The sequence below is a fragment of the Pseudomonas sp. WS 5010 genome (assembly GCF_012985565.1).
Taxonomy (GTDB): domain Bacteria; phylum Pseudomonadota; class Gammaproteobacteria; order Pseudomonadales; family Pseudomonadaceae; genus Aquipseudomonas.
This window is the reverse complement of sequence record NZ_JAAQWQ010000005.1, coordinates 456432-511998: the sequence shown is the minus strand read 5'-3', so window position 1 is coordinate 511998 and position 55567 is coordinate 456432. Positions and strand designations below refer to the sequence as shown.

The following is a 55567-nucleotide window of genomic DNA, read 5'->3' as shown; positions in this document are numbered from 1 at the left end:
GCGCACTCGGCGGTCACCGCCGGCCACGATATCCGCACCGCGTTGCTGGCCTTTGGCTGCGATGCGACCCACGGCTACGAGCGCACCCATATCGACAGCCTCGCCGCCTTGAGCCGCCTTCTGGGCGCCTACATCCTCAGCCCGCCGGTATTTGCCAGCGATGCGCAACCGGCCCAGGGCTCCCTGGACCGCTTCAGTCATCAACTGGAACATGAAACACAAATGGAGAGCGACACCCGTGTGCCCTCGGTGGACAGCCTCGTCGGACAGAAATCCTGAGGCTGGCAACTATGATCCCGGCACAGTAGGATCGCCGGGATCCACCATTTGAGGCTTGTATGCTGATTCCCTACGATGCACTTGAAGTCGACACCCTGACCCGCCTCATCGAAGACTTCGTGACCCGCGACGGCACCGACAACGGCGACGACACGCCCCTGGAAACCCGGGTGCTGCGGGTACGCCAGGCGTTGACCAAGGGTCAGGCGCTGATTGTTTTCGACCCTGAAAGCGAGCAGTGCCAGTTGATGCTCAAGCACGATGTGCCCAAGCACCTGTTCGACTAAGGGTTGGTCACGGGCACCGGGTGCCCCTGTAGGCTGCGGATCTTTTCGTAGACCTCCGCCCGATGCACATTGACCCCTGCCGGCGCTTCCACGCCGAGTTTCACCTGGAGGTTGTTGACCTCCAGGATCCGCAGGGTGATGTGATCGCCGATGGAAATGATTTCGCCTACCGCGCGGCTAAGTACCAGCATGGCGTTTGTCCTTTGGAAAGTTACCGGACCGCGACCATGCGCCCTCCCCTACGAGCCATCAATAACCTGCTAGATAAACAGATCCACCCTACAAACCATGGTTGTCTTTACTGACAGACGAATATCAAACAGCCCAGTAATCCCGCAAAAATATAAACCCATTGTTTATATCTTTCAGCCTTTGGCCGACTGCGCCTTGGCGCGCATTTTTTCCGACATGTTGGTCATTTCGTCATACAGCAACTGCGGATTTTTCTGCTTCAGTGCCCAGGCCATCCGCCCCTGTTCGTGAGGCAGGATCATGAATTCACCGACGGCCACACGCTGGTAGATGTAATCGGCAATGTCTGCTGCAGTGATGGGCGAACTTTCCAGCAATTTGCCGACCTGGGCCTTCATCGCCGGGGTCGGGCCGCGGAATGAGTCCAGCAGGTTGGTCTGGAAGAACGACGGGCACACCACATGCACCCCGACTTCCTGCTGCTTGAGTTCCACCAGCAGGCTTTCCGAGAGCGCCACCACACCGGCCTTGGCCACGTTGTAGTTGCTCATGGCCGGGCCTTGCATCAGGGCCGCCATGGAGGCGATGTTGATGATTCGGCCCTTGCTCTTTTCCAGCAGCGGCAGGAAGGCCTTGCAGCCCTTGACCACGCCCATCAGGTTGATTGCGATCTGCCAATCCCAATCCTCCAGGGACAGTTCGCTGAAGAACCCACCGGAGGCGACCCCGGCGTTGTTGACGATCACATCAATGCCGCCCAGCTTGACCTCACAGGCCTGGGCAAAGGCCGTGAGCTGGCTGTAGTCACGCACGTCACAGCGCTGGATAAACCCGTCGCCACCGGCCTGGCGCACCAGCGCGAGGGTTTCCTGCAAGCCCGGCTCGCTCACATCCGACAAGGCCAGCTGCCAGCCTTCGCGGGCCCAGCGCAGAGCGATTTCGCGACCCAGGCCGGATCCGGCGCCGGTGATCATCATGCGATTTTGCATAGGAAGTAGCCTTGTGGTTCAGGGAGGAAGTAAGCGCCAGTGTAGCGAAGGTTATTCACCGGCCCATGCACCATCAAGTTGCTGAATGCCCGGGGCAAACCAAAAGCCCGGTCGGATGCCGGGGCCTGGGGTAAGTTCAATCTTTTTAAACTAAGTGCGACACAGCACAACAATTAAAAAGGAAATAAGCCAGCGGCCAAATCGCATTAAAAAAACAGGGAATTTTCTGCAAAGTGCAGGAGTCGGATCAGTTAAGGCAGCCGTTTTAGATGTTCGGCTCTGGTATTAACAATCAGGTCTTTTCAGAAGACGAATAAGGAAAACACACTATGAGCCTCATTCTTATCATTGTTCTGATCCTCCTGCTGGTCGGCGGTCTGCCGGTGTTCCCGCACTCGCGCAACTGGGGTTATGGGCCATCGGGTATTCTCGGCACGGTGCTGGTGGTGCTGTTGATTCTGTTGCTGCTGGGCAAGATATAACCCCCCAGCGTTAAAAAAAATGCAAAAAAAAGAGGCCTTGTAAAAGGCCTCTTTTTTATTGCCGGGCGATTAGTCCGGCTTGCCGTCCACTACGCCTGCGGTGTTATCCAGCAGGCTCTTGGTGGCGGTTTGCAGGAACGACTCAAGTTTCTGCTTGAGTTGTGCCTCATCCGCCGATTCAGGGATCACCTTGCCACTTGGGTTGGCGCCCAGTTCGTATTGCCACAGCTTGGGTGGCATTTCCTTGGGCAGTACCAACACGCGGTCAGCGGTGAGCAAGGCCACGGTCTGGTCGCTGCCCGAGGGCTTGATCACGCCAAAGCCCTTGTCGCCTTCCGGCAGGTTGAGCAGGTCACGGCCCCAGCACTGGTGGCGGGTTTCCCCGCCCAGGCGGCCCATGATGGTCGGCACGATATCGATCTGCGTGCCCACGGTGTGGTCACGCACACCGAACTTGTCCTGCACGCCCGGTGCGATCAGCAGCAGCGGCACGTTGAAGCGGCCCAGGTCCATTTCGGTGATCTGTTGCTCGTTACCAAAACCATGGTCGCCGACGATCACAAACAGAGTGTCCTTGAAGTACGGTTCCTTGCGGGCCTTCTCGAAGAACTGGCCCAGGGCCCAGTCGGAGTAGCGCATGGCCGTCAAATGCTCGTTGAGGCGACCACGGTCAGTCACCGCCTCGACCGGCAACGGCGTCGGCAAGGCGTACGGCGTATGGTTGGACAGGGTTTGCAGCAGGGCGTAGAACGGCTTGCCGCCTTCGCGTGCCTTCAGTTCCTGCAGGCCACGATTGAACATGTCCTGGTCGGACACGCCCCAGGTCGGATCGGAGAACACCGGGTCGACGAAGTCATTGCGGCCAATGAAGTTGGTCATGCCCTGGTTGCTGAAGAAGCCCGACTGGTTGTCCCAGGCGAAGTCGCCGTTGTAGACATACACGTCGTCGAAATCACGGGCACTGAGCAATTGCGGCAGGCCCGACAGCTTGTGGCTGCCTTCGGGGGTCTGCATCAGGTATTCGAAGCCTGGCAGGTTCGGGAAGCAGGCCATGGTGGCGAACATGCCCTGGTGGGTATGGGTGCCATTGGAGAAGAAGCGGTCGAACAGCAGGCCTTCCTTGGTCAACTCGTCGAAGTACGGCGTGATCTTGCCGCCACTGCCCAGGGCGCCCACCGAGTGACCGGCGAAGCTTTCCATCAGGATTACCACGACGTTCTTGATCGGCAGGGTCTTCTCGGCCGGTGGCGTAAAGTCACGGCGCACGGCGGCAGTGTCGGTATCCACCAGTTTTTCGTCAGGCAGCACCAGCATGTCGCGCACGGTCTGGGTGGCCAGCGGCTGCTCCAGGGTGGCTTTCCAGACGTTCTCGCGGTGCTCGGAGAACCGCGCCTTGGCCGCCCCGATCAGCGACAACGTACCGTTGAGGCCCAGGTGGTTGGCGAAGTTCGAGTCGGTGGTGTACACGTCACCCCAACGCAGCGGCGGGCCCTGGCGCAGGGTGCCGCGCGCGGCGACCACGGCAATCAGCAGGCACACCACGAACACCGCGATGCGGCTGTACCACGGCGCGACCTGGCGGGTGCCGACGGTGCCACCGCTGAACGGGCCACGGGGGCGCGTTGCGCGGTCGGCGCCCTTGAAGGCGATGCTCAGGATAAACGTACCCACGGCCCAGCCCAGCAGGTAGCGCACCACCGGGAAACCGTACCAGAGCATGCTCATCACGGTTTTCGGATCTTCCTTGACGTACTGGAAGACCAGGCCGTTGAGGCGCTGGTGGAACTCGCGGTAGAAGTCCATCTCCATCAGGCCAAGGAACAGCGCAATGCTGGAGACCACGGTCAGCCACAGCCGGAAGAACCCGCGGGCGGCCATGGCGCGCACGCTGAACAGGGCCAGGATCAGCGGGATGCTCAGGTACACCACCAGGCGCAAGTCCAGGCGCAGGCCATTGGCGAACGCTTCCAGGAAGGTCGCGGCCGGGGTATCGAGCATCATGTCGCGGTTGTACACCAACAGTCCCAGGCGCAGCAGGGAAAGCATCACCATCATGACCAGGGCGCAGAGCAGCGTGTAGGCCAGGTGGGATTTGACGGTCGGTTGCAGCAGGCGATTAGCAGCTCGCTGCTGATTCAGGGCGTCCGGGTTTGCCATGTTGTTTGAGGACCCATTGGAAGTTTAAGTTGCGAAATAATGCAGCGGCGTCCTGCCCCGCCAATAAAGGCGCAGGGTCCAGGGTATTACGCGGTGGGCAGATGGTGCCCGATCAACGTCGGCAACGCTATTGATTACTCATTGCGCAGGGCTCCTGGCGGCACAGACGGACCGTGGCAGGAAAATAAAGCGGGGGAATTGTCTTGGATGAAGTGTGAAAATTTTGTGCAGCGAATATCTCGAAACACAAATCTACAGAACACAGCGTAATTAAAGGTGGGAGCGGGCTTGCCCGCGATAGCGGTGTATCAGTACCAGATTGATTGGCTGACACACCGCTATCGCGAGCAAGCCCGCTCCCACATTATTTATCTGCTTGTGCGCGCTAAGGGTCAGATCCGCACATTGCCCCGTGGCCCGGCGATGGCCCAGATAATCAGGCCCAGTACCGGCAACAGCAGGATCAACAGGATCCACAACACTTTGGCCCCGGTGCTGGCGCCGCTTTTGAACACGTTGATGATCGCCCAGATATCCAGCGCCAGGATGATCAACCCGATCAGACCATTAAATGTGGAACCCATGGTGTCGCTCCTAAGTGAGGGTTTGCCTGTTTAGGATAGCCAGCCCTGGCCAGGGTTCCGTTTTATTTCAGACATGCACTGCGATGCGCAGGGCTTCCAGGGACGGTTCGCCCTTGATCCCGAGTTCGGCACACAACGCCAGCACCCGTGGCACGTCGTTGCCATACACCAACACCGCCTGGATCTCGTCATCGAGCAACTGGCTGAAGTTCATCAGGGTATAGCCGCCGTTTTCCGGGTTCATGGCGTCGAGCTGGATCTGGATGCGATTGAGCGCCGTCAGCGCTTCGGTCTTGGCCAGTTGCTTGGGCTTGAGGTTGAACGCTACGTCGGGGCCAAAGGAGGCGACGATCTGGGCGAACAGGTCCTGGTAGGTATCGGCCTGGAACAGCACCGTTTCCGGCAGGCTGCCCACCACAATCCACTCGCCCAGGGGGATGGGGAAGCTGTCGTCGTAGTTGATATCGGGGTTGGCCGCCAGGAATCCATCGGCATCGGCGTAGGCCTGACTGGCCTCATCGGCGATCCGCACGATCTCGGCGTCGCCCAGGCAACCGGAACTGATTTTAGTGATGAGTTCGACGAGCGCGGTGTTCATGGGCGAATCCTGTGGCGAGGCTGATTTTGAGGGCGCAAAGCCTACACCAGTTTTTGCAACTGCGCCGTCGTATCCGCTGCTCCCATGGTCTGGGCCGCACCCAGCGCAGTCACACCCTGGGCATCCGTGGCCTTGGGGTTAGCCCCGACGCTGAGCAGGTACTCGACCATCTCGGTACGGTTGAACATCGCCGCCATCATCAGCGCCGTGCGGCCATCAGCAGAAGCGCCGTCAACCGGGCTGCCGCCCTCGATCAATGCCTTGACCACCGCCAGGTTGCCCTTGAATGCCGCGCCGGCAATCGGCAGTTGGTTCTTGTCGTTGGCGATCTGCGGGTCGGCCTTGAACTCCAGCAGCACCTTCACCGCCTCGGCGTGCCCGTGGTAGGCGGACAACATCAACAAGGTGTCGCCATTGTGGTTACGCAGATTGACCGGCAAGCCCTTGGCCAGCAGCGCGGCCAGCATGGCGGCATCGCCTCGACGGGCGACGTCGAAGACCTGCTCGGCAAATTCGGCGGCTTCTTCTTCGGTCATTTGTTTGGCTTGATCTGACATCTGCGGCTCCCTGGAGGGTGTGGCGTAAGGCCGTCAGTTTCCCGAGCAGCGCCACGCCTGTCACCCCTTTTCTCTCGAAAGCTTCGATAGCCAGACTCTATCAAGTGCCTTAGTAGCGATACTTTCCGCCCTGGATATCCGCCAGCACCTGGCCGGTTACCGGTACGTAGGCATCCGTACCCGGCAGCCAGGCATACAGTGGATCGTCGCCAACCCGGGCCGGGTCGAACGCTTCTTCCTTGAGCCGCACCTTCTGGTACTTGAAGGTGCCGGTGGTTTCCATCTTCACCTTGATCCGCAGGAACAGCGGCACCGCATAGGCTGGCATCTGGCTCTGGGCGAACTGCAGCAACGCCTGCATATCCAGGGTGGCCAGGGATTCGGACGGGGTAATCGCGGCCATCCCGGCACGACCGTTGGTGTTGGCGATTTCCACCCCGTAGGCCACCGCCTCAGTGATCTGCGGGTGCTGCATAAAGATGTTCTCCACTTCGGTGGTGGAGACGTTCTCGCCCTTCCAGCGATAGGTGTCGCCCAGGCGGTCGACGAACTGCGCATGGCCAAAGCCGATACTGCGCAACAGATCGCCGGTGTTGAAATAGCGATCGCCCTTCTCGAACACATCGCTCAACACCACCTTGCGGTTCTTTTCCGGGTCGGTGTAGCCATCGAACGGCGCTTTGTCGTCGATCCTGGCCAGCAGCAGGCCCTGGCCGCCCTTCTGCACTTCACGCATAAACCCATTGCTGCCCCGGATCGGCTCGCAGGTGTCGTGGGCGTAGTCCACCAGCGCCCAGTGCATCAGGGAAAAGCCGATGGTGTTGTCGAAATTCAGCACGTTAGTGAAGCCGATATTGCCGTCGCTGGCCGCGTAAAGCTCGCAGATATGATCGACGCCAAAGCGCTCCTTGAACGGCCCCCAAACACCGGGACGCAAGCCGTTGCCGATCATCTTCACCACGCGGTTGTCGCGGTCGCGCTCGCTGGGCGGCTGGTCGATCAGGTAGCGGCACAACTCGCCGACGTAACCCAGGGTAGTTGCGTTGAATTTGCGCACATCGTCCCAGAACTGGCTGGCGCTGAACTTGCGCCGGATGGCAAACCCCGACGCGCCGGCAATCGCCGAGCCCCAGCACACACACAGCCCGGTGGCGTGGTACAGCGGCAGGGTGCAATAGACGACGTCTTCAGGACCCATGTCCAGGGCAATGGTGCCGAAGCTGGCCGAGGACTTCATCCAGCGGCCATGCTTGAAGATGCCGGCCTTGGGCAAGCCCGTGGTGCCGGAGGTGTAGATATAGAAGCAGGGGTCGTTGAAGTAGATCTGTTGGCTGCTGGCCGGGTTATCCGTCGAGCAGTCCGCGCTGGCGGCCATCAGGTCGATATAGCCCTGGGGCACCGGCGCCGCCTGCTGATCGGCGACATACCAGGTACGCAGCGGATCAATCGCCACCTGCCCCCGCACCGCGTCGAAGGCCTCGACCAGTTCGGCGCCGACTACAATCGCCACGGGGTTGACCAGGGTCAGGCTATGCACCAGCACCGCCTGGGTTTGCGCGGTGTTGAGCATGGCGCAGATACCGCCGACCTTGGCCACCGCCAGTACAGTCAGCAACAGCTCAGGGCGGTTTTCGATAAATAGGGCGACCACATCGCCCTTGCCAATGCCTTGGGCCTGCAAGTGATGGGCGATGCGATTGGCGTGCTGGTTGGCCTGGCGGTAACTGAACACCTGGTCGCCATATAGCAGCGCGGCGCCCTCGGGGTTGCGCTGGGTAGCCTGCTCGAAGGTCCAGCCCAGCCCGCAGGGCTGGTCGGGGTCAGTGATGTTGGCGACGCGGATCCCGCGCACCAACCGTGGCAGGGCCCGGACAATGGTCGGCACCTTACGCAACATCATGCCGAGGGTGATCATCTCGCTGTTCGGATTGCTCATGCACAGAAGTCCTTTTTCTTATTGTTGGTAGGGTGCGCGGGCCTTCATGCGGCGTAGGACCGTTCCTGAATGCCTTGCAGGAAAATACGCCAGCCGTTCCTTGGCTGTACACGCAGGATTTGCAATGTTTTGTATCCCGCCCAGAGGTGAACGCCAGCACCGCTCGTCAGCGGCCAATAGCGCAAAATGCAGGATGCACGATGGCCATTCATGCATATTGCACGAATCTGAAAATTTCGAATTTTTATAAGATATTGATTTATATGATGTTTTTATAAATCGCGATACTGGCACAATCACTGCACCTATCACTCCATGCCGCACAACACGAGCCAATGGAGCCGATAGACATGAGCCTGATCCAAGACAAATTCGCTTCTGTATTCTCCAACTACGACGTCACCACCCAGCCACGTCCCGACGGTGGCATCCTGCTGACCCTGCGCAACACCGAGGGCAAGCAGATCAAGCGCTCGATCTCGTACCAGCAACTGCACACCGCCGACCAACTGACCTGGGTCATTAGCGCAATCCGCCGTGACCTGGCAGAACAGGCCAGCGAGTTGCCACAGATTTCGATGCTGCAAAGCCAGCACCGCTTTGCCCTGCCGACCTACCACTCGGCCTGAGTACCAGCTTGTTTCCCAGGGCCGTGAAGCCGTTGCGCTTCACGGCCCTTTTTTTACCCGCATAAACCGCGCCGGATCGCTTCGCTTGCCGCCTGGACCCGGTTATTGACGTGCAACTTGCTGTAGATATTGCGCAAATGAAACTTCACCGTGGCCTGTGAGACACAGCGGATCCGGCTGATTTCCCACACTGTCTTGCCCTCCGTGGCCCAGCGCAGTATTTCCAACTCCTTGGCGGTCAACGGTTTATCCGGCAACGCCAGTTGCGCGCCGCCGGCCTGGCCGTCGCATGCCTGTACACAGGCTTCGTCTGCCGCAGGCTCCACGGATGGGGTTGGCTCCTCTGGGCTGCTCATACATACCTCTCCGTCTCTTATTGATTTGCACTGTCAATAATCGGATTCCTCCTATTGACAGACGAAATACACAGCGACGGGAGAGTTACATAAAGCCTGGGATTAACACATCGACCCACAGACAAATAGCTAGAACTTACAAACTATAGAGCCCATTCCCACAAACTTTTCCAACTTAGGTGTATTGAATAAGTTTTCGGAGAGTGAACTAACGTCAATCATCCAACCCAGGGAAATGTTGCGCGATGTCACTGCCGCTTACTTGCGCAACGGCCCCGGACGCCGTCTGGAACAGGCTGATCGCGACCACGCGCGGCTCTTCCCCCAAGTCGAACCAGCGCGGCATGCCGGCAGGGATGCGCAGCAGGTCGTGTTTTTCGCAGAGCACCGTGTACACGTAATCGTCGATGTGCAAGCCGAGCAACCCACGCCCGGCGGCAAACAGACGGATTTCGTCGGCATCATGGCGATACTCGTCGCGCAAACCTGCAGCCACGGCATCCTTTTGCGGATGCTCACGACTCACGCTCAACACCTGCACCTGCGCATAACCGTGTGCCGTCATGCAGGTGTCAATTTGCGCCTGGTACGCTGCGCTCACCTCGGCCGCACTGGCGCCGGCCTCGACACGGGTACTCGCCTGCCAGCGCTCGAAACCCACGCCCTGCTCGGCCAGGGTCGAGGCAATGTCGTCAGCGTGGGTCAGGACCTTGTTCGGGGTGTCCGGGGTAGAAACGTGATAAACGCAAAGAATGCTCATAAAAAGGGTCCTCGGGCGGTAAGAGTCTGCAGATGATGGGCCGGGCTCACGGCCGCTCCTCGGGCAAGCGCTGCGCCATGATCAACGCAGCGGCCAGGGCTGCGAGGCTGGCGATACTGAAGGTCAGGGTCGGCCCCAACTGGTTCCAGCTATACCCGGAATACAAGGCGCCCAGCGCGCCGCCGGTACCGGCCAGCGCGGCGTAAAGGGCCTGGCCCTGGCCTTGTTGGCGCGCACCGAAGCTGCGCTGCACAAATTGGATGGCCGCTGCATGAAAGCTGCCAAAGGTTGCGGCATGCAGCAATTGGGCAAATAGCAGCACCCACAGGAACTCGGCGAACGCGCCCAGCAACAACCAGCGCAACGCCGCCAACAGGAAACTGGCCACCAGCACCCGGCGCACCGAGAAGCGCGAGAGGATCCGGCTCATGGCCATGAACATCAGCACTTCCGCCACGACGCCCAGGGCCCACAACAGACCAATCACGCCACGGCTGTAACCGAGGCTTTCCAGGTGCAGGGTGAGGAAGGTGTAGTACGGGCCGTGGCTCATTTGCATCAAGGCGACACAAGCATAAAACGCCAGCACACCTGGGCTGCGCAGTTGCCGCAGGAAGCCGTCGCCGGCACCGCGCTCGCCCGTGGCAGCCGGCTGGGCATTGGGCACCCACCAGCTGGCACCGATGATACCGGCCATGATCAATACGATCGCCACCGGGTAGATATCCAGGCTCAGGGCCTCGAACAGCCGCCCCAGGGCGACGACGGCGAGGATGAACCCCACCGAACCCCACAGGCGGACCTGGCTGTAGCGAGAGGTCTGGCCTTGCAGGTGCGCCAGGGTGATGACCTCGAACTGCGGCAATACCGCGTGCCAGAAGAACGCATGCAGGGCCATCACCAGCGCCAGCCAGGCGTAGCTCTGGCTGACAAAGATCAGCGAAAAACTGAGCAGCGTACACACCGCGCCAAAACGCACGATGGCCAGGCGCCGACCGGTGTAGTCCCCCAGCCAGCCCCAGATATTGGGGGCCACGCAGCGCATCAGCATCGGGATTGCAACCAACTCGCCAATACGCGCGCTGGAGAACCCCAGATGATGGAAGTACAGCGCCAGGAACGGCGCCGTCGCCCCCAGCAGGGCGAAATAGAACAGATAGAAGCTGGAAAGTCGCCAGTACGGGAGTGCGGTCACGGTCAGACCGTCACAGCTGGCCCAGTACCGGGGTACTTACACTCACATCGGCATTCTGCCCACGGTGCCGCAGCAGGTGATCCATCAGCACAATGGCCATCATTGCCTCGGCAATCGGCGTGGCGCGGATGCCAACGCACGGGTCATGGCGGCCCTTGGTGATCACGTCCACCGGGTTGCCATGCACATCAATGGAGCGCCCCGGCGTGGTGATGCTAGACGTCGGCTTGAGCGCCAGGTGCGCCACAATCGGCTGGCCGGACGAGATGCCGCCAAGAATGCCGCCCGCATTGTTGCTGACAAAACCTTCTGGGGTCAGCTCATCGCGGTGCTCGGTGCCGCGCTGGGCCACGCAGGCGAAACCGGCGCCGATTTCCACGCCCTTGACCGCGTTGATGCTCATCAGCGCGTGGGCCAGTTCGGCGTCCAGGCGGTCGAAAATCGGCTCGCCCAGGCCCGGCATCACCCCTTCGGCGACCACGGTGATCTTTGCACCCACCGAATCCTGGTCACGGCGCAGCTGGTCCATATAGGCCTCCAGCTCCGGCACCTTGTCCGGGTCGGGGCTGAAGAAGGCGTTGTCTTGCACACTGTCCCAGCTCTTGAACGGGATTTCGATCGGGCCCAACTGGCTCATGTAGCCACGGATCACAATGCCCTGGGTTGCCAGGTACTTCTTGGCAATGGCCCCGGCGGCCACGCGCATTGCGGTTTCCCGCGCCGAACTGCGGCCACCGCCACGGTAGTCGCGCTCGCCGTATTTATGGTGGTAGGTGTAGTCGGCGTGGGCCGGGCGGAACAGATCCTTGATTGCCGAGTAGTCCTTGGACTTCTGGTCGGTGTTGCGGATCAGCAGGCCAATGGCGCAGCCGGTGGTGCGGCCTTCGAACACGCCGGAGAGGATTTCGACTTCGTCGGGCTCCTGGCGCTGGGTGGTGTGGCGGCTGGTGCCAGGCTTGCGGCGGTCGAGGTCGCGCTGCAGGTCGTCCAGGGACAGCTCAAGGCCGGGCGGGCAGCCGTCGACAATGGCGACCAACGCCGGGCCATGGCTTTCGCCCGCGGTGGTGACAGTGAACAGCTTGCCGTAGGTATTGCCGGACATGCAGAGCGCTCCGTGAAATCAGTTGAATCAACTCAACCGTGATAACTAAGCGCGCCAGTATACGCAGGCTCACCCAGTAGTTCATCCTCGAAACCTTCCCGGTAGACGTTGGTCCAACCGGCACCTTCCTCATGATGGCGCGATGATGCTGCGAGTTTTGCTGTTCACCCTCACCCTGTTCTGTACCGTCGCCCACGCCGCCAGCCCTGTGGTGCTGCAACGCCCCATCAGCCTGGACACCGGCAGCGGCGAGTTGTTTGGCTCTCTGTTGCTACCCCAATCTGACAAACCGGTGCCCGTGGTGCTGATCATCGCCGGCTCCGGCCCCACCGACCGCAACGGCAACAGCGCCGAAGGCGCACGCAACGACAGCCTCAAGCGCCTGGCCTTGGTCCTGGCCCGGCATAACATTGCCAGCGTGCGCTACGACAAACGCGGCGTGGCCGCCAGCCTCAAGGCCACACCCGACGAGCGCAACCTGACCCTGGACGCCTATGTCGCCGACGCGGTGGCCTGGGGCCAATTGCTCAAGGCCGATCCACGTTTCGGGCCCCTGGTGGTACTGGGCCACAGTGAGGGCGCCTTGGTGGCTGCCCTCGCCGCCCCTGAACTCGAGCCTGCCGGGGTGATCTCCCTGTCCGGCAGTGCCCGCCCGGTAGACCAGGTGATTCGCCAGCAACTGGCAGATCACATGCCGCCGGCCCTGCTGCTGCGCAGCAACCAAATCCTTGATCGACTCAAGGCCGGCCAGGTGGATGCCGATGTGCCAGGCCCGCTGCAAGGGATTTTCCGTCCCAGCGTGCAGCCATACCTGATCAGCCTGTTTCGTGCCGACCCCGCAGCGGCGTTCGCCCGCTTGACGATGCCGGCCCTGATCGTCCAGGGCACCACCGACCTGCAAGTGGGAGTGGCCGATGCCGAAAGGCTCAAGCAGGCCAAACCCGACGCAGAACTGGCGGTGATCCCCGGCATGAATCACGTGATGCGCATCGTACCCAACGATGTGAAACAGCAATTGAGCTCCTACAACGACCCGCAGTTGCCCCTCGCCGATGCGCTGGGCAGGCGCCTGGTTGGCTTTATCGACGGACTTCGCCCCCGATAAGCGACTATTGCCCCTCCAGTCCTGGAGAAAACGGCCGATAAGCACAGGGTCGACAGCAAAAAGCCTGTCGACTTGCTGGGCTTGGACAGGATCGCGCCGAATGACGAACACCGAAGCAGTACCACAACCTCCCGCCGAAACCACCGCCGACACCGAAGCGGCGGCTGCGGCTGCGCTGCCGTGGGCAGAGGTTGAGGCCGAACACTTCAAGATGCTGCGCCTGGCACCCTTGGCCACCGACCGCGCCACCGGCGCCCGACCGTTGCGCTTTGTGCAATTTGGCTATGCCGAGCGCAACAACAAGGACCACAGCCTGCTGCGCATGGTCATCCAATTACCCGCCCAACGGGTGCGACGCGAACAGAATCACCTGGACGTGTGGGTCGACCACGCCACCCACCGCGTGCATTTTGGCCCGGGCAACAGCCTGGAAATCGAGCCGGCCAACCGAGGCCTGGGCCGCTTCCTGGTGGCCCAGGGTGCCGCATGGGCGAAAAAGAAGTGGTCGCACTATCGCGTCGACGGCGTGGACCTGGCGAACAAGGATGCATTGAACGAAGCCACCCGCCTGCGCCGCGACCACTTTTTGCGGATCCAGGGTTTTGATGTGGCCTATGCCGATGTCCAGCATCTGAAGGGGCATGTGCAGCCGGGCAAGGTCAGCGAAGTGCTGGACAGCTGGAACACCGAGAAGGTGCAGTTCGTGGAAATCCTCGAAGCCGCGCAGATGCTGCAACAGGCTGAGCAGAACCTGGCGGAGCAGGAAGTGAAGCTGCGCCACGAAGAAGAAAAGGTCATCAAGTTCAAGCGCGAGGACAGCGGCCTGCGTTTCACCATCACCTGCCTGGTGGCGTTCACCGTGTTCCAGGCGGGGCTGCTGATCTGGATTGCGACGCACCGCTGACAACACGCTTTAACTGATCAAACCAAATGTAGGAGCTGGCTTGCCTGCGATGCAGACGACTCGGTGTATCAGCCACACCGAGTTGATGCCATCGCTGGCAAGCCAGCTCCTACATGGACCGGGTTAGACCCTGGAGGCAAACACCGCCTGATGCTCCCGGCACTGCTGCGCCGTCAGCATGAACACGCCATGGCCACCGTTCTGGAATTCCAGCCAGGCAAAATCCACTTCCGGGTACAGCGCTTCAACGTGCACCTGGCTGTTGCCCACCTCGACAATCAGCAAACCCTTCTCGCTCAGATGGTCGGCCGCCTCGGCCAACATCCGGCGCACCAGGTTCAAGCCGTCGTCACCGCAGGCCAGGCCCAACTCGGGCTCGTGCTGGTATTCGTCGGGCATGTCGGCAAAGTCTTCGGCATCGACATACGGCGGGTTGGACACAATCAGGTCGAAGCGCTGGCCGGGCAAACCGTCGAAGCCGTCACCCTGCACGGTGTACACGCGCTCGTCGACGCCATGGCGCTCGATGTTCTGGTTGGCCACTTCCAGCGCTTCGAAGGACAAGTCCCCCAGCACTACTTCGGCTTCCTGGAACTCGTAGGCACAGGCGATGCCGATGCAACCGGAACCGGTGCACAAGTCGAGGATGCGCGCCGGTGGCTGGGCCAGCCAGGGTTCGAAACGGTTTTCGATCAACTCGCCAATCGGGGAGCGCGGGATCAGCACGCGCTCATCGACAATAAACGACATGCCGCAGAACCAGGCCTCTTTCAACAGGTAGGCGGTGGGCACGCGCTCGTGGATACGCCGATGCAGCAGGCGCTGTACGTGGGAAATCTCTTCTTCTTCGAGGTTACAGTCCAAATAGCTGTCGGCAATTTCCCAAGGCAGGTGCAGCGCACCCAACACCAATTGCCGGGCTTCGTCCCAGGCATTGTCGGTACCATGGCCAAAAAACAGGTCTTCCCCATGGAAACGGCTGACAGCCCAACGGATATGGTCGCGCAAGGTGCGCAGGCGGGAAGTGATCACGGGGGCAAGCTCCAGGAAAAAACGACTGGCAATTCTAACAGCCTTAAGCTGTACGGACGATGTATGAAAAACCTTTGCGACACGTCGGATTTAACCTGATTCAAGGTTTTTCTGTTACACCGCAGTCCCTCTTGACATGGCTGTAGGCCAACAACGGCGCACCTTACGTTAGTAGCGATTCACAGAACCGCTCAGCCAGAGGACAATGTCGCAAAAGCCCCACTCACAGGAGCCCCAGAATGTCCGTTCCAAAGACGATGTTTCAACTCAGCGGTCGCGGTTACGCACCGGCCAATTTGAGCCACGCGACCCTTGTGATCATCGATGCCCAGAAAGAATATTTGAGCGGCCCGCTCGCCCTGTCAGGCATGGACGCCGCCGTAGAAAATATCCAGCAACTGAGCGCTGCCGCACGCAGGGCCGGGCGGCCCATCGTGCATGTCCGCCACTTGGGCACCGTTGGTGGCCTGTTCGACCCCCAGGGCGAGCGCGGCGAGTTCATCCCCGGCCTGGAGCCGCAAGCTGACGAAACCATCATCGGCAAGCTGCTGCCCAGCGCTTTCCACGGCACGCTCCTGGAAAAAACCCTGCAGGACCTGGGCTCCCTGGACCTGATCGTCTGCGGCTTCATGAGCCACTCCAGCGTCAGCACCACCGTGCGCGCGGCGAAGAACCTGGGCTTTCGCTGCACCCTGGTCGAAGACGCCTGCGCCACCCGTGACCTGCCTTACAAAGGCGGCATCCTCAGCGCCGAACATGTCCAGCAGACCGAAATGGCCATCATGGCCGACAACTTCGCCACCCTCGCCCTGACCCAAGATCTGATCTGATCGCCCTGTCGATGAGCGGCGCGGCCACCGCAACGGCCCCGCTCATCCGCTAAAGCCTGTCATTTACCGCAATTGCCTCCCAGCCCGGAACAAGTTGTTTATCTTCCGGTCGAAGGGCCGATACCCTGGAGGAAAGGTCGGAATGAAGATATCCGATGGTTTTGACGCTCGTCGCTTGCGCCCCAAGGGCCCGAGCAACTGGCGTCTGCGCCTGGGCGTGGCATTTGCCGCGTTGCTCGCGTTGTTTGGCTTACTGCTTGCGTTGGCCGGTGGTGCCGGCCTGTTGGGCCACTCGCCCGCGCTGGGCGAACTGAATGCCAGCCCGGGCGGTGCCGCCGTGCTGCTGGGCAGCGGGCTGTTGATCCTGTGGCTGGGTGTCTGGTTGTGGCGCCGTTGCCGACGCCGTATGCGCCAGCCCCTGGCACTGAACATTGCTTCGCACCTGATGAAAAAGCACGATTGAGGGAACACTGATAGCGTTTTGTCCCGCATCAACCGCCTCGATTTGGGTAAACTGCCCGCCCTTCGCGGAGGCTGACATGCAAGACGACGATTTTTCCCTGTTCAAGAACGAGTTGCGCGGCGTCAAGCCGATCAAGCACGACCGCGCCGACACCGGCAAACCCAAGGCCGACCGCGCGCAGATCGCCAAGCTGCGCCAGGCGGCCACGGTGCGCACTGACGCCACCACGGTGGACGGTCTGTCGGACCAGTTCGTGATTGACGTAGGCCCCGAAGACGATTTGATGTGGTCCCGCGATGGGGTCCAGGAAAGCCAGGTGCGCAAGCTCAAGGCCGGGCAGATCCCCTTCGAGGGCAGCCTCGACCTGCACGGCATGACCGTGGAAAAGGCCCGGGAAACCCTGTGGGCCTTCCTCGCCGAAGCCACCAAATTCGAAATCCGCTGCGTGCGCGTGACCCACGGCAAAGCCGTGCGCCTGGACGGCAAGCGCCCGATGATCAAGAGCCATGTCAATACCTGGTTGCGCCAGCATCCCCAGGTGCTCGGCTTCACCTCCTGCCAACCACGCCACGGCGGTGCCGGGGCGGTGTATGTGATGCTCAAGCGCACGATGCTCGAAGGGCGTGACGAGTAACCCAAGCTTGCAGCGATCTGCCGGCCACCGTACCCTTGCACTTTGCGAAAATCCCACAGGTAGTTTCATGTCCCTGGAACAGAATTACACAGCGATCCTCGGCCAAATCGGCGAGGACGTTTCCCGCGAGGGCCTGCTCGACACGCCAAAACGTGCCGCCAAGGCCATGCAGTACCTTTGCCGCGGCTATGAGCAGACACTGGAAGAGGTCACCAACGGTGCCCTGTTCAGCTCCGACAACAGTGAAATGGTGCTGGTCAAGGACATCGAGTTGTACTCGCTGTGCGAACACCACCTGCTGCCGTTCATCGGCAAGGCCCATGTCGCCTATATCCCCAGCGGCAAGGTCCTGGGCCTGTCGAAGGTCGCGCGGATCGTCGATATGTATGCCCGTCGCCTGCAGATCCAGGAAAACCTCAGCCGCCAGATCGCCGAAGCGGTCCAGCAGGTGACCGGTGCCCTGGGCGTTGCGGTGGTGATCGAGGCCAAGCACATGTGCATGATGATGCGCGGTGTGGAGAAGCAGAATTCGTCGATGATCACCTCGGTGATGCTGGGTGAGTTCCGCGAAAACGCGGCGACCCGCAGCGAGTTCCTCAGCCTGATCAAGTAACAGGCTGCGTCAGAAAAAACCGGCATTCATCGCCGGTTTTTTTTCGCCTGTAGAAATCAGGTAAGCTGCGGCCCCTTCTGTCATGGGCAAGAGGTTTCAGCCATGTTCGTCAAAGCACTTCGAGTGGGCCTCGGCCACGTCATCATCGCGGGCGACTTCCTTACCCGCCCGCGGAAAAAACAGCGCCCCGCCGAGCAACAGGCGCAGGTCAATGAAGCGGCCAAGGGCCTGACCCTGTATCAATTCCATGCCTGCCCGTTCTGCGTGAAGACCCGCCGCACCCTGCACCGCCTCAATGTGCCGGTGGCGCTCAAGGATGCGAAGAACAACGAGCAAGACCGCCAGACGCTGCTTACCCAAGGCGGCAAGATCAAGGTGCCGTGCCTGCGTATCGAAGAAAACGGCCAGACCACCTGGATGTATGACTCCAAGGTGATCATCGATTACCTGGACAAGCGCTTCGCCGCGATCTGACAGCAAACACAGTCCAAATGTGGGAACGGGCTTGCTCGCGAAAGCGGTGTATCAGCCAGTTATTCATCAACTGAGCCTGCGCTATCGCGGGCAAGCCCGCTCCTACATTTAGATCGCGCCTATCAGTCGAGCATCGGCACATGCCGCGGATGGCTGGCCACGCGGGCAAGCCAGGCTTGTACGGCCGGATAAGGGCTCAGGTCAAAACCACCCTCATGGGCCACGTGGGTGTAGGCATATAGCGCAATATCGGCGATCGAATACTGGTCGCCCACCAGGTATGGCGTGGCCTGCAGCTGTTTTTCCATGACCCGCAGGGCCTTGTAGCCGCCTTTGTGGGTGGTCTTGTATTCCTCCAGCCGATCTTCCGGCAGCCCCAGGTAAAACTGGATAAACCGTGCCACCGCGATGTACGGCTCGTGGCTGTACTGCTCGAAAAACTGCCACTGCAACACTTGGGTACGCAGGCGCGGTTCGCTGGGCAGGAATTCGCTGCCGTCGGCGAGGAAGTTGAGGATCGCGTTGGATTCCCACAGGCAGGTGCCGTCTTCGAGCTCCAGGACCGGGATCTTGCCGTTGGGGTTCTTCGCCAGGAACTCGGCGGTCTGTGTGTCGCCGTTCAAGATATCGACATTCACCCACTCATACGCGATGCCGAGCAGGTTGAGCATCAACTTGACCTTGTAGCAGTTGCCCGAGCGGTAATCGCCATAAACCTTGTACATGAAGCTCCCCTTATGCCGCTTGCGCGCGCTGTGCTTGACGGATCACCGCCGCGAGACGCTTGAGACCTTCGTCCAGGCGCGCCGGGTCGATGTGGCTGAAATTGAGCCGCAGGTGCCCGTGGTGCTGGTCCGGCTCGGCAAAGAACGGTTCACCGGGCATGAACGCCACGTCCTGGTCCAGCGCTTGTGCCAACAAGGTGCGGGTATCCAGGGGCTGTTTCAAGGTCAGCCAGAAGAATAATCCACCCTGGGGCACTTGCCAGTCGGCCAAGTCCTGGAAATGCCGGGTCAGCGCCAGTTGGAACCCATCGCGGCGCTCACGATAAAAACTGCGCAGTTGCCCCAGGTGCTGCTGGTAGCGCTCGGTGCCGATCCACTGCATGGCCTGCCACTGGCCAACGCGGTTGGTGTGCAGGTCCGCCGACTGCTTGAGCTTGAGCAGAGGGGGGAACAGGTCGGGGCTGGCGATCAGATAGCCGACCCGCAATCCCGGGAGCAGGGTTTTGGATACGGTGCCGGTGTAGATCCAACTGGCCTTGCGCAACTGGCTGACAATCGGCCGCGCGCTGCCACCGTCGAAGGTCAGCTCGCGATAGGGCTCGTCTTCGATCAGGGTCACGCCGAACTCATCGAGCAGCGCCGCCACCGCATCGCGCTTGGCTTGGCTATAGCGCACGGCCGAGGGGTTCTGGAAGGTCGGGATCAGGTAGATGAACGCCGGGCGATGACGTTCCAGGCTGCTGCGCAGCGCCGCCAGGTTCGGGCCGTCGGCTTCCAGTTCCACGCTCAGGCAGTCGGCACCGAACAGTTGGAAGATCTGCAAGGCGGCCAGGTAGGTCGGGCCTTCCAGAAGGATCTGCGTGCCTCGGTCGATATACAGCTTGGCCGCCAGGTCCAGGGTTTGCTGCGAACCGCTGACCACCAGGACCTGGCTGGCATCACAGGCCACCCCCAGCGCCCGCGCCTCGGCCGCCAGCAATTCGCGCAATTGCGGCTCGCCTTCGCTCATGCCGTACTGGCCCATGGCAGGCGGCATGCCTTGCCAATCCAGCGCCGGCAGCATGGCTTCGGCTGGCAGGCCACCGGCAAATGACATCACCTGCGGGCGTTGGGCCGCCGCGAGGATCTCACGGATCAAGGAGCTTTTAAGGCGCGAAACACGTTCAGAGAAAGCCATAGGGTCACCGGTAGCAAAGGCTGGGGAAAATACGTCAAACTGGTTGACCGAAATTACGACACCCCAGGTAGATACGTCAATATGCTTGACCTTAAAAACCAGACCTCGCAGCAAGCCGCCATGGAAGCGTTCTTCTTCGGCTACCAGGCCTTTACCGCCAAGGCCGACGAAATGCTCGAACGCCGGGGCTTGAGCCGGGTGCATCAGCGCATCGTGTTTTTTATCGCCCGCTACCCCGCCTTGAGCGTCAAGCAACTGTTGGAGTTGCTGGGGGTAAGCAAGCAAGCGCTGAATATGCCGCTGCGCCAATTGCAGGAAATGCACCTGGTCGACAGCACGGCCTCGACCACCGACAAACGTAAGCGCCTGCTGCACTTGACCGAAGAAGGCCAGCGCTTCGAACACGCCCTGCGTCGTGAGCAAGTCAAGCTGCTGCAGCGCGCCTTTGCCGAGGCCGGCGAGGACGCCGTGAATGGCTGGCTGGCGGTGAACAAGGCCCTGACCCTGCCCTGAAATTGGCCTTTCATCTTTTTTGCACACATAATCGCAAACATTATTTGCTTTCTTTGTATACAAAAGCATAATTCGCTTCGTGCGAGTTCCTGACCTACTGGTCAACAAAGCCCGCTGGTACCTCAAAGCGCCGCTGCCCACTCATGTGTCCGGCGCTGGAAATAACAATAAAACTCTTGAGGAGTACTTGCTGTGGAAAGCCATAAATCCGACGCCCCGACCCTGGACCTCAGTCCGCCCGACCGTTCAACCACCAAACAGGGCTGGCTGGAGCGCCTGTTCAAACTCAGCTTGCATGGCACCACAGTGAAGACCGAATTGATCGCCGGCCTCACCACATTCATCACCATGGCCTACATCATCTTCGTCAACCCCAACATCATGGCCGACGCCGGCATCGACCACGGCGCCGCCTTTGTCGCGACCTGCATCGCCGCAGCCCTCGGCTGCCTGTTGATGGGCCTGTACGCCAACTGGCCTGTAGGCCTGGCGCCGGGCATGGGTTTGAATGCGTTCTTTACCTACACCGTGGTCGGCACCATGGGCTACACCTGGGAGACCGCGCTGGGTGCGGTATTTATTTCGGGCGTGCTGTTCATGATCCTGACGCTGTCGCGCATCCGCGAATGGCTGCTCAATAGCATCCCGGTGAGCCTGCGCCACGCCATGGGCGCGGGGGTAGGCCTGTTCCTGGGGGTGATCGGCCTGAAAACCGCCGGCATCATCGTTGCCAGCCCCGCAACCCTGATCAAGCTCGGCTCCCTGCATGAACCGGCCCCGCTGTTGGCGGCCGTGTGCTTCCTGCTGATCGCGATCCTCAGCTATCACCGGGTGTTCGGCGCCATCCTGATCAGCATCATCGCCGTCACCCTGGCCGGCTGGGGCCTGGGCCTGGTGCATTACCAGGGCATCGTTGCCGCCCCGCCGAGCCTGGCGCCGACCTGGATGGCGATGGACGTGATGGGTGTGTTCAACGTCAGCATGATCAGCGTGGTGTTCGCCTTCCTGTTTGTGCACATGTTCGACACCGCCGGCACCCTGATGGGCGTCGCCCAGCGCGCAGGCCTGGTGAATGCCGACGGCAAGATCGAAAACCTCTCCCGGGCCTTGAAAGCCGACAGCGCCTCCAGTGTGTTTGGCGCAGTGGTCGGTGTGCCCCCCGTCACCAGTTATGTGGAAAGCGCCGCCGGCGTAGCGGCCGGCGGGCGCACCGGGTTGACGGCCGTGACCGTGGGCGTGCTGTTTGTGGCGGCGATGTTTTTCGCCCCGCTGGCGGGCATGATTCCTGCGTATGCCACGGCCGGTGCGTTGATTTATGTGGCGATGCTGATGATGAGCGGCATGGCCCATATCGAGTGGGACGACGCCACCGACAGCATTCCGGCGATTGTCACGGCAATCATGATGCCTCTGACCTTTTCGGTTGCCGACGGCATCGCCCTGGGCTTTATCACCTACGTGGCGCTCAAGGCCGGCACGGGCAAGTATCAGCAGATTTCCATCAGCCTGTGGGTGCTGTGCGCGATTTTTATCGCCAAGTTTGTGTTCCTGTAACGCGCAAGCTGGCGAAAACCGCCTCACCTGCGGGTGGGGCTTTTGCATGTATGGAGGAATGTAATGAGCGTGGAAACCTGGCTGCTGTTCAGCGGCGCTGCTTTGATCGTGATCCTGATTCCGGGGCCGCTGTCGCTGCTGATGATCAGCAACAGCCTGAACTACGGCCTGCGCCGTTCGTATCCGGCGTTTCTGGGCGGGGTGTTTGCCTCGATCTGCCTGTTGAGCGCCTCGGCCCTGGGCCTGGGCGCACTGTTGCTGGCGTCGGAGCAGTTGTTCAGCGCGCTGAAGATCGTCGGTGCGCTGTACCTGTTCTACCTTGCCTGGCAGAGCTGGCAGCAATCGCGCCTGCCGTCCCAGGGCGCCGTGGTGCCGGAGGCAGCGCCCGTGCCACGTTTTCGTGCACTGTTTGGCCGGGCGTTTGTGCTGGGCGCCAGCAATCCCAAGGACATTCTGTTTTTTGCGGCCTTCCTGCCGCAGTTTCTCAGCAGCCAGCAGCCGTTCCTGCCACAACTGCTGATCATGATCGCCACCTGGACCGTGCTGGACCTGCTGTGCAAGCTGGCCTATGGCCTGGGTGCCCATGGTGCCGCGCGCTACCTGCGCACCGGTAAGGGCCAGAGCTGGTTCAATCGCTTCAGTGCCGGGCTGTTTGGCAGCGCCGGGGCAGCGTCGCTGCTCAAGGGCTAACACACAACCCTGTGGGAGCTGTCAGCTCCCACAATGGCTCCTCTTGTTCGCTGGCATTGGCTCATGACCCGCCTTTTTGCGGGCAAAAAAAAGCCCGCAGTGTGAGCGGGCGAAACCAACGAAGAGCATTTGGGGGTGTGAAGCCAGGTGACGACTCAGCTACCGCGATAGGTGGAATAGCTGTAGGGCGAAATCAGCAAGGGCACGTGGTAGTGATCCTGTTCGGCGCTGATGCCAAAACGCAGCACCACCACATCCAGGAACGCAGGCTGGGGCAATTGCACGCCACGGGCGCGGTAGTAATCCCCGGCGCTGAATTGCAGCTGATAGACGCCACTGCGGTAGTCATCACCTTGCAGCAGCGGCGCGTCGCAACGGCCATCGCTGTTGGTCAAGGTGCTGGCAACCAGTTCCAACTGCGCGCCTTCGACGCGGTACAGTTCAACCTTGATGGCGCTGCCTGGGCAGCCGTGCGCGGCGTCCAGTACGTGTGTGGTCAGTCGTCCCATGGATCGGAGCTCCCGTGTCATCGATTAATAAGAGGCCGCACCTTTGTGGGGCACTGAAAAAGCCGGCGATGGCTGATTAAGACACTTTTCAAAAAAATTGTACACAATAAATTCAACAACCACCCTCTCCCCCTGCCGGAGCCGGCTTGCCGACGATGACGGTATATCAGCCGCAGATAGGGCAGCAGCAAGAATGCAATCGCTGGCAAGACGCATCCTACAGGTGAGTTCGCATATTTTAGTTGACCAGTCGGGCAAGTTTCTTGCAAGGATAGGCCGGTGCGACCGTCTGGAAAAAATGCAGAAATACAGGCTTACAAAGTGCCCATTAAGTTGTATACAATCAGCCCATCGCTGTGACGCAACAGCCGCCACACCATCGATCACGAACAAGAAGGAAGACTGCAGTGAGCGCTGACTACCCACGCGACCTGATCGGTTACGGCAGTAACCCTGTGCATCCACACTGGCCAGGCAAGGCGCGTATCGCCCTGTCGTTCGTACTCAATTACGAAGAAGGCGGTGAGCGCAATATCCTGCACGGCGACAAAGAGTCGGAAGCCTTCCTCTCGGAAATGGTCTCGGCCCAGCCGCTGCAAGGCGCACGCAACATGAGCATGGAGTCGCTGTACGAATACGGCAGCCGTGCGGGCGTGTGGCGCATCCTCAAGCTGTTCAAGGAATTCGACATTCCGCTGACCATCTTCGCCGTGGCCATGGCCGCCCAGCGCCACCCCGACGTGATCCGTGCGATGGTCGCCGCCGGCCACGAGATCTGCAGCCACGGCTACCGCTGGATCGACTACCAATACATGGACGAGGCCCAGGAGCGCGAGCATATGCTCGAAGCCATCCGCATCCTCACCGAGCTGACCGGCGAGCGCCCACTGGGCTGGTACACCGGGCGCACCGGCCCCAATACGCGGCGGCTGGTGATGGAGGAAGGTGGCTTTCTGTATGACTGCGACACCTATGACGACGACCTGCCCTACTGGGAACCGAACAACCCGACCGGCAAGCCGCACCTGGTGATCCCCTACACCCTGGACACCAACGACATGCGCTTCACCCAGGTCCAGGGTTTCAACAAGGGCGACGACTTTTTCCAGTACCTCAAAGACGCGTTCGACGTGTTGTATGCCGAAGGGGCCGAGGCGCCGAAGATGCTCTCCATCGGCCTGCATTGCCGCTTGATCGGCCGCCCGGCGCGCCTGGCTGCCCTCAAGCGCTTTATCGAATACGCCAAGGGCCATGACCAGGTGTGGTTCGCCCGCCGTGTCGACATTGCCCGCCACTGGCACGACGTCCACCCTTTCCAGGGAGCCGCCAAATGACTGCTTTCCAGACCTTGAAACCGTCGACCCTGAGCCGCGACGAATTCGTCGCAGCCTTCGCCGACATCTACGAACATTCGCCATGGGTGGCCGAAAAGGCCTTCGACCTGGGCCAGGATGCCTCGATCGACCAGATCGAAACCCTGCACCAGCGCATGAGCGATATCCTGTTGAGTGCTGATCATCCAAGCCAACTGGCCCTGATCAACGCTCACCCGGACCTGGCAGGCCGTGCGGCCGTCCAGGGCCAACTCACCCAAGCCAGCACCGATGAGCAAGCTGGCGCGGGGATTCACCAATGCACGGCCGAAGAGTTCTCACGCTTCACCGAGCTGAACGATGCCTACAAGGCCAAGTTCAAGTTTCCCTTCATCATGGCGGTAAAAGGCAGCAACCGGCATCAGATCCTCAAAGCGTTTGAAACGCGCATCCACCACCCGGTCGACACCGAGTTCAAGTGCGCGCTGGCAGAGATCAACAAGATCGCGTTGTTCCGATTACTGACCCTTTAGCAAACCTGGCCCGAGCGTATCGATCAACGCCCAGGGCCTGGCAAGCATCCCAAGCCACTCTATCTAAGGCAGACAAGAAGAATGAAAGCTTACGCCGTACCTTTCGAAAAGTTCGTCAACCTGGCCGACGCCCGCCTGGGCACCAAGATCATCTCGGTGACCGATGACTGGTTCGCCGACGCCAACCGACTGTTCCAGCCGACCCCGGCCGTATGGAAGGAGGGCGTTTTCGATGATAACGGCAAGTGGATGGACGGCTGGGAGTCACGCCGCAAGCGCTTCGAAGGCTTCGACAGCGCGGTGATCCGCCTGGGCGTACCGGGCTCGATCAAGGGCGTGGACATCGACACTTCATTCTTCACCGGCAACTTCCCGCCATCGGCGTCCCTGGAAGGCTGCTTCCTGGCTGCGGGCGAACCCGATGCCAACACCCAGTGGGTCGAAGTACTCTCTGCCGTTGAGTTGCAGGGCAATAGCCATCACTTCCACGAGATCAATAACGACCAGGCGTTCAGCCACCTGCGCCTCAACATCTACCCGGATGGTGGCGTGGCCCGTCTGCGCGTGTACGGCATTCCGTTCCGCGACTGGTCGGCCGTGGGCGACAACGAACAAGTGGACCTGGCCTCCTCCCTCAATGGCGGGCGTGCGCTGGCCTGTTCCGACGAACACTTCGGGCGCATGGGCAACATCCTCAACCCGGGCCGTGGGATCAACATGGGCGATGGCTGGGAAACTGCCCGTCGTCGCACGCCAGGCAACGATTGGGTGATCGTCGCGCTGGGGCATGCCGGCGAGATCGACAAAGTGGTGGTCGACACCCTGCACTTCAAAGGCAACTACCCGGACACCTGCTCGATCCAGGGCGCGTTCGTCAAGGGCGGTACCGACAGCCAGATCGAGACCCAGTCGCTGTTCTGGCGTGAATTGCTGCCAGCACAGAAACTGGAAATGCACGCCGAACACACCTTTGCCGAGCAGATCAAGGCACTGGGCCCGATCACCCACATCCGCCTCAACGTATTCCCGGATGGTGGTGTGAGCCGCCTGCGGGTGTTCGGCAAGGTCGCTAAGTAAGCGGTGAACCCAATCGCGGGCAAACCCGCTCCCACATTTGCGATGCATTCCCCTGTGGGAGCGGGCTCGCCCGCGATAGCAATAGACCAGACAACACAGAACTCGGATAAGAAGACAGCCATGCGCACACTGATGATCGAACCCTTGACCAAAGAAGCCTTCGCCCCCTTCGGAGACGTTATCGAAACCGACGGCAGCGATCACTTCATGATCAACAACGGCTCGACCATGCGCTTTCATAAACTGGCGACGGTAGAAACCGCCACGCCAGAAGACCACGCCATCATCAGCATCTTCCGCGCCGACGCGCAGGACATGCCGCTGACCGTGTGCATGCTGGAGAGACACCCGCTGGGCAGCCAGGCCTTTATCCCGCTGCTCGGCAACCCCTTTCTGATCGTGGTCGCGCCCGTTGGCGATGCACCTGTATCAGGCTTGGTCCGCGCCTTCGTCACCAACGGCAGGCAGGGCATTAATTACCATCGCGGCGTCTGGCACCACCCGGTGCTGACGATCGAAAAGCGGGATGACTTCCTGGTGGTTGATCGCAGTGGCACAGGCAATAACTGCGATGAGCATTTTTTCAAAGAGGATGAGCGGTTGATCCTCGCCCCCCACCAATAAGAGAAGGTCCGATCACCCGACAACAAGGGTGACGGGCGAGAGGTAAAGACTGTGGAAGCACATCTGTTGGAATGGCTGAACCTTAGCGTGCGCTGGGTTCATATGATCACTGGCGTGGCCTGGATCGGTGCGTCTTTCTATTTTGTATGGCTGGAAAACAACCTCAACCGCGTCAACCCCAAAAACGGCCTGGCTGGCGATTTATGGGCGATCCACGGTGGCGGCATCTACCACCTGGAAAAATACAAACTGGCCCCGCCGACCATGCCGGACAACCTGCACTGGTTCAAATGGGAAGCCTATTTCACCTGGATGTCAGGCGTCGCGCTGCTCTGCGTGGTGTTCTATCTCAACCCGACGCTCTACCTGCTGGCTCCCGGCAGCAGCCTGAGCGGCACCGAAGGCGTGTTGCTGGGCATTGGCTCACTGTTCGCTGGCTGGTTCATCTACTCCTTTCTCTGCGACTCGGCCCTGGGCAAACGCCCTGCCCTGCTCGGTTTTATCCTGTTCGTCCTGTTGATCGGCGCGGCCTACGGCTTCAGCAAGGTGTTCAGCGGGCGCGGTGCGTACCTGCATGTGGGGGCGATCATCGGCACCATCATGGTCGGTAACGTGTTCCGCATCATCATGCCGGCCCAGCGCGCGCTGGTGGCAGCAATTGCAGAAAACCGCACGCCAGACCCGGCACTGCCGGCCAAGGGCCTGCTGCGTTCACGACACAACAACTACTTCACCCTGCCCGTGCTGTTCATCATGATCAGCAACCACTTCCCCAGCACCTACGGCAGCCAGTACAACTGGTTGATCCTGGCCGGGATCGCGGTGGCGGCGGTGTTGGTGCGGCACTACTTCAACACCCGTCACGACAGCCAGAAATACGCGTGGACCCTGCCGGTCGGCGCCCTGGCGATGATCTGCCTGGCCTATGTCACAGGTCCAAAACCCGTGGCTACCGCACCGGACGTGGCCAAGGCGCCAGCGGCCATCGAGTACCAGCCATTGCCGGAAACGGCGCTGGGTGGCGGCCTCAAGCCAGCAGCCCCCGCCGCGCCAGCACCGGCGGCAGAAGCGGCGCCGGCCCAGGCCTCGACGGATTTCGGCAAGGTCCACAGCGTGATTGAACAACGTTGCACCGTATGCCATTCGGCCAAGCCCACCAGCCCGCTGTTCAGTGCCGCGCCGGCCGGGGTGATGTTCGATACCCCGGCGCAGATCCAGCAGCAGGCGGCGCGCATCCAGGCGCAGGCGGTTGCCAGCCAGATCATGCCGCTGGGCAACATCACCCAGATGACCCAGCAGGAGCGGGAGTTGATTGGTAGTTGGATCAATCAAGGAGCCCGTACCAATTAACTGATTAGCGCAGATCAAACTGTAGGAGCTGGCTTGCCTGCGATAGCGGTGCATCACGCACCGGAAGGGGTGAATGAACCACCGCTATCGCAGGCAAGCCAGCTCCCACATTTGCAATGTGCAGTGTTTTGAAGATTGGGTTTCACCTGGCAATTGACTGCCAAACAACACAAAAATAAAAAAGATCCGAGGTGTTGCATGTCCCAGTTAGAACCGCAGATTCCTGCCGTACCCGCCATGGTGCGGCTGCCCCTTTTGCAACTGATCCTGGTAGGCCTGCAACATGTACTACTGATGTACGGCGGCGCCGTGGCCGTGCCTCTGATCATCGGGCAAGCCGCAGGCTTGAGCCGTGAAGAAATCGCCTTTCTGATCAACGCCGACCTGCTGGTGGCGGGGATCGCCACCATGGTCCAGTCCTTTGGCATCGGCCCGCTGGGCATCCGCATGCCGGTGATGATGGGCGCCAGTTTTGCCGCCGTCGGCAGCATGGTCGCCATGGCGGGCATGCCGGGTATCGGCCTGCAAGGGATCTTCGGCGCGACCATCGCCGCAGGGTTCTTTGGCATGCTCATCGCGCCCTTCATGTCCAAGGTGGTGCGCTTCTTCCCACCGTTGGTGACCGGTACCGTGATCACGGCCATCGGTCTTTCGTTGTTTCCAGTAGCCGTGAACTGGGCAGGCGGCGGCGCCACTGCCGTGCAGTTCGGCTCGCCGATCTACCTGGCCATCGCCGGCCTGGTACTCGCCACCATCTTGCTGATCAACCGGTTCATGCGCGGCTTCTGGGTCAATATCTCGGTATTGATCGGCATGGCCCTGGGCTACGCCTTGTGTGGATTGCTCGGCATGGTCGACCTCGGCGGCCTGGAACAGGCGCCGTGGCTGCAAGTGGTCACGCCTTTGCACTTCGGCATGCCCACGTTCGAATTGGCGCCAATCCTGTCGATGTGCCTGGTGGTGGTGATTATCTTTGTCGAGTCCACCGGCATGTTCCTCGCGCTGGGCAAGATCACCGGCCAGGAAGTCACCCCGAAGATGCTGCGTCGCGGCCTGCTGTGCGATGCCGGCGCGTCGTTCTTTGCCGGGTTCTTCAATACCTTCACCCACTCCTCGTTCGCCCAGAACATCGGCCTGGTGCAAATGACCGGTGTGCGCTGCCGTTCGGTGACGATCATGGCCGGGGCCTTTTTGATTGTCCTGAGCTTGCTGCCCAAGGCGGCGTTTCTGGTGGCATCGATTCCTCCTGCGGTGCTGGGCGGCGCAGCCATCGCGATGTTCGGCATGGTGGCAGCGACCGGGATCAAGATCCTGCAGGAAGCCGACATTGCCGACCGTCGTAACCAGTTGCTGGTGGCGGTCAGCATCGGCATGGGCCTGATCCCGGTGGTACGCCCGGAGTTCTTCGCCCAGTTGCCCCTGTGGATGAGCCCGATTACCCATAGCGGCATCGCCATGGCCACGCTTAGTGCGTTGTCGCTGAATGTGTTGTTCAACATTCTGGGCGGCTCAGAACGCCCCGCAGTCGCCCATACGCATTGATTCCTTCGTTACTCGAACAGGGAATATCAACATGCACACCACAGACTTGGGGCCGGCCACACGCTGTGCCCCATTCTCGCCCCCTGCGCTCTTTTACAGCGCACTTGAGCACAGGCTCTGGAGCCAGTATTCTCCGCGCCCGCTCGAATCGACTCAAAAAAAAACAGCGAATGTAAAAGCTGACTTAAAGGCCAACTTATCCCGGCCTTATGTCTGCTGCCAAAGTGCGCAAAAGTCCTCTGAACCCGACTGCATCCCATGTAGCCGACGGGGATTTTTTGGCTTTTCAAACACTTTGGCGCAGCTCTTGCTAAAAGCATTAAAGCTGACCGAACAGACGATTTTTGCAGCGAACCAAAAGGCGCCACACCAGAGCGCCTGCGTAGAAGAAAAACCATAAAACTTTAGCTCGGGAGCAACCGAATGAAACGTACCGTGAACAGCCTGATGTTGGCCGGATCCCTGCTGGCCGGGGGCCAGGCAATGGCGGGTGACCTGCTGCAGTGGCAGAACAACAGCCTGACTTACCTGTGGGGCAAGAACTTCAAGGTCAACCCAGAGATCCAGCAAACCGTCACCTTTGAACATGCCGATGCGTGGAAGTACGGCGACAACTTCTTCTTCCTCGACCGTATCTTTTACAACGGCAAGGAAGACGGCAACGTCGGCCCTAATACTTACTACGGCGAGTTCAGCCCACGGCTGTCGTTTGGCAAGATCTTCGATAAAGACTTGTCCTTCGGACCGATCAAAGATGTATTACTGGCGTTCACCTACGAGTTCGGCGAAGGCGACAACGAGTCCTACCTGGTAGGCCCGGCATTCGACCTGAACATCCCGGGCTTCGACTACTTCCAGTTGAACTTCTACCAGCGCCAGACCGAAGGCAATCGCCCCGGTGACGGTGTATGGCAGATCACGCCGGTATGGTCGTACACCATTCCCGTGGGCAACTCCGACGTGCTGATCGACGGCTTCATGGACTGGGTGGTGGATAACGACAAGAACGCCCGTGGCACTTATCACGCCAACTTGCACTTCAACCCGCAGGTCAAATATGACTTGGGCAAGGCCATGAACTGGGGCGCCAAGCAGTTGTATGTCGGTTTTGAATACGACTACTGGAAGAACAAGTACGGGATCCAGGACAGCGGCGCGTTCGAGACCAACCAGGATACGGCCAGCCTGCTGGTCAAGTACCACTTCTAAGGCCCAACACGCCCCTGTGGGAGCGGGCCCGCGATAGCGGAGTGTCAGCCAGTCTAATTATCGGCTCAATCACTGCCATCGCGGGCAAGCCCGCTCCCACACAAGCCCGCTCCCAGATTCAGTTCGGGGTCAGGCCCAGGAACCGTTGCAACTCCTCGCGCTTGGCCAACGCATCCCGTCGCCCCAACTCGATCAACTCGCTGCAATACCCCGCCTCGAACAACAGATAGCTGAGCACCCCTGCCCCGCTGGTCTTGGTCGCCCCTGGCCCACGCAAAAACAAACGCAGTGCCGCCGGCAGCTCCTGGCGATGGCGGGCGGCGATCTCGTCGATGGGCTGGCTCGGTGCAATCACCAACACTTCGACCGGCGAAAGCCCGCGCGCGGCGCTGTCGGCCGGTTGCAGATGGGCGAACTGGTTGAGGCGCTCCAGCAACTCGATATCACTCTCAAGGCTGTCAATGAACGTGCTGTTGAGCATATGCCCACCGATCTGCGCCAGGGTCGGCTCCTGGCCGGTATAGGTGCGTTGCTGCGGCGCCGAAGGGTCGATGGAGCGCGGGTTGCCACTGACCCCCACCACCAGCACCCGGCTGGCCCCCAGGTGCAACGCCGGGCTGATGGGTGCCGATTGCCGGACGGCGCCATCGCCAAAATATTCCTGGTCGAGTTTGACCGGTGCGAACAGCAACGGGATCGCCGAGCTGGCCAGCAGGTGCTCCACGGTCAACTGCGTGGGCAGGCCAATGCGCCGGTGGCGCAGCCAGGCGTCGATGGTGCCGCCGCCCTGATAGAACGTCACCGCTTGCCCCGACTCATAGCCAAACGCCGTTACCGCGACGGCATGCAGGTGTTTGTTGCGGATGGCCTCGTTAATGCCTTCGAAGTGCAGCTTCTCTTGCAGCAATTCGCGCAAAGGCGAACTGTCGAGCAGCGCCACCGGCACCGGTGCCCCCAGCCCCAGCAGGCTGCGGGCCAGGAAGCGAGTGGCCTGGTGAATCACCCCCGGCCAATCGCTGCGCAACACCAAGTGGCTGCGAAAGCCCTGCCAGAACGCCGTAAGGCGGGCGATGGCGGCGCCGAAATCCATGGCGCCACTGGCCAGGCTCACCGCATTGATCGCCCCGGCCGAGGTGCCGACAATCACCGGAAAAGGATTGGCAGCCCCCGGCGGCAACAATTCGGCAATCGCCGCCAGTACCCCCACCTGATACGCCGCACGCGCCCCACCGCCGGAAAGAATCAAGCCTGTGACCGGTTCAGTTGGGCGCATTGCATAACTCCATGGGCTGCGGGGAAATCCGTTTGTTCAGCGGCGTTTTTCGTACAACTTGGGTTCGCCCGGTGGCCGGCTCTTGAAGCGGCGATGGGCCCACAGGTATTGCTCGGGGCACTCGCGTACCGCGGTTTCCACCCATTGGTTGATGCGCAGGCAATCGACTTCGTCGGATTCGCCGGGGAAGTCGCGCAACGGCGGATGAATCACCATGCGGTAGCCGCTGCCATCGGCCAGGCGCTGCTGGGTAAATGGCACCACCAACGCCTTGCCCAGGCGCGCGAACTTGCTGGTGGCGGTAACGGTAGCGGCCTGGATGCCGAACAACGGCACGAAAATGCTCTGCTTGGCGCCGTAGTCCTGGTCCGGCGCGTACCAGATCGCCCGGCCGGCGCGCAGCAGCTTGAGCATGCCGCGCACGTCTTCGCGCTCGACCGCCAGGGAATCAAGGTTGTGGCGCTCGCGGCCCCGGCGCTGGATAAAGTCGAACAACGGGTTGCCGTGCTCACGGTACATGCCATCGATGGTGTGCTTTTGGCCCAGCAAGGCCGCGCCGATCTCCAGGGTGGTGAAATGCAGGGCCATGAGGATCACGCCCTTGCCTTCCAGTTGCGCCTGCTTGAGGTGCTCCAGCCCTTCGACGTGGGCCAGGCGCGCCAGACGCTGTTTGGACCACCACCAGCTCATGGCCATCTCAAAGAAGGCGATGCCAGTGGAGGCAAAATTTTCCTTGAGCAAATGTTTACGCTCCTGGGCAGACAGGTGCGGGAAGCACAGTTCCAGGTTTCGCGCAGCAATGCGCCGGCGCTCACCGGCCACCCGGTACATAAACGCACCCAGCACACGACCAATTCCCAGCAGCACCCGGTATGGCAACTGAGTGATCAGCCATAGCAGGCCGAGCCCCAGCCACAGGAGCCAGAAACGCGGGTGAAAAAATACAGCTCGAAAACGCGGGCGATCCATTACAGATTCCGGTAAAGACAGGGCCGCGCATTCTACAACGGTTCGACCCGGCTTGCGGCTAGCGGTTGTTCTCGTTATAAGTCTCGACACTTTTCGTGACAAGCCGCTTTGCCGACCATGAGCCAAACCGAATCGCTAGACCAAGATCCCGTCTTCCAGCTCAAAGGCAGCATGCTCGCCATTACTGTGCTGGAACTGGCCCGTAACGACCTTGATGCCCTGGACCGCCAGCTCGCTGCCAAGGTTGCCCTGGCCCCGAATTTCTTCAACAACGCGCCGCTGGTGCTGGCCCTGGACAAATTGCCGGCCGGCCAGGGCGCGGTTGACCTGCCCGGGCTGATGCGTGTTTGCCGCCAGCATGGCCTGCGCACCCTGGCCATTCGCGCCAGCCGTATCGAAGACATTGCGGCAGCCATCGCCATTGAACTGCCAGTACTGCCACCGTCCGGCGCCCGCGAGCGTGTGCTCGACCCGGTGGAAGGCGAAGTGAAGAAAAAACCGGAAAAACCGCCAGAGCCGACGATCAAGCCTACAAGGATCATCACCTCCCCCGTACGCGGCGGGCAGCAGATTTACGCCCAGGGCGGCGACCTGGTAGTGGTCGCCCCGGTCAGTCCCGGCGCGGAACTTCTCGCCGATGGCAACATCCATGTATACGGCCCCATGCGCGGTCGGGCACTGGCTGGGGTCAAGGGCGATACCAAGGCAAGGATTTTCTGCCAGCAATTGAGCGCTGAGCTGGTATCCATCGCCGGCCAATACAAGGTTTCGGAAGATTTGCGCCGTGATCCGCTGTGGGGGGCCGGGGTACAAGTCAGCCTGTCGGGCGATGTGTTGAACATCATCCGTCTTTAACGGATACTGCCGCATTTTCCAAGCATCTCTGGACTCTGATAGCACAGCGAAACCGGCAAGACTTGCGTAGGAATAATTGAAAGTTGGCGTTTCCCCTACGGGAAGCACATCTTTTTCCTACGAAGGCTGTCCGCCTGCAGCGAGTTTCAAGAGATGTTTTTCAGGGACTGAGAGGTCCTTTTTCCTTAGGGGTGAAACACCTTGGCCAAGATTCTCGTGGTTACATCCGGCAAGGGTGGTGTGGGTAAGACCACCACCAGCGCCGCTATCGGTACCGGCCTCGCTCTGCGCGGCCACAAGACAGTCATCGTCGACTTCGACGTCGGTTTGCGTAACCTCGACCTGATCATGGGCTGCGAACGCCGCGTGGTGTACGACTTCGTCAACGTGGTCAACGGCGAAGCAACCCTGCAACAAGCACTGATCAAGGACAAGCGCCTGGAGAACCTTTATGTTCTCGCCGCTAGCCAAACCCGGGACAAGGACGCCTTGACCCTGGAAGGCGTTGAAAAAGTCCTGATGGACCTCAAAGAGCAATTTGAGTTTGTTATCTGCGACTCTCCAGCAGGTATCGAGAAAGGCGCCCAACTGGCCATGCACTTCGCCGATGAAGCGATTGTGGTGACCAACCCCGAGGTGTCGTCAGTACGCGACTCCGACCGCATGATCGGCCTGCTGTCGAGCAAGTCTCGCCGCGCCGAAAAAGGCGAAGACGCAATCAAGGAACACCTGCTCCTGACCCGCTACAACCCCGAGCGCGTCCAGAGCGGCGAAATGCTTGGCGTTGAGGACGTCGAGGAAATCCTCGCCATTCGCTTGCTGGGGGTGATTCCTGAGTCTCAAGCGGTACTGAAAGCTTCAAACCAAGGCGTACCGGTCATTCTTGATGACCAAAGTGATGCCGGCCAAGCCTATAGCGATGCAGTCGATCGCTTGCTGGGCAAAGAAGTTGCCCATCGGTTCCTTGCTGTCGAGAAGAAAGGATTCTTGGCACGCCTGTTTGGAGGCAATTGAACAATGAGTATTTTTGACTTCTTTCGCTCAACCAAAAAACCTAGCACGGCGTCGGTAGCGAAAGAGCGTCTACAGATCATCGTGGCGCACGAACGCGGCCAACGCAGCACCCCGGACTACCTGCCAGCCTTGCAGAAGGAACTGGTGGAGGTGATCCGCAAGTACGTCAATATCGGCAACGATGACGTGCATGTCGCCCTGGAAAACGACGGCAGCTGCTCGATTCTGGAACTCAATATCACCCTGCCTGATCGTTGATCGAACAGGCGGTCGCCACGGCGGCTCCGTCACCTTGATCCCCCTTGGGGAACCGGGTGGCCGAGCCGCCGTTGGCGTTTGTTACGAGGCTGTTTAATGCCGTTGTCCAATATCCATATCCTTCACCAGGATGACGCTGTCCTGGTGGTGAACAAGCCTACCCTGTTGCTGTCGGTGCCAGGTCGCGCCGACGACAACAAGGACTGCCTGATCACCCGCCTGCAGGAAAACGGTTACCCAGAGGCGCGTATCGTTCATCGCCTGGACTGGGAAACGTCGGGAATCATCCTACTGGCCAGGGATGCCGACAGCCACCGCGAACTGTCGCGCCAGTTTCACGACCGCGAAACCGAAAAGGCCTACACCGCCTTGTGCTGGGGCCAGCCGGAACTGGACAGCGGCAGCATCGACCTGCCGCTGCGCTATGACCCACCGACCAAGCCGCGGCATGTGGTGGACCACGAGTTCGGCAAGCATGCGCTGACTTTCTGGAAAGTCTTGGAGCGTTGCGGGGATTGGTGCCGGGTGGAACTGACGCCGATTACCGGGCGCTCGCACCAACTGCGGGTGCATATGCTGTCCATCGGCCACCCGTTGCTCGGTGATGGCCTGTATGCCCACGAACAGGCCCTGGCCGCCTGGCCACGGCTGTGCCTGCACGCGAGCATGCTGAGCTTCACCCACCCGCAAAGCGGCGAGCGCCTGCGGTTCGAGTGCCCTGCGCCGTTCTAATCGGTAAACGCAATTAAAATGTGGGAGCGAGCTTGCTCGCGAATGGGATGGGTCAGTTAGCTTATTGCGCGACTGACACACCGCATTCGCGAGCAAGCCCGCTCCCACATTTGTTCTGTGCACTTATCACATCGGACGGTAAACTCGCGCCATTGCTGTCTGGAGCTACTTATGCGCGAAGCGTTGAACCAAGGCCTGATCGACTTCCTCAAGGCCTCTCCCACCCCCTTTCATGCCACTGCGGCCCTGGCCCAACGCCTGGAAGCCGCCGGTTTCCAGCGCCTCGACGAACGCGAGACCTGGACCACCGAGGCCAACGGTCGCTACTACGTGACCCGCAACGACTCCTCGATCATCGCCTTCAAGATGGGCCGCCAGTCGCCCCTGCACGACGGCATCCGCCTGGTCGGCGCCCATACCGACAGCCCGTGCCTGCGGGTCAAGCCGCAACCTGAGCTGCAACGCCAGGGCTTCTGGCAACTGGGCGTGGAAGTCTACGGCGGCGCACTGCTGGCACCGTGGTTCGACCGTGACCTGTCCCTGGCCGGCCGCGTGACGTTCCGGCGTGACGGCAAGGTCGAAAGTCAGTTGATCGATTTCAAGCTGCCGATTGCCATCATCCCCAACCTGGCCATCCACCTGAACCGTGAAGCCAATCAAGGCTGGGCGATCAATGCCCAGACCGAGCTGCCGCCGATCCTCGCGCAGTTTGCCGGCGATGAGCGCGTGGACTTCCGCGCCGTACTCACCGACCAACTGGCCCGCGAACATGGGTTGAACGCTGATGTGGTGCTCGACTACGAGCTGAGTTTCTACGACACCCAAGGCGCAGCGGTGATTGGCCTGCATGGCGACTTTATCGCCGGCGCCCGCCTGGACAACCTGCTGTCGTGCTACGCCGGCCTGCAAGCCCTGCTCACCAGTGAAACCGACGAAACCTGCGTGCTGGTGTGTACCGACCACGAAGAAGTCGGCTCCTGTTCGGCCTGTGGTGCCGACGGGCCGATGCTGGAGCAGACCCTGCGTCGTCTGCTGCCTGAAGGTGACGAGTTCGTACGGGCCATTCAGAAGTCGCTGCTGGTGTCTGCCGACAATGCCCACGGCATCCACCCCAACTACGCCGACAAGCACGACGCCAACCATGGCCCGAAACTCAATGCCGGCCCGGTGATCAAGGTCAACAGCAACCAGCGCTACGCCACCAACAGCGAAACCGCCGGATTCTTCCGCCACCTGTGCATGGCCGAAGAAGTGCCGGTACAGAGCTTCGTGGTGCGCAGTGACATGGGCTGTGGCTCGACCATCGGCCCGATCACCGCCAGCCACCTGGGCGTGCGCACCGTAGATATCGGCCTGCCGACATTCGCCATGCATTCGATTCGTGAACTGTGCGGCAGCCACGATTTGGCGCATCTGGTGAAGGTGCTAAGTGCGTTTTATGCGAGCCGCGACCTGCCCTGAGAGGGGCGGCGCTTGCCCTAATGCCGATCAGTTCTCAAAGCAGCGAAGATCAAATGTGGGAGCGGGCTTGCTCGCGAAGACGTCCGCCCAGCAAACATTGATGTTGACTGACCCACCGCTTTCGCGAGCAAGCCCGCTCCCACCGGGGATCTGCGCTTAACTGAACGGCATTAGGGCTTGCCCGCGATGGCGATTCCCAGCGCACTGCGGCGCTATCTGACACACATCAAGGCACCCCGCGCCAATCCAGCCTAGACTGACCATCATCCCTCAACGACAAGGCCGTCCCCACCATGATCCCGATGTCCGCCTTCCACGCCATGCTTATCCCCATCCTCACGGGCATGATCCTGCTGGCCGTTGGCTTCAACTTCCGCGACAAGAACCTTGGTGTGTTTGGCATGTGGGTCGGCATGCTGCTGATCCTCGGCACCATCGTCTACCGGATCCTCGCGAAACTGGCCGAATAACAAATGCACTCGCATTGGGCATAGCGCCCTCGTACACTCGGTCGATCTGTCGTTTCCAAGGTTGACCGCCTCGTGCTTGCCCGTCTGTTTGCCCTGCCACACTGCCTGCTCCTTTGCCTGCTGATCCTGTTGCCCATCGCCCCTGCCCAGGCGGTCGGCCTGCCAGGCATCCTGGGCAGCACCAGCAAAACCCAGCCACAAGCCGACGTACCGCTGGGGCAGTCCCTGGACGAGGTGATCAAGAACCTGGAAAACGACCAGCAGCGCGCCAAGCTGCTGGCCGACCTGAAAAAACTGCGCGAAGCCACGAAAAAAGCCCAGCCGGCGGCCGAGCAAGGGGTGCTGGGCTTGATCGGTGGCACCCTGGCCAGCCTCGAACAACAACTGTCCGGCGCCGACAGCCCGCTCAACCGCTGGTCCATCGAGTTCGACCAGGCCAAGACCGAGCTGGGCGCACTGATGCTGCCCGCCAGCGAATGGCTGCCGATCATCTTTGGCTTTGCCGTAGTGCTGATGCTCTGGAGCCTGTTGGCCGCCGCGCTGATCTGGCTCAGCCACCGGGTGCGCCTGCGCTTTGGCCTCAGTGAAGAATTGCCGCAACACCCCAAGACCTGGGACATGCTGCGTTTTGCCCTGCGCAAACTTGGACCCTGGCTGATCGCCCTGGTGATCACCGTCTACCTCAGTTACGCCCTGCCCTCGTCCCTGGGCAAGTCCCTGGCGATGGTGCTGGCGTACGCGCTGGTGGTCGGCACGTGCTTTTCGGCGATCTGCGTCATTGCCTTTTCCGTGCTCGACGGCCCCCACCGCCATCGGGCGCTATATATCCTGCGCCACCAGGCATTTCGGCCGCTGTGGCTGATCGGCAGCTTCGCCGCCTTCGGCGAGGCCTTGAGCGATCCGCGCCTGACCGAAGCCCTGGGCACCCACCTGGCGCACAGCGCCGCGACCATCGCCAATGTGCTGGCTGCGCTGTCTACCGGCGTGTTTATCCTGCGCTTTCGCCGGCCCATCGCACATCTGATCCGCAACCAGCCGCTGTCCCGGCGCCTGACCCGCCGCGCGTTGAGCGACACCATCGAGATCATCGGCACCTTCTGGTACCTGCCTGCGCTGCTGCTCGTGGGTATCTCGCTGTTTGCCACCTTCGTGTCGGCCGGCGATACCAGCACCGCCTTGCGCCAGTCACTGCTGTGCACGGTGTTGCTGGTGCTGTGCATGGTGATCAACGGCCTGGTACGCCGCCATGCCCTCAAGCCCCAACGCGGGCACAAGCGCCATGCGCTGTATTCCGAACGCCTGAAAAGCTTCGTCTATACCCTCGCCCACCTGGTGGTGTGGCTGGTGTTCATCGAACTGGGCCTGCGGGTCTGGGGCTGGTCGCTGATCCGCTTTACCGAAGGCGACGGGCATGAAATCAGCGTCAAGCTGTTCGGCCTCGCGGGCACCCTGCTGTTCGCCTGGCTGATCTGGATCCTCAGCGACACCGCGATCCACCACGCCCTCACCCGCTCGCGCAAAGGCCTGGCCAATGCGCGGGCGCAAACCATGATGCCGTTGATCCGCAACGTGCTGTTCGTGACGATCTTTATCATCGCTACCATCGTCGCCCTGGCGAACATGGGCATGAACGTCACGCCGCTGCTGGCCGGTGCCGGTGTGATCGGCCTGGCTATCGGTTTTGGCGCGCAGTCGCTGGTGGCGGACTTGATCACCGGCCTGTTCATCATCATCGAAGACTCCCTGGCCATCGATGACTACGTGGACGTCGGCGGCCACCTCGGTACCGTCGAAGGCCTGACCATCCGCACCGTGCGCCTGCGCGATATCGACGGCATCGTGCACACCATCCCGTTCAGCGAGATCAAGAGCATCAAGAACTACTCGCGGGAATTCGGCTATGCGATTTTCCGCGTCGCGGTGCCCGCCAGCATGGACATCGACACCGCGATCAAGCTGATGCGCGACGTCGGTCAAAAGATGCGCGCCGACCCGCTGCAACGCCGCAATATCTGGTCGCCCCTGGAGTTCCAGGGTGTGGAGAGCTTCGAGTCCGGCAACGCCATCCTGCGCGCGCGCTTCAAGACTGCGCCGATCAAACAGTGGGAAGTGTCACGGGCGTTCAACCTGTCGCTCAAGCGCCACCTCGATGAGGCCGGAATGGACCTGGCGATGCCGCGCTTGAGTGTGCAGGTGGTGACGGCGGCGAGTGGGCCGCAGGACGCTCAGGTCACATCGACCCCGACGTGAATCGCATCATGGCGCCAGAACTCCAGGTCGCAATCGATCAGGCGCTGATGCTGATCGTAATTGACCCGGGCGATCCGCAGCCCGGGGCTGCCTGCCGAGACCTTCAGGGCCGCTGCCGCTTCCACCTGCAATGAGGTCGGCACAATTTCGAAGCGTACGCGCCCGTAATGCAGGTCGTATTTGCGGGCGTACAACTCGGTCATCGACTCGTTCAGGTCACACGCCAGGATCCCTGGAAAATACTGGGGGTTGAGGTAGTGTTCGACATACAACACCAACCGCCCATCGATACGCCGCCGGCGGCAGATCTGGATCACACTGGACAGCGCCGGCAGTTGTAGCCATGCGCAAACGGCGGCCGAAGCCGGTTGCAGGCGCGCGGAAATCACTTCGGTAGAAGGCACCCGCCCCTGGGCGCTGACCATGGCGTGGAAGTGGCTGCGCTGCATCAGGTTGTAGGCCAGCCGGGGCGGCGAGACGAACCAGCCACGGCGTTCCTCGCGGTAGATCTGGCCCTGGGCCTCCAGTTGCAACAAGGCTTCGCGCACGGTAATGCGGGTGGTACCAAACAACTCACTGAGTTTGCGCTCGGCCGGCAATTTGCTCGCCGGGCTGAGCAAACCGTGGCTGATCTGCTCTTGCAGCGCCAGGCCGATGGCTGTCACCGCTTTGGTTGCCTCATCACGCATCAACGTTACCTATCTGGACTAGGCCAGCACTGTTTGGGTGCGCCAAATGCCCCTGGAATGGGCGGCGGCTATAGCGTGCAAGCCTAGGCATCACACATGACCGACAGATGACAGCGCCTTGCGCCGCTGCCTCACACACCCTGCAATACGCCGGCCAAGTCCAGGTATTACGGGGGCCAGGCCTTGGTCTACGCTTACCCGGCAGGCGCCTGCCCAGGTGCCTTGAAAACGACATCGACATGAAACTGTCATCCAGCGCGCCTAAATTGGCTCGTGTATTGCTGACCTAGACCAAACCAACCGCGCCATCAAAAAATCGCAGCGTTGAAAACGCCCAAAGGAGCTTCGGATGAAACAGCTTTTCCTGGCATCACTGTTAGGCTCGACCATTGCCATGTGCACCGCCGCCATGGCCGCTGACACCGATTTGAAAACCCTGGAAGCTGCCGCCAAGGCAGAAGGCGCTGTGAACAGCGTCGGCATGCCCGATGACTGGGCCAACTGGAGAGGCACCTGGGAAGACCTGGCGGCCAAGTACGGCCTCAAGCACATCGACACCGACATGAGCTCGGCCCAGGAAATCGCCAAGTTCGCCGCAGAAAAAGACAACGCCAGCGCCGATATCGGTGACGTGGGCGCCGCCTTCGGGCCGATTGCGGTCAAGCAGGGCGTGACCCAACCCTACAAGCCCAGCACCTGGGAGCAGATCCCGGATTGGGCCAAGGACAAGGATGGCAACTGGGCACTGGCCTACACCGGCACCATCGCGTTTATCGTCAACAAAAAGCTGCTGCACGGCTCCGAAGTCCCGACCAAGTGGTCTGACCTGAAAACCGGCAAGTACAAGGTCTCGATTGGTGACGTGAGCACCGCCGCCCAGGCCGCCAACGGCGTGCTGGCGGCAGCCCTGGCCAATGGTGGCGACGAGAGGAACATCCAGCCGGCGTTGCTGATGTTCGCCGAGATCGCCAAGCAGGGGCGTATCTCCCTGGCCAACCCGACCATTGCCACCATGGAAAAAGGCGAAGTGGAAGTGGGCGTGGTCTGGGACTTCAACGGCCTGAGCTACAAGGCCAAGATGGCCAACCCGGATGACTACGTGGTGCTGATCCCATCGGATGGCTCGGTGATTTCCGGCTACACCACCATCATCAACAAATACGCCAAGCACCCCAACGCCGCCAAGCTGACCCGCGAGTACATCTTCAGCGATGCCGGGCAGATCAACCTGGCCAAGGGCAATGCACGGCCGATTCGTGCCGAGCACCTGACCCTGCCCGCCGAAGTACAGGCCAAGCTGCTGCCTAACGAACAGTACAAAGGCGTGACCCCGATCAAAGACGCCGATGCCTGGGAGAAGACCTCCAAGGGCTTGCCGCAGAAGTGGCAGGAAGAAGTCATCATCAACATGCAATAAGCCCTGGAATACGACCAGGGTGGGAGCTGGCTTGCCTGCGATAGCGGTATGACATTCAGCACTTGCATCGGCTGATACACCGTTATCGCAGGCAAGCCAGCTCCCACAGTTGATCTGGTTCCAGCAGAACCACCGAGGAGCCCCTGTCCCTATGAAGCACAACGTCATCCTTGTGGTTCTCGACGGCCTCAACTACGAGGTTGCCCGGCATGCCATGGGGCACCTGCAGGCCTACGTCGGCGCCGAGCGTGCAGCGCTGTACAAGCTGGAATGCGAATTGCCCGCCCTCTCGCGCCCGCTGTACGAATGCATCCTCACTGGAGTGCCGCCGATCGACAGCGGTATCGTCCACAACCACGTCTCGCGCCTGTCCAACCAGCGCAGCATTTTCCATTACGCCACCGACGCGGGCTTGACCACTGCGGCGGCGGCCTACCATTGGGTCAGCGAGCTGTACAACCGCTCGCCGTTCATCGCCGCCCGCGACCGGCATACCGACGACCCGGCACTGGCGATCCAGCACGGGCACTTCTACTGGAGCGATCATTACCCCGACGCCCACCTGTTTGCCGATGCCGAAAGCCTGCGCCTCAAGCACGCGCCGAACTTTTTGCTGGTACACCCGATGAATATCGACGACGCCGGCCACAAGTACGGCCTCGACACCGCGCAATACCGTAACAGCGCCCGCTCGGCGGACATTATCCTCGCCGACTATCTGCAAGGCTGGCTCGACACCGGCTACCAGGTGCTGGTCACCGCCGACCACGGCATGAACAACGACCGCTCCCACAACGGCCTGCTGCCGGAGGAGCGTGAAGTACCGCTGTTCGTTTTCGGGGATGCCTTCAGCCTCGAGCCCGAGGCCCAGCCCAGGCAAACCGATATCTGCGGCACCGTCTGCGCCCTGCTTGGCGTTGCCCACGACAAACCTGTCTGCCAGGAGCTGTTGAAGTGAGTTCAGTGATCCGTGGTAAATGGCTGGCCGCCTTGTGCCTGGTGCCTTTCGCCCTGTTTTTTATCGTGTTCCAGATCGCGCCGCTGTTCTGGGTGATGGTCAACAGCCTGCAATCGGAAGAGTTCGGCTGGGGCCTGGCCAACTTCAGCAAGATCTTCAGCTCGAAGTTCTACCTGCAGGCAATCCAGTACAGCCTGGAGCTGAGTTTCTATTCCAGCGTCTTCGGCATCATCATCGCCGTGCTGGGCAGCTACTCGTTGCGCAAGGTGGATTCGCCGCTGCGCAACTTCGTCACCGCCTTCGCCAACATGACCAGCAACTTCTCCGGTGTGCCCCTGGCCTTTGCCTTCATCATCCTGCTGGGGTTCAACGGCAGCATCACCATCATGCTCAAGCAGGCCGGGATCATTCAGGACTTCAACCTGTACTCCAAGACCGGCCTGATCATCCTGTACACCTATTTCCAGATCCCCCTGGGCGTGTTGCTGCTGTACCCGGCCTTCGATGCCCTGCGTGAAGACTGGCGCGAGTCCGCAGCACTGCTGGGGGCCAATGGCTGGCAGTACTGGCGGCACATCGGCCTGCCGGTGCTGACGCCGGCGCTGCTGGGCACCTTCGTGATCCTGGTGGCCAATGCCCTGGGCGCCTATGCCACGGTGTATGCGTTGACCACCGGCAACTTCAACGTACTGCCGATCCGCATCGCGGCGATGGTTTCCGGTGATATTTCCCTGGACCCGAACATGGCCAGCGCCCTGGCCGTGATCCTGGTGGCGCTGATGACCGTGGTCACCGTGGTCCATCAACTGCTGCTCAAGAGGAGCTACCATGTCTCGTGCTGAAGCCAGCCCCGTCGCCCTCTATCATCGCGTGGTGGTGTACCTGCTGTTCGCGATCCTCGTGCTGCCGCTGATTGGCACCCTGGTGTACTCCCTCGCCAGCAGTTGGTCGGCCACCATCCTGCCCGCCGGCTTTACCTTCAAGTGGTATGTGCAGTTGTGGAGCGACCCGCGCTTTTTGCATGCCTTTGGCCAATCGCTGCTGGTATGCGTCGGCGCGCTGATCCTGTCGGTGGTGCTGATCCTGCCGCTGCTGTTCGTGGTGCATTACCACTTCCCCAGGCTCGATGCGCTGATGAACATCCTGATCCTGCTGCCCTTCGCGGTGCCGCCAGTGGTGTCATCGGTAGGCCTGTTGCAATTGTATGGCTCGGGGCCGCTGGCGATGGTCGGCACGCCGTGGATCCTGATCGGCTGCTACTTCACCGTGGCGCTGCCGTTCATGTACCGCGCGATCACCAACAACCTGCAGGCGATCAACCTGCGTGACCTGATGGACGCCGCCCAGTTGCTTGGCGCCAGCACCTGGCAGGCGGCAATCCTGGTGGTGCTGCCCAACCTGCGCAAGGGCCTGATGGTCGCGTTGCTGCTGTCGTTCTCGTTCCTGTTCGGCGAGTTTGTGTTCGCCAATATCCTCGTCGGTACGCGCTACGAGACCTTGCAGGTGTACCTCAACAACATGCGCAACAGCAGCGGGCATTTCACCAGCGCCGTGGTCATTTCCTATTTCCTTTTCGTGCTGCTGCTCACCTGGGCCGCCAACCTCTTGAACAAGGACAAAAGCCAATGAGCTTCGTCAGCGTCCAGCACCTGCAAAAAAGCTACGCCGCCACCCCGGTGTTCAGTGATATCAATTGCCAGATCGCCAAGGGCGAATTCGTCACCCTTCTGGGCCCGTCCGGTTGCGGCAAGTCCACCCTGCTGCGCTGCATCGCCGGCCTGACGCCGGTGGACAGCGGGCAGATCCTGCTGGACGGCCAGGATATCGTGCCGCTGAGCCCGCAGAAGCGTCACATCGGCATGGTGTTCCAGAGCTACGCGCTGTTCCCCAACATGACTGTGGAACAGAACGTCGCCTTCGGCCTGCGCATGCAGAAGGTCAACGCCGATGACAGCCACAAGCGCGTCCAGGAGGTGCTGCAACTGGTCGAACTCAAGGACCTGGCCGGGCGCTATCCGCACCAGATGTCTGGCGGCCAGTGCCAGCGCGTAGCCCTCGCCCGCTCCCTGGTCACCCGGCCGCGCCTGCTGCTGCTCGATGAGCCGCTGTCGGCACTGGATGCGCGGATTCGCAAACACCTGCGCGAACAGATCCGCCAGATCCAGCGAGAATTGGGCCTGACCACGATTTTTGTGACCCATGACCAGGAGGAAGCCCTGGTCATGTCCGACCGCATCTTCCTGATGAACCAGGGCAAGATCGTGCAGAGCGGCGACGCCGAAACCCTCTACACCGCCCCCGTGGACGCCTTCGCTGCCGGTTTTATCGGCAACTACAACCTGCTGGACGCCGAGCAGGCCAGCACGCTGTTGCAACGTCCGGTCAGCAGCCGTATCGCGATCCGTCCTGAGTCCATCGAACTGAACCACAGCGGCGAGCTTGATGCGCTGGTACGCAGCCACAGCCTGTTGGGCAATGTGATTCGCTATCGCGTCGAAGCCCGGGGCATCGAATTGGTGGTGGACGTACTCAACCGCTCGGCCCAGGATCTGCACCCAGACGGGCAACGCCTGGCACTTTCCATCGATCCCAGTGCGCTGTGTGAGGTAGCCTGAGGATGCAGTGTTTATTAAGGAAGCATGACTGATGGCTTTGGTAATTTTTGATCTGGACGACACCCTGATCCACGGCGATTGCGCCACCTTGTGGAGCGAGCAGATGGGCCGCCTGGGCTGGGTGGACCGCGAATCGTTCATGGGCAAGAACCACGAACTGATGTCCGCCTACAGCCGCGGCGAGTTGGCCATGGAAGAGTTCATGGACTTCAGCCTGGAACCGATGATCGGGCGCACTCCGGAAGAAGTCGCGCACCTGGTGGAGCCGTGGGTGGAAGATGTTATCGAGCCGCTGATCTACAGCGACGCGACCAAGACCATCGCCCGCCACCGCCAGAACGGTGACCGGATCCTGGTGATCTCGGCCTCGGGCACGCACCTGGTCACGCCGATTGCGGCGCGCATTGGCATCGATGAAGTACTGGGGATTGAACTGGACGTGGCCCACGGGGTGTACAGCGGCAAGACCGTGGGTGTACTGACGTACCGCGAAGGCAAGATCACCCGCTTGATGCAATGGCTTGAGCAGGAAGGTGAAAGCCTGGAAGGGGCGTACTTCTACTCGGATTCGCGTAATGACCTGCCGCTGCTGAGCAAGGTCGATTTCCCGCAGGTGGTAAACCCCGATCCGGTGTTGCGCGCCCATGCCGAACAGGCCGGCTGGCCGATCCACCAGTGGACCTGAAGGCCCACTTTTGGCGTTGAAACCCAATCCAATGGGGGAGCTAATGTGGGAGCTGGCTTGCCTGCGATAGCGGAGTATCAGGTTAAGGTCTGTTACTGACACACCGCTATCGCAAGCAAGCCCCGCTCCCACCTTGGGCTGCATTTCAACCCTGGATTGGCCTCAAGCCAGGCTTTCGTCGATCACCAGCACCAGCTTCCCGGAAATCTGGTTGGTCGAAAGCTGCGCAAACGCCGCTTCCGCGTCCTTGATCGGGAAGGTCTTGGCCAACTGCGGGCTCAGTCGCCCTTCGCCAAACAACGGCCATACCTGCTGGCCCAGGTCGCTCAAAAGGTCTGCCTTGAACTGGTCATCGCGGCTGCGCAAGGTCGAGCCCAGCACTTGCACACGCTTGGCCAGCACCTGCGCCAGGTCCAACTGGGCTTCACGCCCGCCCATCAAGCCGATCAATACCCAGCGACCGTCGCGGGCCAGCAGCTTGAGGTTAATGGCTGCATAGTTGCCGCCCACCGGGTCGAGAATCACGTCGAACGGGCCAAAATCCCCCAGGCTCTCGATGCCGTCGGTACGTACCACACCGCCCTGGGCGCCGAGGTCTTCGCAGTAGGCCAGGCGGTCCGCCGAGCCGACGCTGACCCAGCACGGGCTGCCAAAGGCTTTACACAGCTGGATCGCCGCCGAACCGACGCCACTGGCGCCCGCATGCAACAGCACCTTTTCCCCGGGCTTGAGCGCCGCCAGTTGGAACAGGTTGAGCCAGGCGGTGCTGTACACCTCGGGCAACGCAGCGGCTTCGGCCAGGGACAAACCCTCTGGCACCGGCAGCACGTGGCGCGCGTCCACCACCACTTCCTGCGCCATGCCACCGCCCGCCAACAGCGCACAGACCCGATCCCCCACTTGCCAGGACGAGCCAGCGCCGACTTCGCTGATCACCCCGGAACACTCCAGGCCCAGCACTTCGCTGGCCCCGGGCGGTGGAGGATAGAGCCCTGCACGCTGTAATAAATCCGCTCGATTGAGGCCGGCTGCTGCCACCCGAATGCGAACTTGCCCTACATCGCACGTAGGACTTGGGGTCTCAACCCACTCCACATGACCTTCAACGCCTTGCAATGCTTTCACAGTGCCTCCATAGTGAGTCTGGACTGAGCCCGTTGCTGTAGCGCCGGGCTTTTTGCATTATGCGACCGGCCCAAATGGAACCGGCGACTTCAAAGACGGCCTAATATGCGTTATCAATTGCCCCCGCGTCGAATCAGCATGAAGCATTTGTTCCCCAGCACCGCCCTCGCTCTTTTCATTGGTCTCGGCCTGTTGCCGCTGTCGACCAATACGTTCGCAGCCAACAGCTGGGACAAACTTCAGCCTGATCGCGATGAGGTGATTGCCAGCCTTAACGTCGTCGAGTTGCTCAAGCGCCACCATTACAGCAAGCCGCCGCTGGACGATGCGCGCTCGGTGATCATCTATGACAGCTATCTCAAGCTGCTGGATCCCTCGCGCAGCTACTTCCTGGCCAGCGATATCGCTGAGTTCGACAAATGGAAGACCCAGTTCGACGACTTTCTCAAGAGCGGCGACCTGCAACCTGGCTTCACCATCTACAAGCGTTACCTGGACCGTGTCAAAGCGCGTCTGGACTTCGCCCTCGGTGAGTTGAACAAAGGCGTCGACAAGCTCGACTTCACCCAGAAGGAAACCCTGCTGGTGGATCGCAAGGAGGCCCCGTGGCTGACCAGCACCGCCGCCCTGGATGACCTGTGGCGCAAACGCGTCAAGGATGAAGTCCTGCGCCTGAAGATCGCCGGCAAAGAGCCCAAGGCGATCCAGGAATTGCTGACTAAGCGCTACAAGAACCAATTGAGCCGCCTGGAACAGACCCGCGCCGAAGATATCTTCCAGGCCTACATCAACACCTTCGCGATGTCCTACGATCCGCACACCAATTATCTGTCGCCAGATAACGCGGAAAATTTTGATATCAACATGAGTCTGTCCCTCGAAGGGATCGGTGCCGTGCTGCAGAGCGACAACGACCAGGTCAAGATCGTACGACTGGTGCCAGCGGGTCCTGCGGACAAGACCAAGCAGGTCGCTCCGGCCGACAAGATCATTGGCGTGGCCCAGGCCGACAAAGAGATGGTCGACGTGGTCGGCTGGCGCCTGGACGAAGTGGTCAAGCTGATCCGTGGGCCCAAGGGCAGCGTGGTGCGCCTGGAAGTGATTCCGCACACCAACGCGCCGAACGACCAGACCAGCAAGATCGTGTCGATCACCCGCGAAGCGGTGAAGCTCGAAGACCAGGCCGTACAGAAGAAAGTCCTCAACCTCAAGCAGGACGGCAAGGACTACAAGCTGGGCGTCATTGAGATCCCGGCGTTCTACCTGGACTTCAAGGCCTTCCGTGCTGGCGATCCGGACTACAAGAGCACCACCCGCGACGTGAAGAAAATCCTCACCGAGCTGACCAAAGAGAAAGTCGACGGCGTGGTCATCGACCTGCGCAACAACGGTGGCGGCTCGTTGCAGGAAGCCACCGAGCTGACCAGCCTGTTTATCGACAAGGGCCCGACCGTGTTGGTGCGCAACGCTGACGGCCGTGTGGATGTGCTGGAAGACGAAAACCCGGGCGCCTTCTACAAAGGCCCGATGGCATTGCTGGTCAACCGTCTCTCGGCTTCGGCCTCGGAGATTTTTGCCGGTGCGATGCAGGACTACCACCGCGCGTTGATCATCGGTGGCCAGACCTTCGGCAAAGGCACGGTGCAGACGATCCAGCCACTCAACCATGGCGAGCTGAAGCTGACCCTGGCCAAGTTCTACCGGGTTTCCGGGCAGAGCACCCAGCACCAGGGCGTACTCCCGGACATCGATTTCCCGTCGCTCATCGACACCAAGGAAATCGGCGAAAGCGCCCTGCCAGAAGCCATGCCGTGGGACACCATCCGCCCGGCCATCAAGCCTGCATCGGACCCGTTCAAGCCCTACCTGGCCCAGCTCAAGACCGAACATGACCTGCGCTCCGCCAAGGACGCCGAGTTCGTGTTTATCCGCGACAAGCTGGCCCTGGCCAAGAAGCTGATGGCCGAGAAGACCGTGAGCCTCAATGAAGTGGACCGCCGCGCGCAGCACACCGATATCGAGAACCAGCAACTTGCCCTGGAAAACATCCGCCGCAAGGCCAAGGGTGAAGACCCGCTCAAGGAGCTGAAGAAAGAAGACGAAGACGCACTGCCGACCGAACCTGAAAAGACCAAGCCGGAAGATGATGCCTACCTGAGCGAAACCGGGCGGATTCTGCTGGACTACCTGAAAATCAGTAAGACGGTGGCCAAGCAGTAAATGATGGCGATTTAATGTTGCCGCTCCACTGAGCGTCATCAAACAGACATCATTCTGTCGTGAAATGAAGGACCGGGCGCCCCAGGCACCCGGTCCTTTTTTTCGACCGAGATCATCATGACCATGACCGAACAGCTGAATGCCCTGGCCTCCATCCTGGCCCAGGGCAGTTTGCACAGCCTGTTCCAACCCATCGTCAGCCTCTGCGAACGTCGCATCCTCGGCTATGAAGCCCTGAGCCGCGGCCCCTCCAACAGCCCGCTGCACTCGCCCCTCGCCTTGTTTGGCGTGGCGCGCCAGGCCGGGCGCCTGAATGAGCTGGAGATGGCCTGCCGGCAAAGTGCCTGTAGGCGCTTCAGCGAGCAGAAGCTGCCGGGCAAGCTGTTTCTCAACGTCTCGCCCGAGTCCCTGCTGGAAACCACCCACCAACCGGGGCGCACCCTGCATATGCTGCGCGAGTATGGAATCGCGCCCAGCCAGATCGTGATCGAACTCACGGAGCAAGCGCCGACCGACGACTTCCAGCTGTTGCAAACCGCCCTGCACCATTACCGTGACATGGGTTTTTCGATTGCCCTGGATGACTTGGGCGCCGGTTATTCCAGCTTGCGCCTGTGGTCAGAATTGCGCCCGGACTACGTGAAGATCGACCGGCATTTTATCGATGGCATACATCAGGATGCGCTCAAGCGCGAGTTTGTCGGTTCGATCCTGCAGATCGCCAGGGCTTCGCGCGCGCAGGTGATTGCCGAAGGCATCGAGCTGCCGGAAGAGTTGGCGGTGCTCACGGAAATGGGCGTGGACCTGATCCAGGGCTACCTGCTGTGCCGTCCCCAGGAGCACCCACCGACCGAAGCCCGGTTGATGCTGGCCAAGCCCGACAGCACCAGCGTTTCGCTCAACGAGGACGCCAGTGACCTCAGCGCCCTGCTCAACGAACAACCGGCCGTGGCCCAGGACACCGCCACGGCCAAAGTGCTGGAAGCGTTTCGCAGCCAGGCCAATCTCAACTCCCTGGCGGTCCTGGATGGGCGCGGCCAGCCGATTGGTATCGTGCATCGGCACTCGTTGTCCGACGTCCTGCTCAAGCCGTTTGCCACCGATCTGTTTGCGCGCAAGCCTATCAGCCGCCTGATGAGCGATGACTTCCTGGCCGTGGAACTGAGCCAGTCGTTGCAACAGGTCAGCCGCCTGCTGACCAGCCGCGCGCGGCAGCGTATCGAAGAAGATTTCATCATCACCCAGAATGGCAACTACCTGGGATTGGGCCGGGTGATCGACGTGCTCAAGCTGATTACCGAACTGAAAATCCAACAGGCGCGCTACGCCAACCCGCTGACCCTGCTGCCGGGCAATGTGCCGATCCAGCAGTGCCTGACACGGCTGTTGCAGCAGCAGCGCGAATCGGTGATTTGCTATGTGGATATCGACAGCTTCAAGCCATTCAACGATATCTACGGCTATGGCCGTGGCGATGAAGTATTGCTGTGCCTGGCGCAATGCTTGAACGACCGGGTAGACCCCAGCCGTGATTTTGTCGGGCATATTGGCGGCGATGATTTTTTACTGGTGCTGGGCGCCCAGGACTGGCGCAAGCGTCTCAACCAACTGGTGGATGATTTCCAGACCCAGTGCCGGCGCTTCTACCGCAGTGAACACTTGGATGCGGGCTGTTTTATCGCCCTGAATCGCCAGGGGGTGCGCCAGGAGTTTGCCTTGCTGTCGCTGTCCATCGGCGTGGTGCATCTGCATCCATTGAGCTGTGGGCACCTGGATGCCAGCCAGTTGGCGGAACTGGCCTCCCAGGCCAAGCATCACGCCAAGGACGTGGCCGGCTACAGCATCCACCTCATCGATAGCCGCGAAATCCTGTAGGAGCCGACAAGCCTGCGCCTACAACTGCTCCAGGCGTATCTGCGCCAGCGGATGCCCAGCCTTGGCGGCGATGGTCCACCAGCGTGCCGCTTCTACAGGGTCCGGAGCCTTGCCCAGGCTGCCTGCCAGGCTCAGCACGCCCACTTGATAGGCCGCCTTGCCATCCCCCGCCTGACCCGCCAGGCGCAGCAAGCGCACGCCCTCCTCCCGCGCGCCAATGCCTAGGCCGCGAAAGGTCAGGATATGCCCATAGAAACTTTGGGCCTCGACATTGCCCAGGTTGGCCATGCGTGCAAACTGACCCTCCAGCCAGTGCCAGCCGCGGGGCTGACGCACAAACCATGACCAATGAAACAATCTGCGTGCCAGCCAATAACTGGCATACGCTTTGAGCTTCCAGAACACTCAGGCCTCCGCTGACTCAGGATATTCGTACTCGAACACACGGACCACTTCCGAGGCATGCCACGATGCTGCAGCAACGCCATCGGACGGTCCGCAAAAGCGCCCGAGGCGCTCGACACATTCAAAAAAACCGGTGCGCGGCAAGCGGCTCGCGCCCTGGCTGATTACCAGGGAGCTGCGCAGTGGCTGATCCGCCTTGGCATCCAGGGCTGCCAGGTGTTCCAACGCGGCGGTCAGGGTTTGCATCGCCGGCGTCGGGAATTGCAGACGCTCGAGCAATGCACGGTAGGTCAATAGATGTCGCTGGCGACGGGCCTGGTCGAGCTCATTGAGCAACCCATCCCAATGTTGACGGCTGATGCGCACACTCACATTTCATCCCTCCAACCGGCAATCCCCAATTCCCAGGCCAGGCTGCGACGGATCGCGGCATCCGGCTGGCGCTCGCCACTTTCGATCAACCCCAGGTAGGACGGGCTGATGCCGACGGTGCGGGCCAATGTCTCGATCGCCAGGCCCTTGGCTTCGCGCAGGCTGCGCAATTGCGCCAGGGGGCGTAGGTCCTGCTCGGTAGCGACGGGAGGGATCTGTGCAGCAGGAGTGACTGGTTGCTGCAGGCCGGCGGCTGTTAACAGCGCCTGGTACTGAGCCCATGGCAGAACCGCGTACTCGGGTTCGCCATCCCGTGAAATGATTTGTATATCCATGACTGCCCCGTAGGATCACAACACTTACGAAGTAAGTACTTTCCTTAGGAGTGTAATCCTAACAGCCACAAAGAGCGCAGGGGGATAATCCGCGTGTTCAGTTTTTTTTCGGGTTTTCCTGCTCCAGTAGTTGCGGCGTGGCGGGCAGGCGTTCAACCACCACCAACTTCTCCGGGCGCTGGCGGTCACGCCAGGCGCGGAAGGCACTCAACTCACCGTCCAGGCTCTTCATGACCCAGGCCAGTACCGCGATGTCATCGAGCATGCCGAACATCGGCAGGAAGTCCGGGATCGCGTCAATCGGGCTGAGGAAGTACATCAGCCCCGCCACCACCGAGATCAGCGCCTTGGGGCTGATAGCCCGGTACTCGCCGCGCCAATAGGCCAGGCACAGCGCCTGGAGCAGCTTGAGGTCGTCCTTGAGCTTGCCCAGGCGATTGCCCTGGCTGGAGCCTTTGGCAGCGACCGCGAACAACAGCGTCGGCAGGCGTCCACGCCCGATCAGCCGTGCGGCCAACGGCAGGAAGCGGGTGAAATTCCAGGGTGCTTTCATCGTCACTCCAGTTCCAGGCGAGATAAAAGGTTATCCACACAACTTGTGGATAACCTTGTGAACAGAGCCCATTTTTGCGGCTGAAAGCCACGTAATACAAGGCCTACAGTCAGATCGGGCGTTTTTTGCGCACATAAAAAAATCCCAAGATTTCATTGACTTGGGGGGCATCTGCGGCTACCCGTGCCGAGGTATAGCATCAGACTGCTCTAAGTCGCAGGTGTTCGTTCTGATTTTCCCACACCCCTCCACGACCTCGGTCAGCAGCTCCCACACCAGAAACAACAACGCCCCGTATAAACGGGGCGTTGTGTGTTCAGCAGCGGCTTACTTGGCAGCCGGTGCCTCAGGAGCGTCGGCCTTGGCCGGGTCCTTGATTGCCAGCAGCTCCAGGTCGAAGACCAGTACGGAGTTGGCTGGAATCGCCGGGCTCGGGCTCTGGGCGCCGTAGGCAAGGTCGGACGGGATGTACAACTCGACCTTCTCGCCCACGTGCATCAGTTGCAGGCCTTCGACCCAACCTGGGATCACGCCGCTGACCGGCAGGTCAATCGGGCTGCCGCGATCCACGGAGCTGTCAAAGGTGGTGCCGTTGGTCAACTTGCCGGTGTAGTGCACAGTCACTACGTCGGTAGGCTTGGGCTGGGCGCCTTCGGCTTTCTTCACGATCTTGTACTGCAGGCCGGAAGCGGTGGTGACTACGCCGTCTTTCTTGGCGTTGTCTTCAAGGTATTTCTTGCCGGCGGCTGCCGACTCTTCACTCATCTTGGTCATGCGCTCTTCAGCACGCTTTTGCAGTGCGGAAAACGCTTCGACCAGTTCTTCGTCCTTCAGCTTCTGTTCTTTCTTGCCGACGGCATCTTCGATGCCTTGGGCAACTGCCTTGGAGTCCAGGTCATCCATACCTTCCTGAGCCAGGCTTTTGCCCATGTTCAGGCCGATACCGTAGGAAGCTTTCTGCGCCGGGGTTTTCAGCTCTACGCTGGTTTGCGAATCACAACCCGCAAGTACCAGGCTAACCAGGGCCACCGCCGCCGCCAACCGATGCTGTTTCATGCTATTTCCTTGTTCATGCGCCAAAAGGGCATTCGAATAAAGTCGCGAGCTTATCAGGCGGCCACGACCAATGGCTACCGGCATGTGAGCAGGAAACTTCTGATAAGTTCACGTGTTTAAAAGCATTTTCATCTGCCCCAAAGCCCGGCGAAGGACAGCCGGCGTAGCGAAAACCGCCTGCGTAGACGGATCATGGCTACTTGCCGCCTACCGCGCTCAGTGGCATAAGGGCACAACAACTCGACAAGGATAGTTATCTTGCGCATTTTTTCCCGTGTTTTACTCCTGATCCTGTCATTTATGGGACTGCTGCTGGCGGTGGTCCTTTATTACGTGATCAACCCCAGGCTCCCGGATTACTTGGCGGTGCAGCAGGTGCACTACCAGGACCAATGGAGCGCCGCCGACCGCCAGGCCTACTACTTCACGCCCCAGGGCACCCAGATAAAAGGCCTGCGCTATAACTGGTTCACCGCGCTGGAGCTGCCGTTTTCCGAGCAGCGTTTTGCCGAGCCGGCCAACCTCGCGCGCTTCGGTTTCCTGGTGGACCCGCGACAACAGGCCACACCCCAGAACCCCGGCAACCTGCCCGTAGGCTTCGCCCGGCACAAAAATGCCGGCAGCAGCGACGAGTTTCTCGATATCACCTGCGCCGCCTGCCATACCGGCGAGTTGCATTTCAATGGCCAGGCCCTGCGCATCGATGGCGGCTCTGCGCAACATGTGCTGCCCTCCAGCGTGCCAACCTTGCGCGGCGGCAGCTTTGGCCAGGCCCTGGTGGCCAGCCTCGCCTCTACCTATTACAACCCGTTGAAGTTCAGGCGCTTTGCCCACAGCGTGCTGGGGGATCAATACGACGCCCAGTACGATCAGTTGCGCCAGGACTTCAAAAAGTCCCTGGACAACTTCCTCAAGGTGGCCTGGAACGATACCCACCGCGGCCTCTACCCCACCGAAGAAGGCCCGGGGCGCACCGACGCCTTCGGCCGCATCGCCAATGCCAGCT

Annotated in this window: 62 protein-coding genes (2 of these 62 only partly in view); 38 read left to right on the top strand and 24 right to left on the bottom strand. The window is 60.8% G+C overall.

From position 1 onward, the window contains the following. Positions 1-279, top strand: the 3' end of a protein-coding gene (locus HBO11_RS19315) for an osmoprotectant NAGGN system M42 family peptidase (RefSeq protein ID WP_115127811.1). 906 nt of this gene lie to the left of the window's left edge; only the last 279 of its 1185 coding nucleotides appear in the window; its start codon lies off the left edge, out of view; it ends in the stop codon at positions 277-279. A 59-nt stretch (positions 280-338) separates the two neighbouring features. Next, complete coding sequence (locus HBO11_RS19310) at positions 339-566, top strand: YheU family protein (protein WP_003192759.1); 228 nt, start codon at positions 339-341, stop codon at positions 564-566. On the opposite strand, the gene csrA is transcribed toward HBO11_RS19310, so the two are convergent. Together csrA and HBO11_RS19300 are read right to left on the bottom strand one after the other, a co-directional pair. After that, the gene (csrA, locus tag HBO11_RS19305; RefSeq protein ID WP_169952776.1) at positions 563-757 is read right to left on the bottom strand and encodes a carbon storage regulator CsrA; all 195 of its coding nucleotides are present in this window, start codon (positions 755-757) and stop codon (positions 563-565) included. The two genes, HBO11_RS19310 and csrA, sit on opposite strands and share 4 nt — an antisense overlap. A 174-nt stretch (positions 758-931) precedes the next feature. Continuing rightward, on the bottom strand, positions 932-1747 hold the full coding sequence (locus HBO11_RS19300) for an SDR family oxidoreductase (RefSeq protein WP_169952778.1): 816 nt from the start codon (positions 1745-1747) through the stop codon (positions 932-934). Between the two features lie 329 nt (positions 1748-2076). On the opposite strand from HBO11_RS19300, the gene HBO11_RS19295 reads away from it, so the two are divergent. Further along, positions 2077-2229: a DUF3309 family protein gene (locus tag HBO11_RS19295; RefSeq protein ID WP_032863216.1), complete on the top strand. Its 153-nt coding sequence runs from the start codon at positions 2077-2079 to the stop codon at positions 2227-2229. Between the two features lie 69 nt (positions 2230-2298). Here the strand turns inward: HBO11_RS19295 and HBO11_RS19290 are convergent, their stop codons facing one another. The 5 genes from HBO11_RS19290 to HBO11_RS19270 form a co-directional block, all read right to left on the bottom strand. Continuing rightward, on the bottom strand, positions 2299-4386 hold the full coding sequence (locus tag HBO11_RS19290) for an LTA synthase family protein (RefSeq protein WP_169952780.1): 2088 nt from the start codon (positions 4384-4386) through the stop codon (positions 2299-2301). A 392-nt stretch (positions 4387-4778) separates the two neighbouring features. Next, a complete protein-coding gene (locus tag HBO11_RS19285; protein ID WP_003172956.1) occupies positions 4779-4970 on the bottom strand; it encodes a PLDc N-terminal domain-containing protein in 192 nt (63 codons plus the stop codon). Positions 4971-5037: 67 nt separating this feature from the next. After that, positions 5038-5568, bottom strand: coding sequence for a hypothetical protein (locus tag HBO11_RS19280; protein WP_169952782.1), 531 nt, complete (start codon positions 5566-5568; stop codon positions 5038-5040). A gap of 41 nt (positions 5569-5609) precedes the next feature. Next, positions 5610-6125, bottom strand: coding sequence for an ankyrin repeat domain-containing protein (locus HBO11_RS19275; protein WP_169952784.1), 516 nt, complete (start codon positions 6123-6125; stop codon positions 5610-5612). A 109-nt stretch (positions 6126-6234) separates the two neighbouring features. Next, the gene (locus tag HBO11_RS19270) at positions 6235-8061 is read right to left on the bottom strand and encodes a long-chain-acyl-CoA synthetase (protein ID WP_169952786.1); all 1827 of its coding nucleotides are present in this window, start codon (positions 8059-8061) and stop codon (positions 6235-6237) included. 350 nt (positions 8062-8411) lie between these two features. Here HBO11_RS19270 and HBO11_RS19265 point away from each other — a divergent pair, with 350 nt between their 5' ends. Then, positions 8412-8690 carry a DUF3509 domain-containing protein gene (locus tag HBO11_RS19265; RefSeq protein WP_038447301.1) on the top strand — a complete coding sequence of 93 codons (279 nt, stop codon included), beginning with the start codon at positions 8412-8414 and terminating at the stop codon, positions 8688-8690. Between the two features lie 53 nt (positions 8691-8743). On the opposite strand, the gene HBO11_RS19260 is transcribed toward HBO11_RS19265, so the two are convergent. The 4 genes from HBO11_RS19260 to aroC form a co-directional block, all read right to left on the bottom strand. Then, positions 8744-9046: a helix-turn-helix transcriptional regulator gene (locus HBO11_RS19260; RefSeq protein WP_169952788.1), complete on the bottom strand. Its 303-nt coding sequence runs from the start codon at positions 9044-9046 to the stop codon at positions 8744-8746. Positions 9047-9260: 214 nt separating this feature from the next. After that, a complete protein-coding gene (locus HBO11_RS19255; protein ID WP_169952790.1) occupies positions 9261-9806 on the bottom strand; it encodes an acireductone dioxygenase in 546 nt (181 codons plus the stop codon). 46 nt (positions 9807-9852) lie between these two features. Further along, positions 9853-11001 (bottom strand): MFS transporter, encoded by a 1149-nt coding sequence (locus tag HBO11_RS19250; RefSeq protein WP_169952792.1) that lies wholly within the window; start codon positions 10999-11001, stop codon positions 9853-9855. A 10-nt stretch (positions 11002-11011) separates the two neighbouring features. After that, on the bottom strand, positions 11012-12103 hold the full coding sequence (gene aroC / locus HBO11_RS19245) for a chorismate synthase (RefSeq protein ID WP_169952794.1): 1092 nt from the start codon (positions 12101-12103) through the stop codon (positions 11012-11014). A gap of 142 nt (positions 12104-12245) precedes the next feature. Here aroC and HBO11_RS19240 point away from each other — a divergent pair, with 142 nt between their 5' ends. Together HBO11_RS19240 and HBO11_RS19235 are read left to right on the top strand one after the other, a co-directional pair. Beyond that, positions 12246-13208: an alpha/beta fold hydrolase gene (locus HBO11_RS19240; protein WP_169952796.1), complete on the top strand. Its 963-nt coding sequence runs from the start codon at positions 12246-12248 to the stop codon at positions 13206-13208. A 100-nt stretch (positions 13209-13308) separates the two neighbouring features. Next, positions 13309-14112, top strand: coding sequence for a hypothetical protein (locus HBO11_RS19235; protein ID WP_169952798.1), 804 nt, complete (start codon positions 13309-13311; stop codon positions 14110-14112). A 123-nt stretch (positions 14113-14235) separates the two neighbouring features. On the opposite strand, the gene prmB is transcribed toward HBO11_RS19235, so the two are convergent. After that, entirely contained in the window at positions 14236-15144 is a 909-nt protein-coding gene (prmB, locus tag HBO11_RS19230; protein WP_169952800.1) for a 50S ribosomal protein L3 N(5)-glutamine methyltransferase, read from the bottom strand. A 239-nt stretch (positions 15145-15383) separates the two neighbouring features. Between prmB and HBO11_RS19225 the strand changes: the two genes are divergently transcribed. The 5 genes from HBO11_RS19225 to HBO11_RS19205 all read left to right on the top strand — a co-directional run bounded on the left by HBO11_RS19225 (position 15384) and on the right by HBO11_RS19205 (position 18158). Continuing rightward, entirely contained in the window at positions 15384-15974 is a 591-nt protein-coding gene (locus HBO11_RS19225; RefSeq protein ID WP_169952802.1) for a cysteine hydrolase family protein, read from the top strand. A 142-nt stretch (positions 15975-16116) separates the two neighbouring features. Continuing rightward, positions 16117-16437, top strand: a complete 321-nt coding sequence (locus tag HBO11_RS19220) for a hypothetical protein (RefSeq protein WP_169952804.1) — start codon at positions 16117-16119, stop codon at positions 16435-16437. 76 nt (positions 16438-16513) lie between these two features. Then, complete coding sequence (locus HBO11_RS19215; RefSeq protein ID WP_169952807.1) at positions 16514-17071, top strand: Smr/MutS family protein; 558 nt, start codon at positions 16514-16516, stop codon at positions 17069-17071. A 67-nt stretch (positions 17072-17138) separates the two neighbouring features. Next, positions 17139-17684 carry a GTP cyclohydrolase I FolE gene (gene folE / locus HBO11_RS19210; protein ID WP_057440723.1) on the top strand — a complete coding sequence of 182 codons (546 nt, stop codon included), beginning with the start codon at positions 17139-17141 and terminating at the stop codon, positions 17682-17684. Positions 17685-17786: 102 nt separating this feature from the next. Further along, positions 17787-18158 carry a glutathione S-transferase N-terminal domain-containing protein gene (locus tag HBO11_RS19205; RefSeq protein WP_029300369.1) on the top strand — a complete coding sequence of 124 codons (372 nt, stop codon included), beginning with the start codon at positions 17787-17789 and terminating at the stop codon, positions 18156-18158. Between the two features lie 122 nt (positions 18159-18280). On the opposite strand, the gene HBO11_RS19200 is transcribed toward HBO11_RS19205, so the two are convergent. Next, the gene (locus tag HBO11_RS19200; protein ID WP_038447277.1) at positions 18281-18883 is read right to left on the bottom strand and encodes a glutathione S-transferase family protein; all 603 of its coding nucleotides are present in this window, start codon (positions 18881-18883) and stop codon (positions 18281-18283) included. Positions 18884-18893: 10 nt separating this feature from the next. Continuing rightward, positions 18894-20060, bottom strand: coding sequence for a PLP-dependent aminotransferase family protein (locus HBO11_RS19195; protein WP_169952810.1), 1167 nt, complete (start codon positions 20058-20060; stop codon positions 18894-18896). Between the two features lie 81 nt (positions 20061-20141). Between HBO11_RS19195 and HBO11_RS19190 the strand changes: the two genes are divergently transcribed. From HBO11_RS19190 to HBO11_RS19180, 3 genes are all read left to right on the top strand, one after another. Beyond that, positions 20142-20573, top strand: a complete 432-nt coding sequence (locus tag HBO11_RS19190; RefSeq protein ID WP_169952812.1) for a MarR family transcriptional regulator — start codon at positions 20142-20144, stop codon at positions 20571-20573. Between the two features lie 222 nt (positions 20574-20795). Further along, complete coding sequence (locus HBO11_RS19185) at positions 20796-22127, top strand: NCS2 family permease (protein WP_187699240.1); 1332 nt, start codon at positions 20796-20798, stop codon at positions 22125-22127. Positions 22128-22190: 63 nt separating this feature from the next. Beyond that, positions 22191-22817, top strand: coding sequence for a LysE family translocator (locus tag HBO11_RS19180; protein WP_169952818.1), 627 nt, complete (start codon positions 22191-22193; stop codon positions 22815-22817). Between the two features lie 155 nt (positions 22818-22972). On the opposite strand, the gene uraH is transcribed toward HBO11_RS19180, so the two are convergent. Beyond that, complete coding sequence (uraH, locus tag HBO11_RS19175) at positions 22973-23326, bottom strand: hydroxyisourate hydrolase (RefSeq protein ID WP_057440709.1); 354 nt, start codon at positions 23324-23326, stop codon at positions 22973-22975. Between the two features lie 407 nt (positions 23327-23733). Here uraH and puuE point away from each other — a divergent pair, with 407 nt between their 5' ends. From puuE to HBO11_RS19135, 8 genes are all read left to right on the top strand, one after another. Further along, positions 23734-24660 carry an allantoinase PuuE gene (gene puuE, locus HBO11_RS19170; protein WP_169952820.1) on the top strand — a complete coding sequence of 309 codons (927 nt, stop codon included), beginning with the start codon at positions 23734-23736 and terminating at the stop codon, positions 24658-24660. Beyond that, positions 24657-25172, top strand: a complete 516-nt coding sequence (gene uraD, locus HBO11_RS19165) for a 2-oxo-4-hydroxy-4-carboxy-5-ureidoimidazoline decarboxylase (RefSeq protein ID WP_169952822.1) — start codon at positions 24657-24659, stop codon at positions 25170-25172. Before puuE ends, uraD begins: the two co-directional genes overlap by 4 nt. An 81-nt stretch (positions 25173-25253) precedes the next feature. Then, positions 25254-26249: an allantoicase gene (gene alc, locus HBO11_RS19160; protein ID WP_169952823.1), complete on the top strand. Its 996-nt coding sequence runs from the start codon at positions 25254-25256 to the stop codon at positions 26247-26249. A gap of 120 nt (positions 26250-26369) precedes the next feature. Further along, the gene (locus tag HBO11_RS19155; RefSeq protein ID WP_099168728.1) at positions 26370-26873 is read left to right on the top strand and encodes an ureidoglycolate lyase; all 504 of its coding nucleotides are present in this window, start codon (positions 26370-26372) and stop codon (positions 26871-26873) included. A gap of 51 nt (positions 26874-26924) precedes the next feature. Next, a complete protein-coding gene (locus tag HBO11_RS19150) occupies positions 26925-28223 on the top strand; it encodes a urate hydroxylase PuuD (protein ID WP_169952824.1) in 1299 nt (432 codons plus the stop codon). Positions 28224-28421: 198 nt separating this feature from the next. After that, positions 28422-29765 (top strand): nucleobase:cation symporter-2 family protein, encoded by a 1344-nt coding sequence (locus HBO11_RS19145; RefSeq protein ID WP_169952825.1) that lies wholly within the window; start codon positions 28422-28424, stop codon positions 29763-29765. A 31-nt stretch (positions 29766-29796) separates the two neighbouring features. Further along, positions 29797-30165, top strand: a complete 369-nt coding sequence (locus tag HBO11_RS19140; protein ID WP_169952826.1) for a hypothetical protein — start codon at positions 29797-29799, stop codon at positions 30163-30165. Between the two features lie 23 nt (positions 30166-30188). Beyond that, positions 30189-30974: an outer membrane protein OmpK gene (locus HBO11_RS19135; protein ID WP_169952827.1), complete on the top strand. Its 786-nt coding sequence runs from the start codon at positions 30189-30191 to the stop codon at positions 30972-30974. Positions 30975-31092: 118 nt separating this feature from the next. Here HBO11_RS19135 and HBO11_RS19130 read toward each other — a convergent pair whose 3' ends face one another. Together HBO11_RS19130 and HBO11_RS19125 are read right to left on the bottom strand one after the other, a co-directional pair. After that, positions 31093-32247: a patatin-like phospholipase family protein gene (locus HBO11_RS19130; protein ID WP_169952830.1), complete on the bottom strand. Its 1155-nt coding sequence runs from the start codon at positions 32245-32247 to the stop codon at positions 31093-31095. 36 nt (positions 32248-32283) lie between these two features. Beyond that, complete coding sequence (locus tag HBO11_RS19125) at positions 32284-33216, bottom strand: lipid A biosynthesis lauroyl acyltransferase (RefSeq protein ID WP_169952832.1); 933 nt, start codon at positions 33214-33216, stop codon at positions 32284-32286. 117 nt (positions 33217-33333) lie between these two features. Between HBO11_RS19125 and minC the strand changes: the two genes are divergently transcribed. From minC to HBO11_RS19090, 7 genes are all read left to right on the top strand, one after another. Beyond that, the gene (gene minC / locus HBO11_RS19120) at positions 33334-34071 is read left to right on the top strand and encodes a septum site-determining protein MinC (RefSeq protein ID WP_038447253.1); all 738 of its coding nucleotides are present in this window, start codon (positions 33334-33336) and stop codon (positions 34069-34071) included. 201 nt (positions 34072-34272) lie between these two features. Further along, positions 34273-35085, top strand: a complete 813-nt coding sequence (minD, locus tag HBO11_RS19115; protein WP_169952835.1) for a septum site-determining protein MinD — start codon at positions 34273-34275, stop codon at positions 35083-35085. A gap of 3 nt (positions 35086-35088) precedes the next feature. Next, the gene (gene minE, locus HBO11_RS19110) at positions 35089-35343 is read left to right on the top strand and encodes a cell division topological specificity factor MinE (RefSeq protein WP_169952837.1); all 255 of its coding nucleotides are present in this window, start codon (positions 35089-35091) and stop codon (positions 35341-35343) included. Positions 35344-35439: 96 nt separating this feature from the next. After that, on the top strand, positions 35440-36075 hold the full coding sequence (locus HBO11_RS19105; protein ID WP_169952839.1) for an RluA family pseudouridine synthase: 636 nt from the start codon (positions 35440-35442) through the stop codon (positions 36073-36075). Between the two features lie 171 nt (positions 36076-36246). Next, positions 36247-37536: a M18 family aminopeptidase gene (locus HBO11_RS19100; RefSeq protein ID WP_029300406.1), complete on the top strand. Its 1290-nt coding sequence runs from the start codon at positions 36247-36249 to the stop codon at positions 37534-37536. Positions 37537-37829: 293 nt separating this feature from the next. Further along, positions 37830-38006, top strand: coding sequence for a hypothetical protein (locus HBO11_RS19095; protein WP_166647837.1), 177 nt, complete (start codon positions 37830-37832; stop codon positions 38004-38006). A gap of 72 nt (positions 38007-38078) precedes the next feature. Beyond that, the gene (locus HBO11_RS19090; RefSeq protein ID WP_169952841.1) at positions 38079-40256 is read left to right on the top strand and encodes a mechanosensitive ion channel family protein; all 2178 of its coding nucleotides are present in this window, start codon (positions 38079-38081) and stop codon (positions 40254-40256) included. On the opposite strand, the gene HBO11_RS19085 is transcribed toward HBO11_RS19090, so the two are convergent. Continuing rightward, positions 40232-40945, bottom strand: coding sequence for a UTRA domain-containing protein (locus HBO11_RS19085; protein WP_169952843.1), 714 nt, complete (start codon positions 40943-40945; stop codon positions 40232-40234). The two genes, HBO11_RS19090 and HBO11_RS19085, sit on opposite strands and share 25 nt — an antisense overlap. Before the next feature lie 349 nt (positions 40946-41294). On the opposite strand from HBO11_RS19085, the gene HBO11_RS19080 reads away from it, so the two are divergent. The 6 genes from HBO11_RS19080 (at position 41295) to HBO11_RS19055 (ending at position 46620) form a co-directional block, all read left to right on the top strand. Then, complete coding sequence (locus tag HBO11_RS19080) at positions 41295-42362, top strand: ABC transporter substrate-binding protein (RefSeq protein WP_169952845.1); 1068 nt, start codon at positions 41295-41297, stop codon at positions 42360-42362. A 151-nt stretch (positions 42363-42513) separates the two neighbouring features. Then, entirely contained in the window at positions 42514-43320 is an 807-nt protein-coding gene (locus tag HBO11_RS19075; protein WP_169952847.1) for an alkaline phosphatase family protein, read from the top strand. Beyond that, positions 43317-44162 carry an ABC transporter permease subunit gene (locus tag HBO11_RS19070; protein ID WP_169952849.1) on the top strand — a complete coding sequence of 282 codons (846 nt, stop codon included), beginning with the start codon at positions 43317-43319 and terminating at the stop codon, positions 44160-44162. The genes HBO11_RS19075 and HBO11_RS19070 overlap by 4 nt, the downstream gene beginning before the upstream one ends. Further along, positions 44149-44949: an ABC transporter permease gene (locus HBO11_RS19065; RefSeq protein ID WP_029292823.1), complete on the top strand. Its 801-nt coding sequence runs from the start codon at positions 44149-44151 to the stop codon at positions 44947-44949. Before HBO11_RS19070 ends, HBO11_RS19065 begins: the two co-directional genes overlap by 14 nt. Next, positions 44946-45935: an ABC transporter ATP-binding protein gene (locus HBO11_RS19060; protein WP_169952851.1), complete on the top strand. Its 990-nt coding sequence runs from the start codon at positions 44946-44948 to the stop codon at positions 45933-45935. Before HBO11_RS19065 ends, HBO11_RS19060 begins: the two co-directional genes overlap by 4 nt. A 31-nt stretch (positions 45936-45966) precedes the next feature. After that, positions 45967-46620, top strand: a complete 654-nt coding sequence (locus tag HBO11_RS19055; protein WP_169952853.1) for an HAD family hydrolase — start codon at positions 45967-45969, stop codon at positions 46618-46620. 162 nt (positions 46621-46782) lie between these two features. Here the strand turns inward: HBO11_RS19055 and HBO11_RS19050 are convergent, their stop codons facing one another. Then, entirely contained in the window at positions 46783-47745 is a 963-nt protein-coding gene (locus HBO11_RS19050) for a zinc-binding dehydrogenase (protein ID WP_169952855.1), read from the bottom strand. 138 nt (positions 47746-47883) lie between these two features. Between HBO11_RS19050 and HBO11_RS19045 the strand changes: the two genes are divergently transcribed. Further along, positions 47884-49965: a carboxy terminal-processing peptidase gene (locus tag HBO11_RS19045; RefSeq protein ID WP_170042679.1), complete on the top strand. Its 2082-nt coding sequence runs from the start codon at positions 47884-47886 to the stop codon at positions 49963-49965. A gap of 117 nt (positions 49966-50082) precedes the next feature. Beyond that, positions 50083-51840: a bifunctional diguanylate cyclase/phosphodiesterase gene (locus tag HBO11_RS19040; RefSeq protein ID WP_169957195.1), complete on the top strand. Its 1758-nt coding sequence runs from the start codon at positions 50083-50085 to the stop codon at positions 51838-51840. Between the two features lie 18 nt (positions 51841-51858). Here the strand turns inward: HBO11_RS19040 and HBO11_RS19035 are convergent, their stop codons facing one another. The 5 genes from HBO11_RS19035 to HBO11_RS19015 form a co-directional block, all read right to left on the bottom strand. Beyond that, positions 51859-52245 (bottom strand): SEL1-like repeat protein, encoded by a 387-nt coding sequence (locus tag HBO11_RS19035; protein ID WP_169957197.1) that lies wholly within the window; start codon positions 52243-52245, stop codon positions 51859-51861. After that, on the bottom strand, positions 52246-52617 hold the full coding sequence (locus tag HBO11_RS19030; protein ID WP_057440671.1) for a hypothetical protein: 372 nt from the start codon (positions 52615-52617) through the stop codon (positions 52246-52248). Then, positions 52614-52952 (bottom strand): helix-turn-helix transcriptional regulator, encoded by a 339-nt coding sequence (locus HBO11_RS19025; protein WP_169957198.1) that lies wholly within the window; start codon positions 52950-52952, stop codon positions 52614-52616. The genes HBO11_RS19030 and HBO11_RS19025 overlap by 4 nt, the downstream gene beginning before the upstream one ends. A gap of 97 nt (positions 52953-53049) precedes the next feature. Further along, complete coding sequence (locus tag HBO11_RS19020) at positions 53050-53505, bottom strand: DUF1232 domain-containing protein (RefSeq protein ID WP_169957200.1); 456 nt, start codon at positions 53503-53505, stop codon at positions 53050-53052. Between the two features lie 327 nt (positions 53506-53832). Further along, the gene (locus HBO11_RS19015; RefSeq protein WP_029292800.1) at positions 53833-54561 is read right to left on the bottom strand and encodes an FKBP-type peptidyl-prolyl cis-trans isomerase; all 729 of its coding nucleotides are present in this window, start codon (positions 54559-54561) and stop codon (positions 53833-53835) included. Between the two features lie 258 nt (positions 54562-54819). Between HBO11_RS19015 and HBO11_RS19010 the strand changes: the two genes are divergently transcribed. After that, on the top strand, positions 54820-55567 hold the beginning of the coding sequence (locus HBO11_RS19010; protein ID WP_169957202.1) for a di-heme-cytochrome C peroxidase. It continues 1061 nt past the right edge of the window; only the first 748 of its 1809 coding nucleotides appear in the window; it begins with the start codon at positions 54820-54822; its stop codon lies off the right edge, out of view.

Bases quoted from the DNA above. Each gene is read 5' to 3' on its own strand.
- HBO11_RS19140 (WP_169952826.1), top strand. From the start codon at position 29,797: ATGCACACCACAGACTTGGGGCCGGCCACACGCTGTGCCCCATTCTCG.
- HBO11_RS19125 (WP_169952832.1), bottom strand. From the start codon at position 33,216: ATGGATCGCCCGCGTTTTCGAGCTGTATTTTTTCACCCGCGTTTCTGG.
- folE (WP_057440723.1), top strand. From the start codon at position 17,139: ATGTCCCTGGAACAGAATTACACAGCGATCCTCGGCCAAATCGGCGAG.
- HBO11_RS19155 (WP_099168728.1), top strand. From the start codon at position 26,370: ATGCGCACACTGATGATCGAACCCTTGACCAAAGAAGCCTTCGCCCCC.
- HBO11_RS19220 (WP_169952804.1), top strand. From the start codon at position 16,117: ATGAAGATATCCGATGGTTTTGACGCTCGTCGCTTGCGCCCCAAGGGC.
- minC (WP_038447253.1), top strand. From the start codon at position 33,334: ATGAGCCAAACCGAATCGCTAGACCAAGATCCCGTCTTCCAGCTCAAA.
- HBO11_RS19300 (WP_169952778.1), bottom strand. From the start codon at position 1,747: ATGCAAAATCGCATGATGATCACCGGCGCCGGATCCGGCCTGGGTCGC.
- uraD (WP_169952822.1), top strand. From the start codon at position 24,657: ATGACTGCTTTCCAGACCTTGAAACCGTCGACCCTGAGCCGCGACGAA.
- HBO11_RS19085 (WP_169952843.1), bottom strand. From the start codon at position 40,945: ATGCGTGATGAGGCAACCAAAGCGGTGACAGCCATCGGCCTGGCGCTG.
- HBO11_RS19270 (WP_169952786.1), bottom strand. From the start codon at position 8,061: ATGAGCAATCCGAACAGCGAGATGATCACCCTCGGCATGATGTTGCGT.
- alc (WP_169952823.1), top strand. From the start codon at position 25,254: ATGAAAGCTTACGCCGTACCTTTCGAAAAGTTCGTCAACCTGGCCGAC.
- HBO11_RS19240 (WP_169952796.1), top strand. From the start codon at position 12,246: ATGATGCTGCGAGTTTTGCTGTTCACCCTCACCCTGTTCTGTACCGTC.
- HBO11_RS19295 (WP_032863216.1), top strand. From the start codon at position 2,077: ATGAGCCTCATTCTTATCATTGTTCTGATCCTCCTGCTGGTCGGCGGT.
- HBO11_RS19020 (WP_169957200.1), bottom strand. From the start codon at position 53,505: ATGAAAGCACCCTGGAATTTCACCCGCTTCCTGCCGTTGGCCGCACGG.
- HBO11_RS19265 (WP_038447301.1), top strand. From the start codon at position 8,412: ATGAGCCTGATCCAAGACAAATTCGCTTCTGTATTCTCCAACTACGAC.
- HBO11_RS19275 (WP_169952784.1), bottom strand. From the start codon at position 6,125: ATGTCAGATCAAGCCAAACAAATGACCGAAGAAGAAGCCGCCGAATTT.
- csrA (WP_169952776.1), bottom strand. From the start codon at position 757: ATGCTGGTACTTAGCCGCGCGGTAGGCGAAATCATTTCCATCGGCGAT.
- HBO11_RS19255 (WP_169952790.1), bottom strand. From the start codon at position 9,806: ATGAGCATTCTTTGCGTTTATCACGTTTCTACCCCGGACACCCCGAAC.
- uraH (WP_057440709.1), bottom strand. From the start codon at position 23,326: ATGGGACGACTGACCACACACGTACTGGACGCCGCGCACGGCTGCCCA.
- HBO11_RS19055 (WP_169952853.1), top strand. From the start codon at position 45,967: ATGGCTTTGGTAATTTTTGATCTGGACGACACCCTGATCCACGGCGAT.
- HBO11_RS19045 (WP_170042679.1), top strand. From the start codon at position 47,884: ATGAAGCATTTGTTCCCCAGCACCGCCCTCGCTCTTTTCATTGGTCTC.
- HBO11_RS19290 (WP_169952780.1), bottom strand. From the start codon at position 4,386: ATGGCAAACCCGGACGCCCTGAATCAGCAGCGAGCTGCTAATCGCCTG.
- minE (WP_169952837.1), top strand. From the start codon at position 35,089: ATGAGTATTTTTGACTTCTTTCGCTCAACCAAAAAACCTAGCACGGCG.
- HBO11_RS19040 (WP_169957195.1), top strand. From the start codon at position 50,083: ATGACCATGACCGAACAGCTGAATGCCCTGGCCTCCATCCTGGCCCAG.
- HBO11_RS19135 (WP_169952827.1), top strand. From the start codon at position 30,189: ATGAAACGTACCGTGAACAGCCTGATGTTGGCCGGATCCCTGCTGGCC.
- HBO11_RS19205 (WP_029300369.1), top strand. From the start codon at position 17,787: ATGTTCGTCAAAGCACTTCGAGTGGGCCTCGGCCACGTCATCATCGCG.
- HBO11_RS19280 (WP_169952782.1), bottom strand. From the start codon at position 5,568: ATGAACACCGCGCTCGTCGAACTCATCACTAAAATCAGTTCCGGTTGC.
- HBO11_RS19225 (WP_169952802.1), top strand. From the start codon at position 15,384: ATGTCCGTTCCAAAGACGATGTTTCAACTCAGCGGTCGCGGTTACGCA.
- aroC (WP_169952794.1), bottom strand. From the start codon at position 12,103: ATGTCCGGCAATACCTACGGCAAGCTGTTCACTGTCACCACCGCGGGC.
- HBO11_RS19260 (WP_169952788.1), bottom strand. From the start codon at position 9,046: ATGAGCAGCCCAGAGGAGCCAACCCCATCCGTGGAGCCTGCGGCAGAC.
- HBO11_RS19060 (WP_169952851.1), top strand. From the start codon at position 44,946: ATGAGCTTCGTCAGCGTCCAGCACCTGCAAAAAAGCTACGCCGCCACC.
- HBO11_RS19145 (WP_169952825.1), top strand. From the start codon at position 28,422: ATGTCCCAGTTAGAACCGCAGATTCCTGCCGTACCCGCCATGGTGCGG.
- HBO11_RS19130 (WP_169952830.1), bottom strand. From the start codon at position 32,247: ATGCGCCCAACTGAACCGGTCACAGGCTTGATTCTTTCCGGCGGTGGG.
- HBO11_RS19105 (WP_169952839.1), top strand. From the start codon at position 35,440: ATGCCGTTGTCCAATATCCATATCCTTCACCAGGATGACGCTGTCCTG.
- HBO11_RS19065 (WP_029292823.1), top strand. From the start codon at position 44,149: ATGTCTCGTGCTGAAGCCAGCCCCGTCGCCCTCTATCATCGCGTGGTG.
- HBO11_RS19310 (WP_003192759.1), top strand. From the start codon at position 339: ATGCTGATTCCCTACGATGCACTTGAAGTCGACACCCTGACCCGCCTC.
- HBO11_RS19195 (WP_169952810.1), bottom strand. From the start codon at position 20,060: ATGGCTTTCTCTGAACGTGTTTCGCGCCTTAAAAGCTCCTTGATCCGT.
- HBO11_RS19075 (WP_169952847.1), top strand. From the start codon at position 42,514: ATGAAGCACAACGTCATCCTTGTGGTTCTCGACGGCCTCAACTACGAG.
- HBO11_RS19200 (WP_038447277.1), bottom strand. From the start codon at position 18,883: ATGTACAAGGTTTATGGCGATTACCGCTCGGGCAACTGCTACAAGGTC.
- HBO11_RS19080 (WP_169952845.1), top strand. From the start codon at position 41,295: ATGAAACAGCTTTTCCTGGCATCACTGTTAGGCTCGACCATTGCCATG.
- HBO11_RS19025 (WP_169957198.1), bottom strand. From the start codon at position 52,952: ATGGATATACAAATCATTTCACGGGATGGCGAACCCGAGTACGCGGTT.
- HBO11_RS19180 (WP_169952818.1), top strand. From the start codon at position 22,191: ATGAGCGTGGAAACCTGGCTGCTGTTCAGCGGCGCTGCTTTGATCGTG.
- HBO11_RS19215 (WP_169952807.1), top strand. From the start codon at position 16,514: ATGCAAGACGACGATTTTTCCCTGTTCAAGAACGAGTTGCGCGGCGTC.
- HBO11_RS19235 (WP_169952798.1), top strand. From the start codon at position 13,309: ATGACGAACACCGAAGCAGTACCACAACCTCCCGCCGAAACCACCGCC.
- HBO11_RS19015 (WP_029292800.1), bottom strand. From the start codon at position 54,561: ATGAAACAGCATCGGTTGGCGGCGGCGGTGGCCCTGGTTAGCCTGGTA.
- HBO11_RS19190 (WP_169952812.1), top strand. From the start codon at position 20,142: ATGCTTGACCTTAAAAACCAGACCTCGCAGCAAGCCGCCATGGAAGCG.
- HBO11_RS19100 (WP_029300406.1), top strand. From the start codon at position 36,247: ATGCGCGAAGCGTTGAACCAAGGCCTGATCGACTTCCTCAAGGCCTCT.
- HBO11_RS19285 (WP_003172956.1), bottom strand. From the start codon at position 4,970: ATGGGTTCCACATTTAATGGTCTGATCGGGTTGATCATCCTGGCGCTG.
- HBO11_RS19095 (WP_166647837.1), top strand. From the start codon at position 37,830: ATGATCCCGATGTCCGCCTTCCACGCCATGCTTATCCCCATCCTCACG.